Annotated in this window: 61 protein-coding genes (2 of these 61 running past the window's edge); 31 read left to right on the top strand and 30 right to left on the bottom strand. The window is 67.5% G+C overall.

The annotated features are described in order from the left end of the window. Positions 1-421: the 3' end of an ornithine cyclodeaminase family protein gene (locus tag EV647_RS20305; RefSeq protein ID WP_134005144.1), read on the top strand. It extends 518 nt beyond the left edge of the window; 421 of the gene's 939 nt are visible here — the last part of the coding sequence; its start codon lies beyond the left edge, outside the window; the stop codon is at positions 419-421. Here EV647_RS20305 and EV647_RS20300 read toward each other — a convergent pair. Further along, positions 404-1,402, bottom strand: a complete 999-nt coding sequence (locus EV647_RS20300) for a hypothetical protein (protein ID WP_134005142.1) — start codon at positions 1,400-1,402, stop codon at positions 404-406. The genes EV647_RS20305 and EV647_RS20300 overlap by 18 nt on opposite strands. A gap of 593 nt (positions 1,403-1,995) precedes the next feature. Between EV647_RS20300 and EV647_RS20295 the strand changes: the two genes are divergently transcribed. Next, positions 1,996-2,472, top strand: coding sequence for a ribonuclease H (locus tag EV647_RS20295; protein ID WP_370343548.1), 477 nt, complete (start codon positions 1,996-1,998; stop codon positions 2,470-2,472). A 615-nt stretch (positions 2,473-3,087) separates the two neighbouring features. Next, complete coding sequence (locus tag EV647_RS20290; RefSeq protein WP_166680390.1) at positions 3,088-7,314, top strand: BTAD domain-containing putative transcriptional regulator; 4,227 nt, start codon at positions 3,088-3,090, stop codon at positions 7,312-7,314. Positions 7,315-7,333: 19 nt separating this feature from the next. Here EV647_RS20290 and EV647_RS20285 read toward each other — a convergent pair whose 3' ends face one another. Further along, on the bottom strand, positions 7,334-7,975 hold the full coding sequence (locus tag EV647_RS20285) for a response regulator (protein WP_370343546.1): 642 nt from the start codon (positions 7,973-7,975) through the stop codon (positions 7,334-7,336). A 17-nt stretch (positions 7,976-7,992) separates the two neighbouring features. Beyond that, a complete protein-coding gene (locus EV647_RS20280; RefSeq protein ID WP_166680389.1) occupies positions 7,993-9,159 on the bottom strand; it encodes a sensor histidine kinase in 1,167 nt (388 codons plus the stop codon). Positions 9,160-9,310: 151 nt separating this feature from the next. Here EV647_RS20280 and EV647_RS20275 point away from each other — a divergent pair, with 151 nt between their 5' ends. Then, the gene (locus EV647_RS20275; RefSeq protein ID WP_134005133.1) at positions 9,311-10,210 is read left to right on the top strand and encodes an ABC transporter ATP-binding protein; all 900 of its coding nucleotides are present in this window, start codon (positions 9,311-9,313) and stop codon (positions 10,208-10,210) included. Further along, the gene (locus EV647_RS20270) at positions 10,207-11,001 is read left to right on the top strand and encodes an ABC transporter permease (protein WP_134005131.1); all 795 of its coding nucleotides are present in this window, start codon (positions 10,207-10,209) and stop codon (positions 10,999-11,001) included. The genes EV647_RS20275 and EV647_RS20270 overlap by 4 nt, the downstream gene beginning before the upstream one ends. Positions 11,002-11,003: 2 nt before the next feature. Here EV647_RS20270 and EV647_RS20265 read toward each other — a convergent pair whose 3' ends face one another. The 3 genes from EV647_RS20265 to EV647_RS20255 all read right to left on the bottom strand — a co-directional run bounded on the left by EV647_RS20265 (position 11,004) and on the right by EV647_RS20255 (position 13,567). Continuing rightward, positions 11,004-11,606, bottom strand: a complete 603-nt coding sequence (locus tag EV647_RS20265; protein WP_134005129.1) for a TetR/AcrR family transcriptional regulator — start codon at positions 11,604-11,606, stop codon at positions 11,004-11,006. Between the two features lie 92 nt (positions 11,607-11,698). After that, on the bottom strand, positions 11,699-12,544 hold the full coding sequence (locus EV647_RS20260) for an alpha/beta fold hydrolase (protein WP_134005127.1): 846 nt from the start codon (positions 12,542-12,544) through the stop codon (positions 11,699-11,701). 27 nt (positions 12,545-12,571) lie between these two features. Continuing rightward, positions 12,572-13,567 carry an NADP-dependent oxidoreductase gene (locus tag EV647_RS20255; protein ID WP_134005125.1) on the bottom strand — a complete coding sequence of 332 codons (996 nt, stop codon included), beginning with the start codon at positions 13,565-13,567 and terminating at the stop codon, positions 12,572-12,574. A gap of 154 nt (positions 13,568-13,721) precedes the next feature. On the opposite strand from EV647_RS20255, the gene EV647_RS20250 reads away from it, so the two are divergent. Further along, positions 13,722-14,531, top strand: coding sequence for an aldo/keto reductase (locus EV647_RS20250; protein WP_134005123.1), 810 nt, complete (start codon positions 13,722-13,724; stop codon positions 14,529-14,531). A gap of 84 nt (positions 14,532-14,615) precedes the next feature. Then, positions 14,616-15,362 (top strand): polysaccharide deacetylase family protein, encoded by a 747-nt coding sequence (locus tag EV647_RS20245; RefSeq protein ID WP_134005121.1) that lies wholly within the window; start codon positions 14,616-14,618, stop codon positions 15,360-15,362. A 25-nt stretch (positions 15,363-15,387) separates the two neighbouring features. Here the strand turns inward: EV647_RS20245 and EV647_RS42105 are convergent, their stop codons facing one another. Both EV647_RS42105 and EV647_RS20240 read right to left on the bottom strand, forming a co-directional pair. Continuing rightward, positions 15,388-15,537 (bottom strand): hypothetical protein, encoded by a 150-nt coding sequence (locus tag EV647_RS42105; protein WP_166680388.1) that lies wholly within the window; start codon positions 15,535-15,537, stop codon positions 15,388-15,390. A 49-nt stretch (positions 15,538-15,586) separates the two neighbouring features. Then, the gene (locus EV647_RS20240) at positions 15,587-15,772 is read right to left on the bottom strand and encodes a hypothetical protein (RefSeq protein WP_134005120.1); all 186 of its coding nucleotides are present in this window, start codon (positions 15,770-15,772) and stop codon (positions 15,587-15,589) included. An 88-nt stretch (positions 15,773-15,860) separates the two neighbouring features. Between EV647_RS20240 and EV647_RS20235 the strand changes: the two genes are divergently transcribed. Both EV647_RS20235 and EV647_RS20230 read left to right on the top strand, forming a co-directional pair. Continuing rightward, a complete protein-coding gene (locus EV647_RS20235; RefSeq protein ID WP_134005118.1) occupies positions 15,861-16,190 on the top strand; it encodes a helix-turn-helix transcriptional regulator in 330 nt (109 codons plus the stop codon). A 50-nt stretch (positions 16,191-16,240) separates the two neighbouring features. Next, a complete protein-coding gene (locus tag EV647_RS20230; RefSeq protein WP_134005116.1) occupies positions 16,241-16,528 on the top strand; it encodes a hypothetical protein in 288 nt (95 codons plus the stop codon). Positions 16,529-16,532: 4 nt separating this feature from the next. Here the strand turns inward: EV647_RS20230 and ppk2 are convergent, their stop codons facing one another. After that, positions 16,533-17,336, bottom strand: a complete 804-nt coding sequence (ppk2, locus tag EV647_RS20225) for a polyphosphate kinase 2 (protein WP_134005114.1) — start codon at positions 17,334-17,336, stop codon at positions 16,533-16,535. 155 nt (positions 17,337-17,491) lie between these two features. Between ppk2 and EV647_RS20220 the strand changes: the two genes are divergently transcribed. From EV647_RS20220 to EV647_RS20205, 4 genes are read left to right on the top strand one after another with little or no spacing between them, the layout of a single operon-like run. Beyond that, a complete protein-coding gene (locus tag EV647_RS20220; protein ID WP_134005112.1) occupies positions 17,492-18,046 on the top strand; it encodes a hypothetical protein in 555 nt (184 codons plus the stop codon). Between the two features lie 42 nt (positions 18,047-18,088). Then, positions 18,089-19,075: an oxidoreductase gene (locus tag EV647_RS20215; protein WP_134005110.1), complete on the top strand. Its 987-nt coding sequence runs from the start codon at positions 18,089-18,091 to the stop codon at positions 19,073-19,075. Then, positions 19,065-20,147, top strand: coding sequence for a Gfo/Idh/MocA family protein (locus EV647_RS20210; protein ID WP_166680387.1), 1,083 nt, complete (start codon positions 19,065-19,067; stop codon positions 20,145-20,147). The genes EV647_RS20215 and EV647_RS20210 overlap by 11 nt, the downstream gene beginning before the upstream one ends. Before the next feature lie 29 nt (positions 20,148-20,176). Continuing rightward, positions 20,177-20,539 carry a hypothetical protein gene (locus EV647_RS20205; RefSeq protein WP_134005106.1) on the top strand — a complete coding sequence of 121 codons (363 nt, stop codon included), beginning with the start codon at positions 20,177-20,179 and terminating at the stop codon, positions 20,537-20,539. Positions 20,540-20,612: 73 nt separating this feature from the next. Here the strand turns inward: EV647_RS20205 and EV647_RS20200 are convergent, their stop codons facing one another. The 3 genes from EV647_RS20200 to EV647_RS20190 form a co-directional block, all read right to left on the bottom strand. Beyond that, on the bottom strand, positions 20,613-20,861 hold the full coding sequence (locus EV647_RS20200) for a hypothetical protein (protein WP_134005104.1): 249 nt from the start codon (positions 20,859-20,861) through the stop codon (positions 20,613-20,615). A gap of 68 nt (positions 20,862-20,929) precedes the next feature. Beyond that, positions 20,930-21,343, bottom strand: coding sequence for a VOC family protein (locus EV647_RS20195; protein ID WP_134005099.1), 414 nt, complete (start codon positions 21,341-21,343; stop codon positions 20,930-20,932). A gap of 55 nt (positions 21,344-21,398) precedes the next feature. After that, a complete protein-coding gene (locus tag EV647_RS20190; protein WP_134005097.1) occupies positions 21,399-22,277 on the bottom strand; it encodes an SDR family oxidoreductase in 879 nt (292 codons plus the stop codon). 117 nt (positions 22,278-22,394) lie between these two features. Between EV647_RS20190 and EV647_RS20185 the strand changes: the two genes are divergently transcribed. The 5 genes from EV647_RS20185 to EV647_RS20165 all read left to right on the top strand — a co-directional run bounded on the left by EV647_RS20185 (position 22,395) and on the right by EV647_RS20165 (position 25,247). After that, entirely contained in the window at positions 22,395-22,895 is a 501-nt protein-coding gene (locus EV647_RS20185) for a DUF1360 domain-containing protein (protein ID WP_134005095.1), read from the top strand. 58 nt (positions 22,896-22,953) lie between these two features. Continuing rightward, the gene (locus EV647_RS20180; protein WP_134005093.1) at positions 22,954-23,301 is read left to right on the top strand and encodes a TraR/DksA family transcriptional regulator; all 348 of its coding nucleotides are present in this window, start codon (positions 22,954-22,956) and stop codon (positions 23,299-23,301) included. Positions 23,302-23,306: 5 nt separating this feature from the next. Then, positions 23,307-23,891: a hypothetical protein gene (locus EV647_RS20175; RefSeq protein ID WP_134005091.1), complete on the top strand. Its 585-nt coding sequence runs from the start codon at positions 23,307-23,309 to the stop codon at positions 23,889-23,891. A gap of 119 nt (positions 23,892-24,010) precedes the next feature. Beyond that, positions 24,011-24,427, top strand: coding sequence for a CBS domain-containing protein (locus EV647_RS20170; RefSeq protein ID WP_133786872.1), 417 nt, complete (start codon positions 24,011-24,013; stop codon positions 24,425-24,427). 100 nt (positions 24,428-24,527) lie between these two features. Next, positions 24,528-25,247, top strand: a complete 720-nt coding sequence (locus tag EV647_RS20165) for a GAF and ANTAR domain-containing protein (protein WP_166679741.1) — start codon at positions 24,528-24,530, stop codon at positions 25,245-25,247. Positions 25,248-25,259: 12 nt separating this feature from the next. Here the strand turns inward: EV647_RS20165 and EV647_RS20160 are convergent, their stop codons facing one another. Continuing rightward, on the bottom strand, positions 25,260-25,484 hold the full coding sequence (locus tag EV647_RS20160; protein ID WP_134005087.1) for a hypothetical protein: 225 nt from the start codon (positions 25,482-25,484) through the stop codon (positions 25,260-25,262). A 153-nt stretch (positions 25,485-25,637) separates the two neighbouring features. Next, entirely contained in the window at positions 25,638-26,384 is a 747-nt protein-coding gene (locus EV647_RS20155) for a GAF and ANTAR domain-containing protein (RefSeq protein WP_370343532.1), read from the bottom strand. Between the two features lie 81 nt (positions 26,385-26,465). On the opposite strand from EV647_RS20155, the gene EV647_RS20150 reads away from it, so the two are divergent. The 3 genes from EV647_RS20150 to EV647_RS20140 are packed head-to-tail and all read left to right on the top strand — an operon-like array spanning position 26,466 to position 29,971. Further along, positions 26,466-28,913: a molybdopterin oxidoreductase family protein gene (locus EV647_RS20150; RefSeq protein WP_134005085.1), complete on the top strand. Its 2,448-nt coding sequence runs from the start codon at positions 26,466-26,468 to the stop codon at positions 28,911-28,913. Continuing rightward, on the top strand, positions 28,910-29,401 hold the full coding sequence (locus tag EV647_RS20145) for a hypothetical protein (protein ID WP_134005083.1): 492 nt from the start codon (positions 28,910-28,912) through the stop codon (positions 29,399-29,401). The genes EV647_RS20150 and EV647_RS20145 overlap by 4 nt, the downstream gene beginning before the upstream one ends. A gap of 48 nt (positions 29,402-29,449) precedes the next feature. Beyond that, positions 29,450-29,971 carry a type 1 glutamine amidotransferase domain-containing protein gene (locus EV647_RS20140; protein ID WP_305000141.1) on the top strand — a complete coding sequence of 174 codons (522 nt, stop codon included), beginning with the start codon at positions 29,450-29,452 and terminating at the stop codon, positions 29,969-29,971. On the opposite strand, the gene EV647_RS20135 is transcribed toward EV647_RS20140, so the two are convergent. From EV647_RS20135 to EV647_RS42100, 5 genes are all read right to left on the bottom strand, one after another. Beyond that, positions 29,964-30,791, bottom strand: coding sequence for a carbohydrate ABC transporter permease (locus tag EV647_RS20135; RefSeq protein ID WP_134005079.1), 828 nt, complete (start codon positions 30,789-30,791; stop codon positions 29,964-29,966). The two genes, EV647_RS20140 and EV647_RS20135, sit on opposite strands and share 8 nt — an antisense overlap. A gap of 24 nt (positions 30,792-30,815) precedes the next feature. Further along, on the bottom strand, positions 30,816-31,805 hold the full coding sequence (locus EV647_RS20130) for a carbohydrate ABC transporter permease (RefSeq protein ID WP_238177303.1): 990 nt from the start codon (positions 31,803-31,805) through the stop codon (positions 30,816-30,818). An 11-nt stretch (positions 31,806-31,816) separates the two neighbouring features. Then, positions 31,817-33,160 carry an extracellular solute-binding protein gene (locus EV647_RS20125; protein ID WP_134005076.1) on the bottom strand — a complete coding sequence of 448 codons (1,344 nt, stop codon included), beginning with the start codon at positions 33,158-33,160 and terminating at the stop codon, positions 31,817-31,819. Between the two features lie 129 nt (positions 33,161-33,289). Further along, complete coding sequence (locus EV647_RS20120; RefSeq protein WP_134005074.1) at positions 33,290-33,823, bottom strand: hypothetical protein; 534 nt, start codon at positions 33,821-33,823, stop codon at positions 33,290-33,292. A gap of 58 nt (positions 33,824-33,881) precedes the next feature. Further along, positions 33,882-34,040, bottom strand: coding sequence for a hypothetical protein (locus tag EV647_RS42100; RefSeq protein ID WP_166679742.1), 159 nt, complete (start codon positions 34,038-34,040; stop codon positions 33,882-33,884). Between the two features lie 174 nt (positions 34,041-34,214). On the opposite strand from EV647_RS42100, the gene EV647_RS42095 reads away from it, so the two are divergent. Further along, a complete protein-coding gene (locus EV647_RS42095) occupies positions 34,215-34,358 on the top strand; it encodes a GPGG-motif small membrane protein (protein ID WP_166658681.1) in 144 nt (47 codons plus the stop codon). 48 nt (positions 34,359-34,406) lie between these two features. Here EV647_RS42095 and EV647_RS20115 read toward each other — a convergent pair whose 3' ends face one another. From EV647_RS20115 to EV647_RS20095, 5 genes are all read right to left on the bottom strand, one after another. Then, complete coding sequence (locus EV647_RS20115; protein ID WP_202876241.1) at positions 34,407-34,838, bottom strand: DUF4440 domain-containing protein; 432 nt, start codon at positions 34,836-34,838, stop codon at positions 34,407-34,409. 44 nt (positions 34,839-34,882) lie between these two features. Then, positions 34,883-35,671 carry a sensor domain-containing protein gene (locus tag EV647_RS20110; RefSeq protein WP_134005070.1) on the bottom strand — a complete coding sequence of 263 codons (789 nt, stop codon included), beginning with the start codon at positions 35,669-35,671 and terminating at the stop codon, positions 34,883-34,885. 197 nt (positions 35,672-35,868) lie between these two features. Beyond that, positions 35,869-36,210, bottom strand: a complete 342-nt coding sequence (locus tag EV647_RS20105; protein WP_134005068.1) for a hypothetical protein — start codon at positions 36,208-36,210, stop codon at positions 35,869-35,871. 196 nt (positions 36,211-36,406) lie between these two features. Continuing rightward, positions 36,407-37,696, bottom strand: a complete 1,290-nt coding sequence (locus EV647_RS20100; protein WP_134005066.1) for an SLC13 family permease — start codon at positions 37,694-37,696, stop codon at positions 36,407-36,409. Positions 37,697-37,715: 19 nt separating this feature from the next. Continuing rightward, the gene (locus EV647_RS20095; RefSeq protein ID WP_134005064.1) at positions 37,716-38,162 is read right to left on the bottom strand and encodes a CBS domain-containing protein; all 447 of its coding nucleotides are present in this window, start codon (positions 38,160-38,162) and stop codon (positions 37,716-37,718) included. 292 nt (positions 38,163-38,454) lie between these two features. Here EV647_RS20095 and EV647_RS20090 point away from each other — a divergent pair, with 292 nt between their 5' ends. Then, positions 38,455-38,778: an antibiotic biosynthesis monooxygenase gene (locus EV647_RS20090; protein ID WP_134005062.1), complete on the top strand. Its 324-nt coding sequence runs from the start codon at positions 38,455-38,457 to the stop codon at positions 38,776-38,778. A gap of 68 nt (positions 38,779-38,846) precedes the next feature. On the opposite strand, the gene EV647_RS20085 is transcribed toward EV647_RS20090, so the two are convergent. After that, entirely contained in the window at positions 38,847-39,629 is a 783-nt protein-coding gene (locus EV647_RS20085; RefSeq protein ID WP_166679743.1) for a universal stress protein, read from the bottom strand. Positions 39,630-39,696: 67 nt separating this feature from the next. Next, a complete protein-coding gene (locus EV647_RS20080; RefSeq protein WP_134005058.1) occupies positions 39,697-40,263 on the bottom strand; it encodes a flavodoxin domain-containing protein in 567 nt (188 codons plus the stop codon). A 198-nt stretch (positions 40,264-40,461) separates the two neighbouring features. Between EV647_RS20080 and EV647_RS20075 the strand changes: the two genes are divergently transcribed. Then, positions 40,462-41,082, top strand: coding sequence for a hypothetical protein (locus EV647_RS20075; protein ID WP_134005056.1), 621 nt, complete (start codon positions 40,462-40,464; stop codon positions 41,080-41,082). Between the two features lie 27 nt (positions 41,083-41,109). On the opposite strand, the gene EV647_RS20070 is transcribed toward EV647_RS20075, so the two are convergent. Further along, the gene (locus tag EV647_RS20070) at positions 41,110-42,852 is read right to left on the bottom strand and encodes a GAF domain-containing protein (protein WP_202876240.1); all 1,743 of its coding nucleotides are present in this window, start codon (positions 42,850-42,852) and stop codon (positions 41,110-41,112) included. A 168-nt stretch (positions 42,853-43,020) separates the two neighbouring features. On the opposite strand from EV647_RS20070, the gene EV647_RS20065 reads away from it, so the two are divergent. The 5 genes from EV647_RS20065 (at position 43,021) to narI (ending at position 51,078) form a co-directional block, all read left to right on the top strand. Continuing rightward, positions 43,021-44,283 carry an MFS transporter gene (locus tag EV647_RS20065; RefSeq protein ID WP_166680386.1) on the top strand — a complete coding sequence of 421 codons (1,263 nt, stop codon included), beginning with the start codon at positions 43,021-43,023 and terminating at the stop codon, positions 44,281-44,283. Between the two features lie 75 nt (positions 44,284-44,358). Next, a complete protein-coding gene (locus EV647_RS20060) occupies positions 44,359-48,042 on the top strand; it encodes a nitrate reductase subunit alpha (protein WP_238177344.1) in 3,684 nt (1,227 codons plus the stop codon). Then, a complete protein-coding gene (gene narH / locus EV647_RS20055; RefSeq protein ID WP_134005052.1) occupies positions 48,042-49,691 on the top strand; it encodes a nitrate reductase subunit beta in 1,650 nt (549 codons plus the stop codon). Before EV647_RS20060 ends, narH begins: the two co-directional genes overlap by 1 nt. Further along, the gene (gene narJ / locus EV647_RS20050) at positions 49,691-50,359 is read left to right on the top strand and encodes a nitrate reductase molybdenum cofactor assembly chaperone (RefSeq protein WP_134005050.1); all 669 of its coding nucleotides are present in this window, start codon (positions 49,691-49,693) and stop codon (positions 50,357-50,359) included. Before narH ends, narJ begins: the two co-directional genes overlap by 1 nt. A 2-nt stretch (positions 50,360-50,361) precedes the next feature. Then, the gene (gene narI / locus EV647_RS20045) at positions 50,362-51,078 is read left to right on the top strand and encodes a respiratory nitrate reductase subunit gamma (RefSeq protein ID WP_134005048.1); all 717 of its coding nucleotides are present in this window, start codon (positions 50,362-50,364) and stop codon (positions 51,076-51,078) included. A gap of 73 nt (positions 51,079-51,151) precedes the next feature. Here the strand turns inward: narI and EV647_RS20040 are convergent, their stop codons facing one another. The 3 genes from EV647_RS20040 to EV647_RS42590 form a co-directional block, all read right to left on the bottom strand. Further along, positions 51,152-51,850 carry a hypothetical protein gene (locus tag EV647_RS20040; protein ID WP_134005046.1) on the bottom strand — a complete coding sequence of 233 codons (699 nt, stop codon included), beginning with the start codon at positions 51,848-51,850 and terminating at the stop codon, positions 51,152-51,154. Then, complete coding sequence (locus tag EV647_RS42595) at positions 51,847-52,323, bottom strand: 2-oxo acid dehydrogenase subunit E2 (protein WP_202876239.1); 477 nt, start codon at positions 52,321-52,323, stop codon at positions 51,847-51,849. Before EV647_RS42595 ends, EV647_RS20040 begins: the two co-directional genes overlap by 4 nt. 76 nt (positions 52,324-52,399) lie before the next feature. Beyond that, entirely contained in the window at positions 52,400-52,618 is a 219-nt protein-coding gene (locus EV647_RS42590; RefSeq protein ID WP_202876238.1) for a hypothetical protein, read from the bottom strand. A 222-nt stretch (positions 52,619-52,840) separates the two neighbouring features. Between EV647_RS42590 and EV647_RS20030 the strand changes: the two genes are divergently transcribed. Next, the gene (locus EV647_RS20030; protein ID WP_134005044.1) at positions 52,841-53,785 is read left to right on the top strand and encodes a nitroreductase; all 945 of its coding nucleotides are present in this window, start codon (positions 52,841-52,843) and stop codon (positions 53,783-53,785) included. A gap of 322 nt (positions 53,786-54,107) precedes the next feature. Beyond that, a protein-coding gene (locus tag EV647_RS20025; protein WP_134005042.1) for a DUF4389 domain-containing protein crosses the window boundary here: on the top strand, positions 54,108-54,812 show its start. 750 nt of this gene lie beyond the right edge of the window; the window shows 705 of its 1,455 coding nt (coding positions 1-705); the start codon lies at positions 54,108-54,110; the stop codon falls past the right edge of the window.

Below are 54,812 nucleotides of genomic sequence, written 5' to 3'. Positions count from 1 at the left end.
CCTCCCGGCTCGGCCCGGGGTCCCCGACGATGTCGCGGACGTCGACCTGGTCGCCTGCTGTACGACGGCGACCGAGCCGCTGTTCGACTCCGAGCTGCTCCGGCCGGAAGCGACCGTGGTCGCCGTCGGGTCGCACGAACCAGCCGTCCGGGAGGTCGACACGAACCTCCTCCGCCGCGCCACCGTCGTGGTCGAGTCACGCGCCTCAGCGCTGAGCCAGGCCGGCGACATCATCCTCGCCATCGCGGACGGCGTACCCGAGACCGACGCGATCACAGCCGACCTCCACGAACTCGCCACCGGCCGCCTCGACATCACAGCCGGCGCACCCCGCCTCTTCAAAAGCGTCGGCGAAGCCTGGTGCGACGTAGTAACCGCCACCGCCGCCCTCCAAGCCATCTCGTCAGACGACATGCGATAGACCGCCTGCTTCGCTGTCGAGGCGGCGCAGAGTTTCCGAGAAGCGGCCGCGGGCCTGGAGTTGCGCGGTGCCGGTGCGGTAGTCGGTGACCTGTTGCCATTCGTTGCCGGTCACGTAGTACACGTGCGGACTCACAGGTCCCGGCGAGTCGGCGAAGAAGCAATTGGCGAGTCTGAGGAGCATTCCGAAGGCGCTGACCACCGTCTGATCTCGCACCACGTGAATGAGCAGCATGTCCCGGGCCGGCATGGCCACGAGGCAGCCGTACGGAGGGTTCTCGATGCGCAGGGATTCGCGCAGCACGGTGTCGAGAACCAGCGCCCGGGACGCGGTGAACATGCCGCCGGTGAGCATGGCAACCTCGGCGCCGTCGCCACCCGGGTCTTGCACCAGCTCGACGTTGTCCTCGAGACGGCGCAGGTTCGCCAGACCCATCCGGGTGATCTCCTCCCACGGCACACCCAGAGAGTCGAGGTCGAAATGCATTGCGACCGCGCGCCCCGTGCAGGTCGCCGGCGCGATGAGTACACCTGGCACGAACTCCGGCACCCGGTCGGTCCAACCTCGATCGATCGTGGCTGCGCAGACCAGCCGAAGGTGGAGCTCGTTCTCCAGGTCTTCCGGGACCATCGGCCGTTCGCCCGGAGGAAGCATCTGGTCGAAATGCGCAGCCACCGCCGATCGCCATTGCTGTCGTGGCAACCCGCTGACGGTGCGCGCGAGATTCGCGAGCCCGGCAGACGGAGTGTCGCCCACCGGACTGTCGTCGTCTCCGGCCGCTACCAGTGCGCCGGCGCCGTCGTACCGCATCGAAAACCCGCGTTCCGCGACCGCGGCCTCGGCCAGACGGACCAACCGCTCGGCCTGCGGCATGGTCAGCGGAGTCAGCACCGGGTGCCGCTGATCCATGTCCAGGCCGTTGTGTCGCCTGCTGCCTCCACGGTCGCTCCGGCCGCCGTCTCTGTCCTTGCGAGCACTCATCGAGCACCTCCTTTGCCCCAAGAACATATGGACTTTCGGGCATTCGAACGGCCGGTCTTCGCAATCTGTGGATAACCGGCTCTTGTGATGCATGCGTGGCTGGCTTGGGCTTATCCGGCGGCTGCTCGAGCGACGTGATGCAGGCACTGGTGTCCGTCGAGTCGTGGATTTCGGCGGCCTGCTGGTCGGCCTCGGCCGGGTCGGGGGTGGAGTGGGGAGTTCTGCTGGTCGATCCGGGTACGCTGCTCTCCCCGCTCGGGGCCAGCCGCCCCGATCGAAGTGGGGAGGCTCGTGTACTGGATCCGGCGGGTAATCCTCCCCGGTCCGTAGCTCAGGCTGTGATGGGCTCCGTCGACAGCAGGCAACTGATTCCTGCGTTGGCCGGGTTGCTCCCTGGTGTGGAGGGATGCCCCCTCGGATTTTCGGTGGGCAACCCTGCAGTTGAGGGGGCAACCTCCGGTTTGAGGCGTGGTCGGGGTTGGCCGGCTGGTCACCGACGGGATTGACAGCCGGCCCACTCCCTTAACCGAACGGCGTTGCCCCTGGGAGCGGCTGTACGTCGGAGTGCGTCAGGGGGATAGGGTTTCGCTCTGATGTCTCCTAGGCGTACTCGTCGTCCTCGTCCGGCTGATATGACCGTCCCCGTCGGGGCGCGCACCGTGTTCACCGATGGTGCCTGCTCGCGCAATCCTGGGCCGGGAGGTTGGGCCTGGGCATTGTCGAAGACCGTGCATGCCTCCGGCCACGAGGCGGTTTCCACGAACCAGCGCATGGAGATCCGGGCCGCGCTCGAGGCCGTGCGGGCGAACGAGGGTCCGCTCCTGGTCGTTTCGGACTCGACGTACGTCGTCAACTGCTTCCGCGACGGCTGGCACACCGGCTGGCTCGAGCGCGGCTGGCTCACCTCGGCAAGGAAGCCGGTCGCCAATCAGGACCTGTGGGAGCCCTTGGTCGAATTGGTGACCCAGCGCGGGGATGTCGCCTTCCAGTGGGTCAAGGGCCACTCCGGCCACGAAATGAACGACTTCGTAGACGCCCTCGCCGTCGCAGCCTGCTTCCCACAGCACTGACCCGGCCGGACGCCCAGTCGTTGGTGCGAGCTTCACCCTGTGGGTTGGGTGATGTTGTCGCGTCGTCGTTGTACGACCAAGGTGGTGCCGAGCGCGGCTCCGCCGAGTGCGATGCCACCCATAGCCCCGAGCGCGATTGAGGTGGCGTCAAGGCCGGGGGTCGACCGGGCGCCTGTCGCAGGGGCCTGGTCGGCGTACTCCGGATAGCCAGTGCGTTCATCGGGCCAATCGTCGGGCACGAGGTTCGTGGGCGACGGGTCTCCGTATCCGGGATAACCGGACCCTTCGTCCGGCCAACCGTCCTGGGACTGAGCGGGCTGGCGCGTGCTGTCGGGTTCCCGAGGACTTGCTGAAGCTTCGAGCGTGCCGAGCGTGCCGGCCGCAAACGCAACTGCGAGTACCGCGAATGCTGAGGTTCTGTGATTCCTGATTCCCTCGGACATGTTCCGTTCTCCTGTCCTCGCATCTGGCGGGGCCGCCAGTGCTGGTGGTCCTGGTACGCCGGATGCTCGGTGCTCCCGTTCTCGCTCGGGCCGGTATCACGGCGGCTCGGCCCGGTATCACGGCGGTATCGCGGCTGTTGACGCGCTGCCAGGCGAGGTCGACAGTCGAGAGGTGGGTATCGACGTGCTCGGCCCGCTCTCGATCGAGGGGGATCAGAAGACACTCGGACGACGTGACCGCGTCGTGGTTGCCGCTCTGGCGGTGCACCCTGGTGAGGTCGTCAGCGCCGAGCGACTGGCCGACGCCTTGTGGGGGGAGGTATTGCCGGCGTCGTGGCCGAAGGTGGTCCAGGGGTGCGTGATGCGCCTGCGCAAGGTCCTCGGCCCTCACGCGATCGAGACGGTGCCGCTCGGCTACCGGCTCGCCGTACCGCTCGACGAGATCGATGCGCAGCGTTTCGATCGCGCCGTTGCTCGCGCCAGGGACCTGCTGGCGGCCGGCGAACCGGAACGGTCCGCGCTGGTGCTCGCCGATGCGTTGACCTTGTGGCGGGGTCCGCCGCTGACGGAGCTGGACAGCTGGGACACGGCCCGGATCGAGGCGTCGCGACTTATCGAGCTGCGGCACGCCGCCGAGGAGCTGTACGTCGAGGCGGCTCTGCGATCGGGCCGGCACGACAACGTGCTGGCCAAGGCGCAGGCGCTGGTCGCGGAGGAACCACTGCGCGAACGTCGCTGGATCCTGCTGGCGACCGCGCAGTACCAGTCCGGCCGCCAGAGTGAGGCGTTGCGAACGATCCGCCGACTGCGCACCGTGCTGAATCGCGACCTCGGCCTGGACCCCAACCCCGCCATCGACGCCCTGGAGCAGGCGATCCTCCAGCAGGACCCGTCGCTGGTGGCGGAGAGTGTCCTGCCGGAGCCGAGCCCGGTCTGCCCCTATCCGGGACTGAAGCCGTACGACGTGGACGACGCGGACGGCTTCTTCGGACGCGACGCCGACATCGCCGCCTGTCTCCACAAGCTGTCCGAAGAGTCCGTCGTGGCCGTCGTCGGACCGTCCGGCTGCGGTAAGTCCTCCTTGGTGCGGGCCGGGGTCGCGGCAGCGTTGCAACGCGACGGCTTGCGGGTCGTGGTGATGACCCCGGGACTGCATCCACTGGCTGCGATGGCTGCCGCGTTGCCTGGTGCGGGTTCTTCGCCAGTGCTGCTCGTTGATCAGTGCGAAGAGGTCTTCTCGCTGTGCCAGGACGCCGATGAGCGCGCCCGCTTCCTGACCGCACTCAGCGCGCACCGGGCAGCGGCGCCGGTGATCATGTCGATGCGTGCCGATCGGCTCGCCGACGTCTCCTCGCACCCGGGTTTCGCCCGGATCGTCGAGCGAGGGCTCCACCTGTTGCCCGGCATGACGCCGCCTGACCTACGGGCAGCGATCGAAGAGCCCGCTCGGCTGGCATCGCTGGTGATCGAACCGGGACTGGTTGATCTGCTGACCAACGAGGTGGCCGACCAGCCGGGCGCGCTCCCGCTGATGTCGCACGCCCTGCGCGAGACCTGGCAGCGCCGCGAAGGACGCACACTCAGCGTCGCCGGCTACAACGCCTCCGGTGGGATCCGTGGCGCCGTCGCTCAGTCCGCCGAAGAAGTCCACGAGCGGATCCCGGCGGACCAACGCCAGGTCCTGCGCGACCTGTTCCTGCGCCTGGTCGCGCCCGGTCCGGACGGCGACCCGGTCCGCAGCCGCTTGCCGCGCAGGGTCGTCGTGGTCCGTCCCGAGGACAACGTGATGATCGACAGGCTGGTGGCCGCACGTCTGGTCACCAGCGACGCCGGGGTGGTCGAGCTCGCCCACGAATCGCTCGTCCGCGCCTGGCCGCGACTGCGCGGGTGGCTCGAGGAAGATGTGGAAGGCCGGCGCATCCTGCACCACCTCGCCGGTGCCGCCGACGCCTGGAACAACCTGGGCCGACCCGGGAGCGAGCTATACCGCGGCGTCCGCCTCGCCAAGGCATTGGACTGGCAAGACCGTACGACGCCGACTCTGACTCTGGCCGAGGAAGAGTTCCTTGCCGCAAGCAAGCGATTGTCGGAGACGGAACTGCACAAGGCCGAGAGCCAAGCTCGCCTGCAACTCAGGATCAACCGACGACTCCGCGCCGCCCTCGTCGCGGGCGCGTTTCTGCTGGTCGGCGCGCTGACCGCGGGGCTGGTCGCCGTCCGTCAGGCAGACCGCGCAGAACAGGCCGCAACGAGTGAACTGGCCCGCCAGGTCGGCGCTCGCGCGCTGCTGACCGAGGACATCAGCCAGTCGCTCCTGCTCGCGACCCAGGGCGTCCGCCTCAACGACTCGCCGGAGACACGAGCCAACCTGGTGGCCGCGATGAACGCGCGCCCGCTCCTGGTTCGGTCTGCGCCCGCCCCGCTGGGCCTGATCGACTTCCTTGAGGTCTCTCCCGATGGACACCGGATCGTTTCCGGCGACAACAACGTGACGATCCACCTGTACGACGCGCGATCAGGGGATGTTCTGCACTCGTACAGCTTTGGTCCAGTGGTGGCGGACGAGCACGCAGATATCTTCACCAAAGCGAGGTTCAGTCCGGACGGCCGCTTGGTCGCGGCGCTTGCTGGGAGTGCTGAGGAAACACTTGATCCTCGATGGCCACTCGTTCTGTTGAGCGCCCAAACTTTGGAGCCCGTGACGCCACAGCCCATTCTTCCGCAGATGGACGAGCTGCGCTTCGACAGCCTGACCTTCAGTGCGGACGGTCGCTACCTTGCTGCCGGCGTTTATGGAGCGTCCTACTACTCCGACGCATTCGGTCTGGTCTGGGATCTCCGCGCACTTGGTCGGCCACCGCACAAGGTGCCGCTTACCACTGCCTCCCAAAGCGTCGTTCTCAGCCCGGACGGCCACACAATCTACGGCCAATGGCCGCTTACCGCCTACGACGTAGCCACCGGCAAGCGGCTGTGGCAACGGCCAGATCTCCTTGGTGGGCCGTACTTCGACACCGCTATCGGTCCCCCCACCGCGGCCCTCACCAAGCGTGGCGACCTGCTGGCATTTCAGCATCCTGGCCCCGATCGGAGCGACAGGACGACGACGACCTTGGTGAACGCGCGTACGGGGAAGACCCTCAGGGTGCTGCGTAGCCAGACCGATCCACCTCGCGACATGGCATTCTCCGGCGACGGCAAGCTGCTGGCTACGGCTCAGTCCGGCGGAGAGGTTGTCATCTGGGAGGTCGCCAGTGGCGTCCCACGCCTTCGTCTCAAGACGACCGAAGCGTCGTGGGCCGTCGCCTTCAGCCCGGACGCGCGGAGGCTGTATACCGGCGGGGACGACGGCATCCTGCGTATCTACGATCTCGGCGGGCAGCGGCCGTACCTTCGCTCGACGCAGGCCGTTCCGCCGCGCCAGTACCTCCACGTCCTTGCCTCCGACAACGGACAGAAAACCGCCTACCTGTGGCGAGATGGCAAGTCGTCCTGGGTGCGGATCGCCGATGCGACCACGGGCACGATGACGACACCCACCCGTCTCGACATCGAACTGCAGCCAGTCTCACGGACACCGGCGGCGTGGCACCCGAACGGACAGGAGTTGATCGTCCACGACCTCGAGACGATCAAGATCATCGACGCCCGGACCGGCAAGATCCGCAAGGAACAGGACATCCCCGTGTCCGCGGTCGGTTACATCGACCATGGCAAGCGCATCGTTACCAGCAAGACGGAGGGCACCGCCTACTTCGACCCGGAGCTGTCACCCTTGGGGGCGACGTACACCTTCACCACAGACTGCTGCGTGGCGTCGTCGAAGGACGGTGAGACGGCGGCGCTTTTCAAGGACGACAACGGAGTCTCCAGGGAGAACTGGCGAATCGTCCGAGCGGCGACCGGCGCGGACATTCGGGGCGGAGGTCTTCCCGTTCGCCTCAACTCCACCACGTACTCGCCCGACGGGCGACTGATCGCAGTCACCGGAGCCGACGGCGCGGTACTCACCATCGACACCCGGTCGGGCGAGGTCAAACGCGCAGCGGCGACCGGACACACCGACGAAGGCATCAGCATCCGCTTCTCACCAGATGGCACACGCATCGTGTCCGGAGCCGCGGATGGCACCGTCAGCCTGTGGGACGCCCACACCCTCGACCTCCTCGGTACTGTCGCCGCCTCCACCGAAGGCAAGCCAGTCGCAGTTCACGCGACTTTCACGGGTGGTGGCAGCGATATAGTCACGATCGCGGCGTACGACGGCAAGACATACCAATGGGACACGCGCATCAACCAGACCATCGCCCACGCCTGCGCCATGGCCGGCCGCAACCTGACCGCCGCCGAATGGGCACAGGCGTTCGGCAACCGTCCCTACGAGAAGACGTGTCCGTGAGCGGCGCGTCCGCACTCGGTCAGGTGAGGCCTGCGTCGTGGATGCGGTTGGCGATCTGGACGCGGTTGGTGGCTTGGAGTTTGACCATGATGCGCGAGACGTGCGCTTTGACGGTGGCCATGCTCAGGTAGAGCTCTTCGGCGATCTGTGCGTTGACCTTGCCTTGGCCGACCGCGATGGCTACTTCGCGTTCGCGGGAGGTGAGTGTGCCGGCCAGTGATCGAGCATCGAGGACGTGTTGGGCTTCTGGCTCATCCGCGCCGAGGCGGGCGATCAGTTGGGCGGTCACGGTGGGGGAGAGCATGTGTTCGCCGGCGGCGACCTTGTGTACCGCCTCGACGATGGCCGCCGGCGGGGTGTGTTTGAGGAGGAAGCCGCTGGCCCCGCCGCGAAGGGCGCGCAGTACGTAGTCGTCGGCGTCGAAGGTCGTCAGCACGATCACTTTGGGCGGTGCGGGCCGGCCCATCAGCTGAGCGAGAGCCTCGAGCCCGTCGAGTCGCGGCATACGGATGTCCATCAGGACGACGTCGGGCGTGACCCGCGCGATGAGGTCGAGCCCGGTCTGACCGTCGTCCGCCTCGCCGGCCAGTTCGATCGTCGTGTCGTCGCGCAGGATCATGGCGAGTGCCGCGCGCACGAGCGCGTCGTCGTCGATGATCACCACACGGACGGCGGTGCTCATGCCGGCCACGGCAACCAGGCGCGGACCACGAAGTGCCCGTCCACTTTCAGGTGCTCGAGGCAGCCGCCGATCAGCTCGGCGCGTTCGGTCAGTCCGAGCAGGCCGAGACCGGATCCGGGCGTCAAGCTCACGGCGGAGCCGAGCCGCAGCGGGTTGCGTACCTCGAGCACCAGTTGCCCGCCCCGGTGGCCGCTGAGGGTGACGTCGACTGCGGTGTCCGGTGCGTGTTTGCGGGCGTTCGTCAGACTCTCCTGGATCATCCGGTAGGCCCCGCGCCCGATCGCCTCGGGCGGTTCCGCCAGGTTGTCGACCCGGTTGTGCAACCGGACCTTCGTGCCTGATCCGATCGCCTCCTGGACCAGTGCCGGAAGGTCGGCCAGCGTCGGTTGCGGACGCTCCGGTGGTGCGTCGGTCTCGAGGGTTCGCAGTACGCCGAGGATCGCGTGCAGGTCCTGCAGCGCGAGGTGGGCGCTCTTGCGGGTGGTTGCGGCTGCCTCGGCCACCTCGGCATCGCTCAGATTTCGGCAGTACTCCAGTGCACCCGCATGCAAGGCCACCAGCGACAGGCGATGCGCCAGGGCGTCGTGCATTTCGCGGGCGATCCTTGCCCGCTCGGTGACCTGCGCCTGCTCGACTCGCAGGCCCTGCTCGCGTTCGGCACGATCCGCTCGCTCTCGCAGCGTGGACAGCAGGTCGCGGCGAGCACCGACGTACATGCCGGGGGCGATCACGGCACTCACGAAGACGACCGTGAACAACAGCGAGAAGAGCAGCGAGTCCTCCGCGCCGGGATGGGTTTCGAAGAAGACGACCGACGCGGCGAAGCCCACGACCGCGACCGGTACGATCTCGCGCCAGCGCCGGCGCGTCGCCAGGGACACCGTGGTGACGACGACAGCCCCCGACGCGGCCGTGGAGAAGGATCCGAAGATGTTGACGATCATGGCAACGAGGAACGGGTTGGTACGTCGCCGGCGCATCAGGACCACGCTGACTACTCCGAGCAGCAGGTCGATGGCCCAGAGCGCACCGATCTGTCCGGCGTACGTGTTGTAGTAGCTCGTGATCCAGAAGCCGGCGCCGGTGACGATGGCGAAGAGGTAGCGCCACGTCGACTGCCAGTGGCTCAGCGGAGGTGGTGGCGCGGCTTGGATGGCGTCCACCTTGCTCACGGTACGGGAGGTCTGCCGTTCCGGGCAGAGACCACGGTTCGGCCGGACCCCTACCGTGGTCTGTTCAGCTCTGTCCCGTGGTTCGAGGTCATGGCATTGCGGCTGATGTGCCGGGCCCGTGCGGGGGCCCAGGCTCGACCACATGATCACAGTCGAAGAACTCAGTAAGCGGTACGGAGCGCACCAATCCGTGGACCGCGTGTCCTTCCGGGCGCAGCCCGGATCCGTCACCGGCTTCCTCGGTCCCAACGGGGCAGGCAAGTCGACCACGATGCGCATGATGACGGGGCTCACCCCGCCGTCGGCGGGTCGCAGCACCATCCTCGGCGTCCCGTACGCCGAACTTCCCAACCCGGGGCGGCACGTCGGGGTCCTCCTGGACGCGTCCGCGCAGCACACCGGGCGGACCGGGCGCGAGATCCTTCGCCTCGGCGCCATCGTCATGGGCCTTCGCCCCCAACGGGTCGACGAGATGCTCGAGATCGTCGGGCTGTCCGCCGACGAGGGCAACCGCCGGGTCGGCAACTACTCGCTCGGCATGCGGCAACGTCTCGGCATCGCGCACGCGCTGCTCGGCGACCCGCAGGTGCTGATCCTGGACGAGCCGGCCAACGGGCTCGACCCCGCCGGCATCCATTGGATGCGCGGGCTGCTGAGAGGCTTCGCGGACCAGGGCGGAACCGTCCTGCTGTCCTCACATCTCCTGCACGAGATCGAGGTCATCGCCGACCACCTGGTCGTCATCGGTCGCGGCGTCATCGTTGCTGATGGCAACAAGGCCGACCTGCTGAACGCCGCGGGCACGCTCGTCCGCGGCCTGGACCCGGATGCGCTGGCGCGCTGCCTCGACGCCGCCGGGTTCGTGTACCAGCTCGAGCCCGACGGCGCGTACGTCGTGGATGCCCCCCGCGAGCAGATCGCCGCGGCCGCCGCACGGCATGGCGTGGCCGTCACCGAGCTGCGAGGCGCGGACGGTTCCGGACTCGAGGAAATGTTCTTGCAGCTCACCGCCGACGACGCACGAGAGAAGGTCATCGCATGACCACCGCGACCCACCACATCGAACTGTCACCGGATCCGAGAGTGGCATCCGTACCGTTCAGCCGCCTGCTGCGGGCCGAACTGCGCAAACTGGTCGACACCCGGGCCGGCTTCTGGCTGCTCACCGCGATCGGTCTCATCACGGTCGCCGTGATCGTCGTGTTCCTGTTCGTCGCCGATCCGGACCAGCTGACCTTCATGAACCTCGTCGGTGCGACGGCGACCCCGCAGAGCATCTTGCTCCCGGTGCTCGGCATCCTCGCGGTCACCGCCGAGTGGAGCCAGCGCACCGGCCTGGTCACCTTCACCCTCGAGCCCAGCCGGATCCGGATCGCCGTCGCGAAACTGGTCGCTGTGGTCCTGGTCGGCCTGCTCGCGGTGGTCGTAGCACTCGGTGTGGCAGCCTTGAGCAACCTCGCCGGGATGGCGTTCATGGACGGCGCCGGTAGCTGGAACATTGGCGCCGCCAACGTCCGCGACTTCTTCGCCGTACAACTGATCGGCATCGTTCAGGGCTTCGCCTTCGGCATGTTGCTGATGAACACCGCCGCCGCCATCGTGCTCTACTACGTGATCCCGATCGCCTGGACGGTGCTCTTCTCGATGGTCGGCAGCCTCGAGAAGGTCGCGCCCTGGCTCGACGTCAACACCGCCATGGCGCCGGCCTTCGACCAGCGGACGTTCCAGGCCGGCGACTGGGCCCACATCGCAGTCTCCGGCGCCATCTGGGTACTCCTGCCACTCGCCCTCGGCCTCGTGCGGCTCCTCCGCCGCGAGGTCAAGTCAGCCTGACATCACCTCGGCAGCAGAACCTGGACCTGGGTTTTGATCTCCTGGACGACGTCGTCGACCGGCTTGGCGATGTTGATCGTTGCCGCCATGCTGACGAACATGATCGCGGACACGATGTGGGCGAGCGTTGCGGCGTCGGCGGCGCTGCTGCGCCCGTCTCGCTGGAGCACGTCGGCGATCGCCTGCTCGGTCTGGACGGTCAGGCCGAGGGCGGTGCGGTGGTGGGGCTCCTCGGGGTCGCCGAAGACGATCTCGCGGAGGTAGGTCCGCCCGTTGTCGATCTGCTTGCGGTTGCATTCCACGACCGGGCGGACGATCGCCATCACCGCGTCGAGTACGTCGGGGATGCTCCCGGCAGCCGACGTACCTTCGGCGAGCGCGTCGGCGTACGACGAGTTCTGCACGAGCAGGAGGAGTTCGCCCTTGGTCTTGGCGTAGAGGAAGAGCGTGCCGGCGCCGATGTCGGCCTTGTCGGCGATCTCCTGGGTGGTGACCTCGTCGACTCCGCGCTCGGCGAAGAGCTCCCGGGCGGCGGCGGTGATGCGGTCGAGCTTCTCCTGCTTGTTCCGCTCGCGCCGTCCGACTCGTTGGGAGGCGAGTGGCATGGCTGCCTTCCTTATCTGCTGCGTGGGCTCCGGCTGCGTGGACTCGAATGTGCCGGCGCTCATTCTTCCACGGGAGCAAGAGCAGCTCCTGGTCAGCGGGCGAGGAACTCGACGGCGACGGGGGCGAATTGCTCGTGGTACTGGAAGATGCCGCCGTGGCCGGAGTCGGGGTAGATGACCAGTTCCGAGTCCTTGATACGCCGGTGCAGGTCCTCCGACAGCACCGAGGGCACCATGCGGTCGTTGTCGCCGTTGGCGATCAGGGTGGGCTGGGTGATCGTGGACAGGTCGGCCGGGGCGGAGCGTCCCCACTTCTTGATCGCCTTCAGCTGCGTCTGGAACGCCTTGACCTTCATCTCCGCGTCGCGGTCGGCAGTGCGCTCCTTGAGCCGGTTGACGAACGCGCGGGCGGCGGGCTTGCCGGTGGCGTTGCGGTTGAAGAACAGGAACTCCTTGGGGTCCGAGCGGGTCAGAGTCGCTCGGAGGATGTCGTAGTACGTGATGCCGGCGACCTTGTCGATGTCCTTGCCGCCCGCGGGGCCGGTGCCGGTGAGGACGAGCTTGCGGACGAGGTCGGGGTGTTTCACCACGAGGGCCTGGGCGATCATGCCGCCGAGGGAGAAGGAGAAGATGTCGATCTTGTCGAGGCCGAGCGCCTTGACGAAGGTGTAGGCGTCGTCGGCCATGGCCTCGATGCTGTCGGGAACGCGGCCGGTGGAGGCGCCGACGCCACGGTTGTCGAAGGCGATGACGTGGTGCTCCGCGGCGATCGGGTCGATGATCCGGGGATCCCAGTTGTCGAGGGTGGCGGCGAGGTGGACGAAGAAGACGACAGGGATGCCGCCCTTCGGCCCGAGCTCGCGGTAGGCGTAGGTGACGCCGCCGGCGTCGACCGTGCGGGTCGGCGCGTCCTTGTAGGCGGTGATGACGGTACTCATGATGGTTCTCCTGGTTCGTAGGGTTTGTCAGGGCAGGCTGATGACGGCTTTGCCGCGGATGCCGCCCTTGTGCAGGGAGTGCACGGCCTGCACGGTCTGGTCGAAGTCGAAGACCTGTCCGACGACGGGGCGCAGTACGCCGCTGTCGACGAGGGCCGTGATCTGGCGAAGCTGGTCGCCGCTGGCGCGCATGAAGAGGAACTCGTACGTCACGCCGAGGCGCCGTGCCTGGCGCCGGATGCGGCTGCTGAGCGCTGCCATCGCCAGCCGCAGTACCGGGTTCGCGCCGACCTCGCGGCCGAACGCCGCATCAGGCGGTCCTGCGATCCCGATCGCCTTGCCGCCGGGGCGTAGCACGCGGAGCGACTTCTCGAGGTTCTTGCCGCCGAGGCTGTCCAGCACCAGGTCGTACCCTTCGACGAGCTGTTCGAAGTCCTGGCTGCGGTAGTCGATGACGAGGTCCGCCCCGAGCTCGCGCACGAAGTCGGCGTTGCCGGCGCTCACCGTGGTGGCGACCGTTGCGCCGAGGTACTTGGCGAGCTGGATCGCGATGGTCCCGACTCCGCCGGAGCCGGCGTGGATCAGGACCCGTTGACCCGGCTGCAGGTTGCCCCGCTCGACGAGTGCCTGCCATGCGGTCAGAGCCACCAGTGGTAGCGAGGCGGCTTCCTCGAGGCTGACCGATGCGGGCTTGAGCGCCAGGTCGGCCTCGGCGACCGCGATCCGATCGGCGAACGTTCCGATGCGGTCCTTGCCGGGCCGGGCGTAGACCTCGTCGCCCGGCCTGAATCCCCGCACCTTCGCACCGACGCCGAGCACCGTTCCGGCGACGTCGTTACCGAGGATCAGCGGCAGCTTGTACGGGAGGATCTGCCTGAACTCGCCCGCCCGGATCTTCTCGTCGAGCATGTTGAGCCCGGCGGCCCGGACCTGCACGAGTACGTCGTGCTCTCCGACCACGGGCTCGGGGACGTCCGCTTGCTGAACCGGCCCCTTGTACTGCTTCACGACGAACGCGCGCACGGCGACTTCCTTCTAGTTCCGACGACTTGCTCAGATCGAATAACCTGAGTTTCCTCAATAATGAGTGCACTCAGTTAAATTGTCAAGCGAGCCTCGAAAGACAAGACAGACCCCCCGGCGAGTGGACGTGTAGCGTCGTCGGCGGGAGGCGTTGATGAAGGAACTTGTCGGGCGGGTGGCCCTCGGCGTTGCCGGGTTCTCGTTCGCGCCCAGGGATCGCTCCGCCGATCTCGCGACGATCCGGGCCGGAATCGCTGCGGGTACGGCGATCCTCGACACCGCGCGTGCATACGCGCGCGTCGACGCGCCGTTGTACGGCGAGGAGCTGGCCGCCGAGGCAGCTCGGGGTACGGGCGTGATCGTCGGGACCAAAGGTGGTCATTCGCGAACCGGCGAGTCCACCTGGGACGCCGACATCAGCGCGCGCCGGATCCGGTCCGACGTCGAGACGAGCCTTCGGGTGTTCGGGCGCGAGCGACTCGATCTCTACTACCTCCATCGCGTCGATCTCGCCGAACAGCCTGTGGAAGAGGGCGTTTCGGCTCTCGCGGAGCTGCGCGACGAAGGCAAGGTGGCCCGGGTCGGTCTGTCGAACGTCAGCGTCGCCGACCTCGAGCGGGCGGCCGCGGTCGCGCGTGTCGACGCCGTACAGAATCACCACAGCGCCATCGGACGCGAGTCGCTCGACGTGCTTGCGTGGTGCGAGGCCAACGAGGTCCCGTTCTTCGCCTACTCGCCCCTTCGGCCCGCGTCCGCGGCTCCGTCGCCACATCTCGCCGCGCTCGCCGACGAACGTGGCGTCTCGCTGCAACGCCTGTACCTACGTGCCCTGCTGGCGTCGTCGCCCGTGCTGTCCGTCGTTTCCGGCGCGACCCGACCGGAAACTGTCCTCGACTCCCTCGCCGCAGAATCCGAGCCGTGGGACGAGCCCCTGGCAACGGCCTACGCCGACGACCTCACCTGACCTCCGCGAACCGAACTTTCCGGTGGGCGGCAGCGTCGATGGTGGTGACCAGGACGATGTCGGTGCGGAGATTCGGGGGACGGGATGGGGAGCAGGTTCGGGTTGCCGATCGGGCTCGCGCTTGGTGCGGCAGTGGCGATGGCTTGCCTGCACACCGCATTCGCGAGTGAGGGCCGGCCGGCCAACGCATCCGAGACGGCACCGCGTGCCGCTGCGACCACTCCTGTGAAACCGGCAGCGTCACCTTCGGCGACGCCCTCCCACGCGCCGTCCGCCGGGCCGGTGAAGCAGGCGGGCGGGAAGGTCGTCTACCTGACGTTCGATGACGGCCCGGACCCGCACTGGACGCCCGAGGTGCTCGCCGTACTTCAGGCGCACAACGCGCACGGCACGTTCTTCATGCTCGCCGAACACGCGAACGAGCACCCCGACCTGGTCGACCAGGTCCGCTCAGCCGGCAACACTATCGGGAATCACTCGGTGTCCCACCCGCAGTTGCCCAAGCTCTCGCCTGCCCAGTTGCACCACCAGATCGCCGACGGCGTCCGCTCGAAGTGCTTCCGCCCGCCGTACGGCGCGACGAACGCCGCGGTCCGTGCCGAGATCCGGCGCAACGGCATGCAGCAGGTCTTGTGGGACGTCGATCCGCAGGACTGGGCGCGACCGGGTACGTCGACGATCGTGCGGCGCGCGCTGGCCGGCGCGCACCCCGGCGCGATCATCCTCATGCACGACGGTGGCGGGAACCGAGCCCAGACGGTCGCCGCCCTGGACCAGGTCCTGACGACCCTGTCGGCCCGCGGCTACACCTTCGCCACCCTGTCCTGCTGACGTCCGTATCCTGCCGCGGTGTGACTCAGGTTGGTCGAGGTTGCTCGTCCTCGGGGAGCGGGCGAATATGCACCCGCGATCCGGAGGCCGCGGCCTGGCGGACGAGTTCGGTGACGCCGGCGGCGTCCGTCACGGTCCGGGTGGGTGCGGCGCGGTCGGGCAAGGTGTAGGTCACTTCGTAGAGAGCGGCGGTCTCCAATGTCCCCCCAGACGGTGTCGGTCGTTCAGGCGTGCTGTCCGGTGCCCTCCGGCGGAACGGTGATGCCGTTCTCGAGAGCTTGGCGCAGGAGGCTGTCGAGTTCTCCGGAGTAGATGCGCTCGGCGTCGAGGTCTCCGGTGTCCTGGGCAGCGTGGAGTTGTTCCCGGGCGGAGGTGATCCGCTGGTGCAGTTCCGCGGTGAACGTGTCCATGGTGGACCTACCTTATGCACGAGTTGCAGAATTCTTCAATTCGTGATCGCATGAATTTGCAAGGTAGGGAGCGAGTGGAGGGCGGAGGATGACGACACCGTTGCACCAGTTGAAGGCGGAGTTCTTCAAGACACTGGGGCATCCGGCGCGTATCCGGCTGCTGGAGCTGTTGAGCGAACGCGAGATGGCGGTCAGCGAGCTCCTGCCGGAGATCGGCCTCGAGGCGTCGAACCTGTCCCAGCAGTTGGCCGTGCTGCGCCGCGCGGGCCTGGTGACGGCCCGTCGCGAGGGTTCGCAGGTGTACTACGCGTTGACCAGTCCGCAGGTGGCCGAATTGCTCGCGGTGGCCAGGCGCATCCTGACGTCGGTTCTGTCGGACCAGGTCGAGCTGCTGGACGGCCTGCGTGCGGACCGGTGACCTCGAACATGTCTGACCTTCATCAACCTCTCCGACGCAGGGAACGACCTATGAAGCGGCGCCAGCCCCGCCCGATGAAGATCGAGACCGTCCAGAAATGGGTCGCCTCGGTCATCCTGTTCCACGTCGGCAGCGTCCCGACGGTGTCGCTCGCCGTCTACAGCATCGGCTTCGCCGACACCGAGCGCGGCCGCGGGATCGGCCTGTGGCTCATGTCAGGCGTGATCGGCCTGCTGACAGTCGCCGGCATGCGCCTCATCCACCAGCGCACCCCCTTCTCGCCCTGGTTGGCCCTCGGCATCCTCCCCACCGCCGTCACCGGTTTCTACATCTTCTGACCTCTCAGTTGCGGAGTTGGGCGGCGTGGTCGGGGACTTGGGTTTGCATGTCGCGGGGTGGGCGTTCGTAGCCTTTGGAGGGTGGGCGGGGTGGGAGCTCGAGGGGCGGTCGCTGGACCTCGTGGTAGGGGACGGTCGACAGCAGGTGGGCGATCATGTTGATCCGGGCGGAGCGTTTGTCCTCGCTCTCGACGACGTACCAGGGCGCCTCGGGGATGTCGGTGTGGACGAACATCTCGTCCTTCGCGCGGGAGTAGTCCTCCCAACGGGTGATCGACTCCAGGTCCATCGGTGAGAGTTTCCAGCGGCGCATCGGGTCCTCGACACGGCTGCGGAAGCGGTGCTCCTGTTCGCTGTCGCTGACCGAGAACCAGTATTTGCGCAGCAGTACGCCGTCCTCGACGAGCAGCCGTTCGAAGATCGGGCACTGGTGCAGGAACCGTGCGTACTCCTGGTTGGTGCAGAATCCCATCACGCGTTCGACGCCGGCGCGGTTGTACCAGCTGCGGTCGAACAGGACGATCTCGCCGGCCGCCGGCAGGTGTTCGACGTACCGCTGGAAGTACCACTGCGTCCGCTGGCGCTCGGTCGGTGCGGGCAGGGCGGCGATCCGGGCGACGCGGGGATTGAGGTACTCCGTGACGCGTTTGATCGTGCTGCCCTTGCCGGCTGCGTCACGGCCCTCGAAGATCACCACGACCCGGGCCTTCTCGACCCGTACCCATTCCTGCAGCTTGACCAGCTCGGCCTGCAGCCGCAACAGCTCGCGCTCGTACCGCTTCTTCGGCAATCGCTTCGTAGCGCCCATCCCAGAACGATGCCGCATCCGCCGCCAAGAACACAGCGGTCACGCCGCAGACGGGTCTTTCGCCTCTCTCACTGAGGTGACAACGACTCTGCCCGGCAGGACGACGGGAGCAGACGATCGAGGTGTCAGAAGGTCAAGGGAAGGGAAGATACATCATGACCACCACGCTGCACCGGCGCGATCTCCAGACTCCTGCGACGGAACCCGTTCGCCATCCGATCATCACCACTGCGGCCGGCCGTGCGCTCGCCGTACTGCGGGTTGTTGTCGGGCTGTCGTTCTTGTGGGCGTTCGTCGACAAGGTCTTCGGTTTCGGTTACGCGACTCCGTCGGGTAAGGGCTGGATCGACGGCGGCGACCCGACGGCCGGGTTCCTCGGCAAGGGAACCAGTGGCCCGTTGGCGGACTTCTATCAGTCGCTGGTTGGTGACTGGTGGGTCAGCCCGTTGTTCATGATCGGTCTGGCCGGTATCGGTGTGGCGTTGACGCTGGGCATCGGGATGCGGATCGCGGCCGTCAGTGGCGCGTTGCTGTATCTGCTGATGTGGTCGGCGAATCTGCCGCCGGAGAACAACCCGGTGCTGGACGACCACATCGTCGGCGCTGTCACGGTCGTTGTCCTGGCGCTGGTTGCGGCGGGCAACGTGTGGGGCTTCGGCAAGTGGTGGAGCAGCCTCGACTTCGTCCGCAAGTACCCCTGGCTGCGGTGACCTCGATGGGAACCAAGCCGGTCAGGGCTAGCATGCTGGGTCATGGGAGCTTGGTCCGACGCTGACATCAACGACCAGGGCGGGCGCACCGTAGTGATCACTGGCGCGAACTCGGGCCTGGGCCTGCGCGCCGCGACGGTGCTCGCGGCCAAGGGTGCCCGGGTGATTCTCGCCTGCCGCTCCCGGGAGCGCGGTGAGCGCGCCGCGGCGGCGGTCGGCGGCGAACTCGTCCTGCTGGACCTCGCCGACCTGGATTCGGTGCGAAAGGCCGCGGCGGACATCCGGGACCGTACGGGCGACCGCGTCGACCTGCTGATCGACAACGCGGGCATCCCGGCCGGCCGGTTCCGGCGTACGGTCGATGGACACGAGTCGATCTTCGCCACCAACTATCTGGGACACGCCGCGCTGACGTGGCTGCTGATGCCGGCACTGCGTGCCGGCGAGTCGGCCCGCGTCGTCACCGTGTCGAGCATCGCCCACCGCGGCAAGGGGTTCGACATCGAGGACCCCGGGTTCGAGCACCGGCGGTTCCGGATGGGTCAGGCCTACGCACAGTCCAAGCTCGCCGGGCTGATGTTCGCGCTGGAACTGCAAGAACGCCTGTCGGCACAGGGATCTCAAGTACTCAGCGTCGCCGCGCACCCCGGGTTCACCGGCACCGAACTCGCTGCGGCGGGCGCCCGCAACCAAGGGCTCGGCGCTTTCGCGCGACCGCTCAACGCGCTGACGAAAGCACTGTCCCAGTCCGTGCCCGAGGGCACCCTGCCGGTGCTGTACGCAGCGACCGCACCCGACGTGCAGGGCGGCGACTACTACGGGCCGCAGAGGTTCGGCGAGTTCTTCGGTGGGGTGGGCCCGGCCCGGATCGATCCACGGGCACAGGATCAGAGGCTGCGTGCGCGCCTGTGGGAGCGCACCGCGGAACTGACCGGCGTCCCCCCGGATCCCGCCTACGACCATCCCGCTGGCGCAACGGATGACCCGCCTCAAGCGCTGGGCGGGAGGCGCCGGTCCGATGAGTGTTGACGTGATCGTCGTCGGCCTCGGTTTCGGCGCCGCGTTCGTCCCGATCTACCAGGCGCACCCCGACGTCGGCCGGGTCGCGGTCGTCGATGCCGATCCCACCCGTACCGCGTCTGTCGCGGACCGGCTCGGGATCACGGTGCGCTTCGCGTCGCTCGAGGACGCGCTGTCCGCTCCCGGGTGGGACGCCGTACACCTGCTGACGCCGGTGCGGTTCCATGCCGCGCAGGTCCAGGAGGTGCTGAGGTCCGGGCGGCACTGTGCGTCGGCGGTGCCGATGGCAACCACCCTGGAGGACCTCGATGCGCTGATCGCGGCGCAGGACGATGCCCGGCGCAACTACATGATGATGGAGACCGCGGTCTACTCCCGCGAGTACTTCCACGCCAAGGAGTTGCTGGAGACCGGGAAGCTCGGCCGGCTCACGTATTTCAAGGGCGACCACCTGCAGAACCTCGACGGGTTTCCGGAGTACTGGCTGGGTTACCCGCCGATGCACTACGTCACGCACGCCCTCTCGCCCGCATTGGCGCTGGCGAACACGCGGGTCGAGTCGGTGCGCTGCCTGGGCTCCAGCCGGCTGACGCCTGATCACATCGGCGTTGCGGGGGAGGGGTTCGGGACCGAGGCCGGGCTGTTCAAGCTGGCGGGTGACGACTTGGTCGCCAACGTCACGATGTCGTTCTTCCAGCTCGGCCGCAGCTATCTCGAGGGTTTCTCGGTGTACGGCGACGAGGGCGCGCTGGAGTGGCCGCAGCTCGAGGGCGGGCCGATGAAGCAGTTCAAACTCGAGCCGCTCGCGGACGGTCGCCGTGGACGTCCAGTGACGGAGGTCGACGTACGACCCGGCGGAGCGCCGGAGTTGCTGCCCGAGGCACTCAGGCCGTTCACCGACGGCGGTCACGGCGGATCGCACCCGCACCTTGTCCACGAGTTCGTGTCGAGCATTGTCGAGGCCCGGACTCCGCGGGTCGACGCCCGGACCGCCGCGACCTGGACGGCACCCGGGATCTGCGCCCATCAATCGGCCCTGCGGGGCGGCGCGGAGGTCCAGGTACCGGACTACGGGGAATGATGGGGTGGGGGTCAGGGCACCGGGAAAGGATGATCAGCGCAGCATGGCGATTGTTGGCCGGAACCGCGGTGCTGGGCCTCGCGTTCGTTGCCTCGGCCCCTGCGGTTGCGCACGCACAGGACACGACCGTGCAAGTGGCGGTCGCTCCGACACCGTCTCCGACCCTGGGCTCGACCAATTCCAGCCGACCCCAGCCGCCGGGCGCCTCGGACTCCAGCCCGAGTGACTACGACGGTGCGATCTGGGTGGTGGTGGCCGTGGTGGTCGTCGTCGCCCTGGTCGGAGGCGGAACCCTCTACCTGATGCGGACCCGTCGCATCGACCTGACCCAACGAACCACACCGGACGAGGAACGCGACGCCGAAGCCGAACGACGCGACCACCAGCAATAACAAGCCAGCGATAACAAGCCGGCAATAGCAAGCCGGCAATAGCAAGCCGGCAATAACAGGCCAGGCCGGCAGGTCACCCGTCGGCAGGGTGCGCGCGATGCTCCGCCCGCCGCTCGGCCCCGGTCTCCTCGGCGTCGGTGTCGTCACCGGCGACGCGGCCGACGAACTCGGCGTTGGTGCCGGTGCCCGTCGTGGTCGGCGTACCGTGGTCGGGGTTTCCGCCCGTGGCCCGCGTCATCGCGGTGGTGTCGTCGGCCGGCGCGTCGGCCTCGTTGATCGTGTGGGACAGGCGCCAGCGCTTGAACCGCTGCCAGATCGACATCGAACGCTCCGATCACTCGCGGAAAATGATCCGGTACCCGCGGAACACCCCAGAAAACCGGCAGGCCCTCAGGACTGGCCGTTGGGCGGTGGAACCGCGATCACGCAGAACTCGTTGCCCTCGGTGTCACGAAGTACGACGAAGTCGTGGCGCTCGGGGTACGGCCAGTCCTCCGCCCGCGTGGCGCCGAGCTTGAGGAGGCGCTCGATGTGGCCATCGCGGTCCGAGGTATACAGGTCGAGATGTACGGGCGTCGGCACGGAGGGGATGTCCTGTGCCCGCTGCAGGAGCACCGCGGGCCCCGTCCCGGCTGGATCCTCGAGCCTGGCGAACTGGTCGTCGGCGCCGATCCGTGCGGGCCGCTCGTACCCGAGCGCCGCGGACCAGAAGTCGGCGGCGCGATCCATGTCGGTGGCGTTCACGCAGACGGTCGCCAGTCGGAGGTCCCCGACCTCTTCAGGGCGTTCAGTTGTAGTCGGCATACCGCTCCGGTGCCCTCGGCGGTATGCCTGCAATCGGCGGTTTGCCTGACGAACGTCAGGGGAGCGGGCGGCCGCCGGTGGCGCCGATGCGTTCGCCGGTGACGTACGTCGAGTCGTCCGAGGCGAGGAACACGTACAGCGGTGCCAGTTCGGCAGGTTGGCCGGCTCGTCCGAGTGGTGTGTCGGCGCCGAACTCACCGACCTTGTCGGCGGGCAGGGTCGCCGGAATGAGGGGCGTCCAGACCGGCCCCGGCGCGACGGCGTTCACCCGGATGCCCCTCGGGGCCAACTCCTGCGCAAGTCCCTTGGTGAAGTTGAGGATCGCGGCCTTGCTGGTCGCGTAGTCCAGCAGATTCGGCGACGGCTCGTACGCCTGGATCGACGTGGTGTTGATGATCGACGACCCCTCCGACAGATGGGGAAGCGCTGCCTTGCACAGCCAGAACATCGCGTAGACATTGGTCTTCAGCACCTGGTCGAACTGCTCGGTGGAGATGTCCGCGATCCCTTCACGCGACATCTGGTACGCCGCGTTGTTGACGAGGATGTCGAGTCCGCCGAGTTCCTCCACGCAGTGCTCCACGAGTCGCTTGCAGTGCTGCTCGTCCTGAATGTCGCCGGCGAGTGCGGCCGCCGTCGACCCCGACTCGCGGACCAGCCGGCAGGTCTCGCCGGCGTCCGGTTCCTCGGCTTCGAGGTGCGAGATCATCACGTCCGCGCCCTCCCGCGCGAACGCGAGTGCGACGGCGCGCCCGATGCCGGAGTCGCCGCCGGTGATCAGCGCCCGCTTGCCGGCGAGTTTCCCGCTGCCGCGATAGGTCTTCTCGCCGTAGTCGGGCTCAGGCGTCATCGCGCCGCCATGCCCGGGATGCTCTTGCTTCTGCGGCTCTTGCTGCTCAGGTCCGGCGTACCTGGTCCTCGGATCGCTGCTCATCGCGTGCCTTTCGTCGTTGCGTAGCCCTCGCAGTACCCGCCGCCAGACATCGATACGCGCGTTTCTGCGCCGGACCCACGGGTACCGGCCGGGCGTCCACGACTTGAGGTGACCACGATGTCAGGAACTGTCCGTTCGGAGGCTGAGGAGTACCGGCAAGGAGCCGACCGGCCGCTGGGTGGTTATGCGGTGCTGATGACGCTGTTCGGCGCTCTGGTGGGTATCGCGGGGGCGGTCGCCGCGGTCCGAGGGACGAACGGCCGGCGGATCTCGCCGTACGACCTGCTGCTGATGACGGCAGGCACCCACAAACTCGCGCGGCTGGTCAGCAAGGATGCGGTCACCAGCCCGCTGCGGATGCCGTTCACCCGGTATCGCGAACCCGGCGGACCGGCCGAGGTCATGGAGGAGGTCCGCTCCGAAGGGTCGCTTCAGCATGCCGTCGGGGAGCTGGTGACCTGCCCGTTCTGCCTGGCGATCTGGGTCGCGACAGCGTTCAGCATCGGTTTCCTCTTCGCACCACGCGTCACCCGCGTGGCGGCTTCGGCGCTCACCGCGACCGCCGGTTCCGACTTCCTGCAACTCCTCTACGCGCGGCTGCAGCGGTCTGCGAATTGACCTGATCCGGCCTGGGTACCTGCCGGTGTGCGTCCTGCACGATGAGGAGATAGGGCCGATGGTCGTTTCGGATCAGGTACCGATTGGCAAGCGCTCTCTCGACCTGGAGTGGTTCCGTCGGGAACTCGAGCAGGAGCGGCAGTTCAGGCTGGAGCAACTCATCAGCTTGTCGTACCAGGCCGAGGCGCCGTGTTCAACGGCTCTCGGCGAGGTCCGAGCCGCGTTGACGGCCGGCGCGCGGCGGGCGTTGGCGGAGATCGACGCCGCACTCTTCCGCCTCTCCCGGAACACCTTCGGAGTCTGCGAACTCTGCGGGCAGGCAATCCCGAGCTACCGGCTGATAGCGATCCCGACGATCAGGCTGTGCCTGCCGTGCGAGCGCTCCCAGCCAAGCCATCAGGACTAGCGGCCATGGGGGCGTATCGATGGATCTGGCGCGCGATCGCAGGCCTCTGGATCGTACTGGGTGCTGCCGCCGGCGCCGTCGTTCTTCCGCTCGCGGTCTGGATCGCCCTCGGGCTTCCGGCGGTGGTTCTCTGGCTGGCGTCCTCGGTGCGGAAGCTGGTCACCGACGACGGCAAACCTTCACCGACACGAAGTGCGGCGTTGGTGCTCGTTGTGTACCTGGGTGTCATCGCAACCCTGGCGGCTGCGGTCTTCATCGATCTCGGGGCGTTGGTGGTTCTGGCGTTCCTGGCCGCCGGCTTCCCGGCGGCAATAGGGTGGTACGCGCGGAGGCTCGGCTGGGACCGCCCGAGGTCAGGACCCTCGCCGACATCCGCCAGTACGGCTGAGCTGTGCAGGCAATGGATCGAGAGCTACGGCGAGTTGAGCCGTGCGACCTCGAGTGCGGCGCGCCTTCGCGTGGTGATGGCGCGCCAACGCTGCCTCGACGAACTCGAACGGCGTGATCCGCAAGGTTTGCAGGCCTGGCTGTCCTCGGCGGCGAGCGCGGGTGGCGATCCGCGGCGCTTCTTGTCCGACGCCGGCGGCTGAAGCAGCGCGTTGCGCGGCCCCGGGGTTGCGGCAGGCGACGAATTCCGAAGCGCATGCCTGCTCGTGGCGGTGGGAACCGCGTGAGTATCAGGGAAGAATTTGCTCAAGAGGGTGATGACATGACGACTGCACGGGATTTGATGACGCCGGGTGCGGAGTGTGTCGGCGAGAACGAAACCCTGGTCCTGGCGGCGCGGAAGATGCGGGATCTGGATGTCGGGGCGCTGCCGATCTGCGGTGAGGACAACCGGCTGAAGGGCATGCTGACCGATCGTGACATCGTCGTGAAGTGCATCGCCGACGGAGGCGATCCGACGAAGGCCACGGCTGGTTCGTTCGGGCAGGGAAAGCCGGTGACGATCGGTGCGGACGACAGCATCGAGGAGGCGCTGCAGACGATGGAAGCGCATCAGGTACGCCGCCTGCCGGTCATCGACGGTCATGACCTCGTCGGGATGCTGGCCCAGGCGGACGTCGTACAGGCGATGCCCGGGCGCGCCGGCGGGACCGTCAGCGACATCTCCGAGCCGAGCTAGCTGACGCCGAGCAGGCGGGTCGCCTGCAACGAGGTGGCCAAGCTGCGCTTCGGTGACCGGTGTGTGTCGAGGGGGCCGGCGATATTCGGGGATGAGGCAGATGGATCTGGTGGATCGGACGGCCTTGCTGGCGCGGTTGGCGAGGAAGATCGCCGAGGACGGTCCGGAGCTGTCGCTCGTGACCCGTCTCTGCCGCGCGTTTCTGGCTCTCGTGGGTGGTGACGGAGCGGCGATCACCCTTTCCTATACCGAGCCGAGCCGCGTGACGCTGTGCGCCACGGACGACGTGGCGGCGCGTTTGGAAGATCTGCAGGATGTGCTGGGCGAGGGCCCGGGCCCTGCTGCGTACAAGGCCGAGACCGCCATGGCGACCGACCTGCGTGTCGATCATGATCGATGGCCGTTGTTCACCGAGGCGGCCCGCGAGGTGGCGGGTGCCCGGACCGTGTACGCCGTACCGATGCGTCCTGGTCAGCGCACGATCGGCGTAGTCACGGTTCACCAGAACGACGGCGACCTGCCGGACGGTGACCGCGCGCAGTTCCTGGCTGATGCGATCGGGGCCGCGCTCATGAAGGAGCCACCGCCACCGGTCGAGTCGGAACTCGAGCCCGGGCCGTGGTCGACGCGCGCGCAGATCCATCAGGCCACAGGCATGGTGCTGATGCAGTTGCGGATCAGTCCCAGCGACGCGATGGCGTTGATGCGGGCGCATGCCTTCTCCCACAACACGACCCTGGCCGACGTCGCCGAGCAGATCATCAGCCGGCGCCTGCGATTCTCCGATGACGACGACGCCGACCACGACGCCGAGAGCTGACGGCAGCTGAACTCAGGACTTCTTGGCGGCGGCTTTCCCGCCCTTGCGGCCGGCTTCCTTCTTCTGGGCCGTCGTACCGCCTTGCTTGCTGTTGCCGCCCTTGCCGCTCTGTTTTCCGCCGTGCTCGCTGGACTTGGGCGCGTTGGCGATCTTGGCAGCGCGCTCCTTCGACATTCCTTTGTCCTTGAGCGCCTCGTACTGCTTCTCGTTCTTGACGTTCGCCGACTTTCCGGGCATCACTGCCTCCTCCGGTGTGTGAATCGCGTTACCCGCCGTCAAGTAGTTGCTGGTGGCCCCTGACAGGAGTCCGCCGTGGACGGGGCCACCAGCTCCGCGGCCCGATGTCCGCGTAGCCCAGCAGTACCCGCGGCCGAACGATTCATGCGCCGGTCAGACGGTGGGGAGGCGGCGGCTGTCGATCAATTGCTGAGCGACCTCGCGGAGCTTGGTGTTGGTGTCCTGGGAGTAGCGCCTGAGGACCTGGAAGGCACGGTCACTGTCCAGGTCGTAGCGCTCCATCAGGATCCCCATCGCCTGGCCGACCAGCTTCCGGGCGTCGACCGCGACCATCAGGTTCTGCTCGCGGCGCGCGGTCGCGACCGCGACCGCGGCGTGCCGGGCGAGGATGTGGGCGACGGCCTCCTCATCCGGCCCGAAGGCTGCCGATTGATGGCTGTAGAGGCCCAGAACGCCGACGGCCCCGAACCCCGTCCACAGCGGGACATCGAGAACACTGTGAACCCCGAGGCCGAGAACCTTCTTGGTCCACTCCGGCCAGCGGGTCTCCTGGACGAGATCAGGGATCGAGACGGTGGCACGGTCGCGCATGCACTCCACCAACGGTCCGTCCCCGCCGGCCAGCTGGAACCGGTAGATCTCGGCGACGACAGGATCGGTGACGGCGGGCACCTCCGGCCGGTTGCCGGCCGTGTGCAGTGCCACGCCGGCGTAATCGCAGTTCAGCGCCTGCAACGCGAACTCGACCAGTGCCTCGACAGTCTCTTCCACACCCTCCGCTTCGTGCATCTCCAGAGCGAGCCGGGAGAAGCCTTCAGCGGCCGGTACAAGGTCTGTCCGCGCCGAAGGTTCGCCCGCATCGTCCTCGGTACCCGTGATTCGCCGGCCTGTGTCCGTCACGTCCCTATCATGCACCGCAGCACGCGCCGAACCCAGAAGGGGAAGCCGTTTCGAGGGGTACGCCGAGGGCACCAGAGCGAAATGGGAGAGATCGATCGGATTGCGGAGCCGTGGGGGACACGGGCGGCGTACGGACCGGGGGAGTTCTGGCCGGTGCGGGTGGACCTGCGGCTGGACGACGGAGTGCGTCCGGCCGATGTCGACGAGTGGGTACAGTCCGCGACCATCCTGCACTCGAACGGTGACGGGCTGGACATCGCGGTCAAGGACGGCCGGATCGTGGGGGTGCGGGGCCGGGCCGACGACCGGGTGAATCACGGCCGGCTGGGGCCGAAGGACCTGTTCGGCTACCAGGCCAACAACTCGGCGGATCGGCTGACGACGCCGCTGGTCCGCCGGGACGGGGAACTCGTGGAGACGGACTGGGACACTGCGATGGCGGCGGTGGCAGGGCGAACGCGGGACCTGCTCGCCGAGCGTGGCCCGAGTTCGGTCGGCTTCTACACCACCGGCCAGCTGTTCCTGGAGGAGTACTACACGCTCGCGCTGATCGCCCGCGGCGGTATCGGCACCAATCACCTGGACGGCAACACCAGACTCTGTACGGCGACCGCGGCGGCAGCGCTGAAGGAAACGTTTGCGTGCGACGGTCAGCCTGGCTCGTACACCGATGTCGATCACGCCGACGTGATCGCGCTCTACGGCCACAACATGGCCGAGACCCAGACGGTGCTGTGGACCCGGATCCTCGACCGGCTCGCCGGCCCGAACCCGCCGAAGATCCTGTGCGTGGATCCGCGCCGTACGCCGGTGGCCGCCGCCGCGACGATCCACCTGGCGCCGAAACCCGGGACGAACGTCGCCCTGATGAACGCGATCCTGCACGAGATCATCGCGAACGAGTGGATCGATCGCGACTACGTCGACCGGCACACGATCGGGTACGACGAACTCGCGAAACAGGTGGCGGACTGCGATCCGGAGTGGGCTGCGGCGATCTGCGACGTACCGCCTGGTGACATCCGCGACGCGGCCCGGCTGCTCGGCACCGCGGAACGGCTGCTGTCGACGGTGCTGCAAGGCTTCTACCAGTCTCACCAGGCGACGGCAGCCGCGGTCCAGGTCAACAATGTCAACCTGCTCCGCGGGATGCTCGGCCGGCCGGGGTGCGGGATCCTGCAGATGAACGGCCAGCCGACCGCGGAGAACACCCGGGAGTGCGGCGCCGACGGCGACCTGCCGGGTTTCCGGAACTGGGCGAACGACGACCAGGTCGCCGACCTCGCGAAGGTCTGGAACGTCGACCCGACGCAGATCCCGCACTACTCCGAGCCGACGCACCTGATGCAGATGCTGCGGTACGTCGAGGACGGGTCGATCCGCTTCCTCTACGTCAGCGGGACCAATCCGGCGGTGTCGCTGCCCGAGCTGGCCAGGGTCAGGAAGCTGCTCAGCCAGGAGCGGCTGTTCCTCGTCGTCCAGGACATCTTCCTGTCGGAGACCGCGGAGCTGGCCGACGTGGTGCTGCCGGCGGCCACCTGGGGCGAGAAGACCGGCACGTTCACGAACGCCGACCGTACCGTGCATCTGTCGGAGAAGGCCGTGGAGCCGCCCGGTACGGCGCGGGCTGATCTGGACATCTTCCTCGACTACGCCCGGCGTCTCGAGCTGACGGACAAGGACGGCGAACCGCTGGTGAAGTGGACCGACGCGGAAGGCGCGTTCGAGGCATGGAAGGAGTGCAGCGCGGGGCGGCCGTGCGACTACAGCGGGTTGAGCTACGAGAAGCTGCGGGGTGGGAGCGGGATCCAGTGGCCGTGCAACGCGGAGCATCCGGACGGCACCGAGCGTATCTATACGAATGGCGAGTTCTGGAGTGAACCGTCGTACTGCGAGAGCTATGGCAAGGATCTGGTGACGGGCGCGCCGTTGGACCCGGTCGAGTACAAGGCGATGAATCCGTCCGGGAAGGCGGTCCTGAAGGCGGCGGAATACCTGGAGCTGCATGAGCCGTCGACATCGGAGTATCCGTACTTGCTGACGACCGGGCGCACGCTGTACCACTTCCACACGCGGACGAAGACCGGGCGCGTGCGGCAGCTGCAGAACGCTGCGCCGGAGGTCTGGGTGGAGATGTCGGCGTACGACGCGGAGCTGCAGGGATGGGACGAAGGCGATCTCCTGCGGATCAGCACGTCGCGGGGGAGCGTGAGGGCGCGGCTGCGGATCAGCGGGATCCGGCCGGCGACCTTGTTCCTGCCGTTCCACTACGGGTACTGGGACGCGCCCGACGAGCGGTCGGCCCGGGCGGCGAACGAGCTGACCGCCACCGACTGGGATCCGTGCTCGAAGCAGCCGCTGTTCAAGTGCGCGGCCGCCAGGGTCGAACGGATCGGCGTGGGGAACGCGCCCTCGCCGGCGCCGACCACGACGGCGTCCAAGCCGGTCGTCGCCGGCGTATCACCGACGCGAGGTGGGACCGACGCCGTGGTTCTCGAGCACTTCCCGGCGAAGGAGGACGAGCGATGACGAACAAGGTGGGCCTGGCGATCCGGGAATTGCACCGCGCGGAGAACGACCTGGCCGCGGAACTGCTGCAGGTGTCCAGCCGGCACAAGTCCGATCATGAGATCTTCTACCTCGGCAGGGATCTGGCCAGGTGGTCGCAGAACCACGTGCGGGAGCTCGCGAAGCACGGCAAGAACTACGAAGTCGACCTGGACGCCGAGGCGCACGACGAACCAAGCCTGCTGGCGACCGTCCGGCAGAAGGGTGCAGAGCTGATCGGCGGGCTCCACGATCCGTCGCTCCTGCTCCTGAAGGACCTCAGAGAGATCCACCGCAAGGCGGCGGGTGTGTCACTCGACTGGGAGGTCCTGGCCCAGACTGCCCAGGCCCTGAAGGACACCGAGCTGCTCACCCTCACCAAGACCTGCCATCCCCAAACCCTGCGTCAACTCCGCTGGGCCAACGCCTCCCTGAAGGCGAACGCCGCCCAGATCATGGTGACGCCTTAGCTCGTGTGGGTACAGGGTGTTGACAATCGGATGACTGAGGAGGACACAGTGGGCAGGATCGCTTTTCTGGTAGCCGCCGAAGGGATCGAGCGGGTCGAGCTGACCGAGCCGTGGGCCGCTGTCGAGAGCGCCGGGCACGAGCCCGTTCTGGTGAGTCCGGACAGCGGCGAGGTGCAGACGTTCGACCATCTGACGGCCGCGGACAAGCTGCCGGTCGACGAGGTTGTCGCCGACGTGGCAGTCGACGACTTCGCCGCGCTCGTGCTGCCCGGTGGAGTCGCCAATCCGGACGCCTTGCGGCGCGACGAGAAGGCTGTTGCCTTCGTCAAGGATTTTGTTGCCTCCGGCAAACCGGTGGCAGCGATCTGCCACGCTCCGTGGACGTTGGTCGAGGCCGGCGTCGTGCGTGGGCGCACGCTCACGTCCTGGCCCAGTCTGCAGACCGATCTCCGCAACGCCGGAGCCACCTGGGTCGATCAGGAGGTCGCGACCGACGACAACCTGATCACGAGCCGGAATCCGGACGATCTCCCGGCGTTCTCCACCGCCCTGCTCAAGGCTCTCACTTGAGACCTGCGAGGCGGACGCCGTTGACGATGTAGCGCTGGAAGATGAGCACGAGCAGGATCGTCGGCAGCGCTGCCAGGGTCGATCCGGCCATCAGCATGCCCCATTCGTTGCCGCGCGCCGAGCGGAACGTCGCGAGGTACTGCATGATCTGGGTCAGGTCGGGGTTCGACACGACGAGCACCGGCCAGACGTAGGAGTTCCAGTATCCGAGGAACGAGGCGATGCCGACGACGACGAACGGCCCGAGCGACTGCGGCACGAAGATCTGCAGGAAGATCTGCCAGCGGGTCGCGCCGTCGATGAGCGCGGCCTCCTCCACCGCGGCCGGCATGTTGAGGTAGAACTGCCGCAGGAAGAACATCTGGGCGCTCGCCGCGACGCCGGGGATGATCAGCACCGCCAGGGTGTCGAGCATGCCGAGCTTGCTCACGACGACGAACGACGTCAGCAGGATCGCCATCGCCGGGACGAACATCGGCGTGATGCAGACCAGCCACCACAGCCGCTTCCCGGCGAAGTCGAGGCGCGCGAACGCGTACGCCGCCATCGAGTTCACCACCAGGCTCGCGACAGTGAAGATGACGGCGCCGACGAAGGTGATGACCATGGCGCGCACGAACGCCGGATCCGCGAGGATCAGGCGGTAGTTGTCGATCCGCCAGACGTCGGGGAAGAACTGGAACGGACTGCGCAGCACCTCGTCCTGGCCCTTGAACCCGGAGATCGCCATCCACGCCAGCGGAAAGAGCGCGGTCACGGCGATGCCGGCGACGAGCAGGTACGACAGGAGCCGGCGCGGGGCGTACCACGAGCGGTTCATCGGGGTCCTTTCGGTGACGCCACCTCAGGCGTCCGACGACTTCTCGGAGCCGACGACCCGGAAGATGACGAGCGAGATGGTGCCGATGACGAGGAACAGCAGCAGCGCCGCGGTCAGGGAGTAACTCGTCGCGTACGGCGTGGCGTCACGGAAGCTGTTGAAGATGTAGAGGTTGGGCGTGTTCGTCGCGTTGACGGGGCCGCCGTTCGTCATCACGAGCGGCAGCTGGAACTCCTGGATCGTCAGCGTCAGGCCGGAGACGAGCAGGAACAGGATGACGTTGCGCAGCGACGGGATCGTGATGTAGCGGGTGCGCTGCCAGAAGTTCGCACCGTCGAGCCTGGCCGACTCGAAGTAGCTTTCGGGGATGTCGAGGATGCCGGCGAGCATGATCAGCGTCGAGACGCCGAAGCCGAGCCAGATCGCGGGGACCGCCACGGCCGGCAGCGCCGTCGACGCCGTGTTGAGCCACGCGAGCGGGCCCTGTCCGAACAGCCCGATGAACCAGTTCGCGAAACCCTCGTCCTGGTAGATGAAGACGAAGATGATCGCCGCCACGACGCTCGAGACGACGGCCGGCACGTAGACGGTCGTCTTCATGAAGGCCGCCATCCGCTTCGACAGCGTCGCGAGGAAGCTCGCCAGGAGCAGGGCCAGCACCAGGATGGTTGGCACGACCATCAAGGCGAGCTTGAGGCCGACCAGGAGCGACTCGTAGAACTCAGGGTCGGTGAGGACGTACTTGTAGAAGTCGAACCCGACGAACTCGGCGTCCTTGTAGAAGCTCATCTCGAAGAAGCTCAGGTAGAACGCGTAGACGAGCGGCCAGATGACGAAGATGCCGAGCAGCACGACCATCGGCGTGATCATCAGGTACGCCGTGAGATGCGCACGCAGATGCCGCGGGACCTGTTCGGTGATCTTCGGAGGACGCCGGCGCCGTCGGCGCGACGTACGGCCCGGGTCGGTCGCCGCACCGGCCTGGGCCGTCGGCTGCGCCGGCGTGTCGATCATGGACATACCTGTCAGCCCTTCGGTGCCGTGCCCTTGAGGCGCTGCTGCTTGATGACGCGGTCGATCGCGTCGCTCGCCTTCTGCGTCGCCGTCGGGATGTCGGACTTCCCCTTCATGACGGACTCGATCGCGGTCGCGAAGGCGAGGGAGATGTCGAACGGGTACGCCGGCTCGGCCTTGCCGGTCGCGACGACCTTGTCGCTGATGATCTTCATGAACGGGTCGGCCGTGGCCGCCGGGTCACCGGCGAGCGCCTGGTCGACCGACGTACGGACGGTGTACTTCGAGAAGCCGCTCTGCCGGAAGAAATCGGCCATGATCGCCGGGTCGCCCGCGAGCAGGTACTCGATGAACTTCGCCGCCGCCTCCTTGTGCTTCGACTTGGCGTCGACCGTGAGGGTCCAGCCGCCGAGCGTCGCGGTCGGCTTGCTCGGATCGCCGTCGACGGACGGGAACGGAGCGACCGCGGTGTTCTTGATCATCGCCGGGAAGGTTTGCTTGAGCTGGCCGACCGCCCACGAGCCGTTCGCCATCATCGCGACCTGGCCCTGACCGTACGGCGTCGCGTCCGGATAGCCGACCTTCGGCTGCTGCGGAATCCAGCCCTTCTGGAACAGGGTCTGGTAGAACTCGAACAGCTTCGTGTAGCACGGGTCCTTCGCGTTGGCGGCGGACCAGTCGTCGTTGATCGGCAGGTGGCCGCACGCGTTGTACTGCAGGCCCCAGCTCGACCAGCCGAGGTCGGTGGCGACGGAGGCGATGCTCATGCCCTTGACCTTGCCCTTGGTCAGCTTCTCGGCCCACGTGAGCAGTTCGTCCCAGGTCTTGGGTGGCGCATTCGGGTCGAGACCGGCGGCCTTGACGAGGTCGGTGCGGTAGTAGAGCACCGTCGACGGCTCGACGAGCATCGGGTACGCGTAGTGCTTGCCGTCGACCTGGACGAACCCCCCGACGTTCGACTTGATGTCGCTCCACGCCTTGTCGGGCAGCAGTTTGTCGAGCTCGGCGAACTGGCCGTTCGCAACGCCGGCGGGAATGCCGCCGTAGTTCGTCGTCGCGACATCCGGTTGGGTGCCGGCGGCCTGCGCGGCCTTGAGTTTCTGCTGCCACGTGTCACCGGGGACGACCTGGTACTTGACCTTCACATCGGTCTGCGACGCGTTGAACTTGTCGACGTACGTCTTGAACCATTTCTGCTGGTACGGCTCGAACTGCGACTGCCAGAAGGTGATCTCGGCCGGTCCTCCGCTACCCCCGGAGCCCCCTGAGTTGCCGTTGTTCGAGCTGCAGCCCGCGAGGGCGATCAACGCGGCCACGGCTGTTGCTGCGACGATCCTGAGTCTCCGTTGACGCATGCCGATGCTCCCTTGACGCTTGGGTCCTACAACGCTGCTCACGCGAGGGAGTGTGGCAGAAATCGATTTCCCAGACAATGCCCTGGAGACTGGTTATCGAGAAGTTGCAGAGCGTTCGGTTGCGTTCGGTTACGTTGTGCGCTCGCTGATGCTGTCTCGATGTTGTTCCAGCAGGTGGAGCACGGGTACGCCGAGGTGGCGGCGAGCCTGCGCCGACCAGTCGACGTGGAGCAACTCGGCGATCACGTGCGGCCGGGTGAGTACGACGACCTCCTGGCCGTTCACCCGCTCGATGTAGTCGGCCAGCTCGTCGATCGGGTGCCGGCGGGTGATCAGGCCCTCCGCCTCGCGATCGAACGAACGCAGGCGCCCGACGCTGCGGTTCAGTGCCTCAGTGGCCTCGGCGTCGACGGCACGCTGTGCCTCCTCGGCTGCTACGTGGACCTCGTCGTCGGCGCGGACGGCGTACCGCTGTGTGGTAATGCCGAACAGATCCGATCCGGCAAGGTCGGCCAGCGACGTCTCCACCTGGGTTTTGGCGTCCTCGCAGGGAATCACCACGTGGAACTTCACTCGATCGGGAGCGTCGGCGAACAGCTGCACGATCTGTTCCGCGTCGGCTACGCTCAGTTCTTCCTCGACCAGAATCATCACGTCGTACATGTGACTCACCTCCACTCCTGGTCCGGTACCCGATTGGCGTCCGGAGGTCACGGCCGAGTCAGACGGGTGCGGGCTCGGTGGGTGGCGGCGGCGGTTCGGTCGGCTCGGGTGGCTCGGGCGGTTCGGGACGGGTCGGGGTCGGCGGCACCGGCTCGTGCGGGTCCGGTGGATCCGGCGGCGGCGGGATGGTTTCCGGGTCGATGACCATGGCAAACATCGGCTCCTCCTGTGATCGGGAACTGATCAGGTGGCGCTGCGCATGGTGGTCCGGTATCCGGCTGCCCGCTGCCGAAACGGCCAGGGTTTGCCCGGGCACGGCGCGGGCACCGGAGGGTGGCTACTCGGGGATTCAGCCTGCCGGGTCGTGCCCGGCTGTGGAAAGGGGAAGACCATGGGACTCGTTCTGTGGATCATCGCCGCGATCCTCGTGGTGTCCGGGATCGTGTCGCTGTTCCGTGGCCAGATGATCTGGGGTATCGCGCTGATCGTGCTCGGCCTCCTGGTCGGACCCGGTGGTGTCAGCATCTTCACCTGATCCGCGGCGTCGCCCCCACCGCTACCTCCGAGTGGGGGCGACGTACGCCTAGCTGGTGGGGTCGTCGTCTTCCCAGGCGATCGAGCTGATGCGCCAGCCGGCCGGTGTGCGGACGAACTGGATGGTCTTGTGCCCGCCGCCCTCGAACCGCCGGCCGTTCTGGACGCCCGACTTGCGGTACTCGCTGAAGCGGTGGGCGATCGAGCCGTAGATCTGGGTCTGCTCACCGACCTCCCACTCGGCGAACTCGGCCAGCGTGCCATCGGTGAGTATCTGCTGCCGGGGTGCGATGAAGGAGCCGAGATCGTAGACGACGGTCCGGTCGCCGGTCTGACTGATGATCGTCCCTTCCGGGATGAACACCTCGTGGATGCGGTCCGTGCGGGGCGGCCCGTCGGTGTTGGTGAACGCACTGAAGAACAGGCGCATCAGCTCATCGAGCTCGGCTTTGACGACATCGGACTCGCGGCGGTTCGGCATGCTGCGCATCCTAGGTGACCCGTACGAAACCGACCGGCAGTTTGTCAGGTGCCGGAGCGGGAGGCGCCGAGGGTGGCCTGTGCTTTCTCCACCGCGGTCGTGGTGGCGCCGTCGATGTCGTCGGGCAGTCCGTTGATCACGGTGACGGCCACGATCACGTCGTCGACGGCGACGGTGACCATGGTGACTTCGAAGCCTTCCAGCGGACCGCCGGTCGCGGTGAAGCGGACGGCGACCGGGTCGGTGCCGACGGCCGGCGCGGAGACCTCACGGACACTGATCGGCGAGCTTCCTTCGCCCGGAACCTTCAAGGTCATGGTGCGGCACGTGGTGACGGCCTGCTTGAAGGACTTCTGGAGTGCCCGGGCGGCTGCCGGTGTTCCCATGGCGTCGATGGTCTCGTCGACGAAGGGGCCTTGCGCGCCACCGGAGTACGACTGACCGGCGGATGCCTTCGATCCGGGCGGGTTGTCCGCGTTGGTGAAGGCAACCAGCTTGGCGCAGCGGCTGTCCTTCGACGACACGCTGACGTCGGAGTCGTCGCCCGCGTCGTCCTTCTCGAGCGAGAATCCCGGCGGCAGATCGGCCAGCGCGAGCAGTGCCTTCATGAGCTGAGCCGCCGTGCGTGCCGGTGCTGCGGGCGGGTTCGACGACGGTACGGCGCTCGGCGTGACGGCAGGCGGCGTACTGCTCGGTGCCGTACTGGTGGGTGCCGGCGTCGAAGAAGGCGCGCTCGAGGGCGTGGAAGAGCCGCTGTCCTTTCCGCCGGAGCAGGCGGTGAACGCGAGCATGAGAACCGCGGAACAGGCAACAGCACGAAGGGATTTCGTCATGGGAGTCTCCTGGTGGCAAAGGGCATGGGTCGGGCGCTGCCGACCAGACTTCCCGGCACACCAGAACAACCAACTGCGGTCCCGCCGGGACCGCACTCACAGAATGAATCGTTTGAAGCCGCCGAACGTTACGCCAGTGACAAAACTGTGACCGAAGGCTCAACGTCTCCAGCGCCGGGCGACTGAGCTCTGAGGGGTCAGGGTTGCTGGTGCGGAGCCGGAGGTGTTGGGAACAGCGAGATGAGTTTGCCCGGCTGCCGGGGCCGCGGGGCGCCGGCGGGGTCTTCGAAGATCTCGAGCCGGTCGTGGATTCGCATGATGAGTAGTTGTGCGATCGCGCTCAGGTCGCTTCCCGGGTCGTCGGCGATCTGTTCGAGCAGTTCGGCGACGATCAGTGCCTCCGGGCCGGACAGCACCGGCACGAGGCTTGCATCGGTTCCCGCTCCGAGGAGGTCTCCGAGCGTGTCAGGTCGTCGTCCCGGCCAGGGGATGGTCCCGGACGGATCGGCGGTGGTGAGGCTCTCGTCAGGTTGTGGCATGCGATGCGCCTCCAGGCGGGATGTGGGGTCCAGACGTCGCCGACCAGACTTCCCGGCACACCAGACTGCTTACTCCTGACATCGAGCAAGCGCCCGGCCGCGTTACAGCGATCGCGGTCTTTAACGATCCAAGGACCCCCTTTGACGCTTGCCTCGCGCAACGATCACGGAGAGTTGCCGTCTGAGCGGCGGCCGGTCAGGACAGAACGAAGTACCGCAGCCACAGGTACGGCGCCGCGACGGCGATGGTGATCGCGGTCATCACCACGCCCTTGCGGGTGAACTCCCAGAAGGTGATCGGGTTGCCGGCGCGCAGCGCGATGCCGATGGCGACGACGTTGGCGCTGGCGCCGACCGCGGTCGCGTTGCCGCCGAAGTCGGCTCCCGCGGCGAGCGCCCACCACAGGGCGTTGGCGTGGGCCGGGTCGTGCATGCTCTTGGTCAGTTCGAGGACCACGGGGCTCATGGTGGCGACGTACGGGATGTTGTCGACGATGCCGGACAGGACCGCCGACACGAACAGGATCAGCATCACCGCCAGCAGGGGCTTGCCGTTGGTCGCCTTGCCGACCTGGTCGGCGAGGTTGCCGATCACGCCCGTCTTGACCAGGGCGCCGACCATGACGAACAGGCCGGCGAAGAACAGCAGGGTTTGCCACTCCACGCTGGCCATGTAGTCCTTGGTCGGCACGCCGGAGATCAGCACGAGCAGGCCGGCGCCGAGGAGTGCTACCACGGACGGGTCGACGTGGAAGAGCGAGTGGCCGATGAACCCGGTGAAGACGACCACGAGGACCGAGCCGCATTTGATGAGCAGGCGGGGGTCCTGGATCGCCTCGCGCTCGTTCAGCCGCAGGACGTTCTCGACCCTGGCGGGATCGACGTCGAACGATCCCTTGAACAGGCGGGGGAGGACCAGCGTGAACACGATCAGCTCGACGACGACGAGCGGGGTCATGTGGAGGAGGAAGTCGTTGAAGGTGAGGCCGGAGCGGCTGGCGATGATGATGTTCGGCGGGTCGCCGATCAGCGTGGCGGCGCCGCCGATGTTGGAGGCCATCACCTCGGCGATCAGGAACGGGACGGGATTGATCCCGAGCCGGTCGCAGACCAGCAGTGTGACCGGTGCGATCAGCAGCACTGTGGTGACGTTGTCGAGGAAGGCCGAGGCGACGGCGGTGATGAGCGTGAGCAGGATCATCACCCTCAGCGGCGATCCCTTGGCCCGCTTGGCGGCCCAGATGGCGACGTACTCGAAGACTCCGGTACGGCGCAGGATGCCGACGATGATCATCATGCCCAGCAGCAGGAAGATGACGTCCCAGTCGATGCCGGTGTCGTGGGAGTAGAACGCGTGCTCGGAATCGGTCACCCCGAGCGCGAGCAGCACGGCCGCGCCGCCGAGTGCGGCGAGCAGCTTGTGCGTCCACTCCGTCGCGATCAGCACGTAGGCGACCACGAAGACGACGACCGCGATCACTGTCACGTGATCACTGGTCCGTCGGTCAGTGCGCCGCGACGACCAGTTCCAGCAACCGGGACGCGGTGATCGCGCCCAGGATCTCGCCGTCCTTCACGACCGCGACCAGCGGGCACCGCAGCCGGGCCATGATGGCGGCCACTTCGATGACCGTGTCGTCGTGGTTGACCACCGGCAGCTCGACCGGTTCCCTCGGCAACAGCTTGCGGACGGTCACTCCTGCCAGCCGGTCGGCTACCTGGTCGGCCAGCGGCTCGTCCATCACCCGAGCCAGGGACGGATCGTCCTGCACGTACGTCGGGACCAGGAAGCGCACCACCTGCGACGCGGGCAGCACCGAGTGCGGCCGGCCCTTCTCGTCGACCACGATCAACCCAGGCAAGCGCCGCGAGGCGAGCAGTTCGGCAGCGTCGCGCGCGTCCGTGTCCAGGCTGACCACCGGAAACGCCTCGGCCATCTGCTCTCCGTGCACACCTGCACCATACGCCGGGACTCTCAGGCTCACACAACGTCAGCAGGTCCTGACCGTGGGATCCTTCCAGCATGGTGCGGCCTCCGGGGTCGTCGATCGCCCCGCACCTCGGTCGAGGGCGGGTACTGCCGACCAGACTTCCCGGCGCTCCGCCGCCAAGCCTCTCCCATCACAGGCATTCGGCGCAAACGAACTCGCGGACCGCGGACGCAGCGACCAATGCCGTCGGCAACCAATTGCCACCTTCTCGGACAGAGCGGTGGATGATCGAAGTGCGGACTATGCTCGGCCCATGATCTGTCGTCAGTGGCGAGGGTGGACCACGCACGAGAACGCTGCCGCATACGAGCGCGTCGTCCGGGAACAGGTCATCCCCGGAATCGAGGCGCTGCGCATCCCGGGCTTCCTCGCGATCGATCTGGTTCGCCGCGAGCGGGAGCAGGACGTCGAGTTCATGACCCTGATGTGGTTCGAGTCCTTGGACTCCGTACGGGCGTTCATGGGCGAGGACTACGAGACGGCCCACGTACCGGCAGCCGCCCAGGCCGTACTCGCGGACTTCGACAAGCGATCAGCCCACTTCGAGGTACTCGACCGCCGCGAACAGCCACACTGAACCTCACCCGCACGCCGGCACCTCCACGTGGCGGGTCACGTTGGACGCGTGGGATGGAGGGCTGTGTGTCAGCCGCCGGTGGCGGCGGCGGGGATGATTGTGACGGGGCAGTCGGCGTGGTGGAGGACGGTCTGGCTGACGGAGCCGATGAGCATGCCGGCGAAGCCGCCGCGTCCGCGGGCGCCGAGGACAATCAGGCCGGCGTCCGATGAGAGACGCAGAATGTGCTCGGCCGGGTGGCCGGTGATCTGGATGAGTTCGGCGTCGTGGCCGTCGCGTTTGTGGACGGCCTCCCGGAGCTGGTCTTCGGTGATCCGGTGGAGCTCGGTCCCGGTCGGCTGGGCGGCGACGACCCGTACGGCGAGGCTGTGGCGGCGGGCGTACTCGATGCCGTAGTCGAGGGCTGTGTCGCCGGCAGGCGATCCGTCGTACCCGATGACGACGCGGACTCCGTCGAGCTCGGCGAGGTCCGGGCGTACGACGACGATCGGGCACCGGGCGTTCGCTGCGAGGTCCAGGCCGGTCGCACCGACGAGCGCACCGGCCATCAGGCCGAGCCCGCGGCTGCCGATCACCACGACCTCCGCGTCGCCGGAGGCCTTGACGAGAACCGTTGACGGCGCGCCCTTGTCGATGTGGGTGTCGATCTCGATGCCCGGGGCCAGCCCGCGGGCCAGCTGGACCGCGCGATACACGACTTCGCCGGCGTTCGACGCGGCCTCATGTGCCGCGACGGCGTGCAGCATGCGGAGAGTGCTGCGCAACGACGTTGCTTCCACGGCCGCCCACTTGATGGCGATCTCGGCGGCTGGTGATCCGTCGATGCCTACGACCACAGGCTTGTGCCTCATACCTCCTCCTGAGCTCCTTTCGTTCCAGCATGGCCCGTTCGGGTGGCGCGCGCACCGGCTGGGCTCATCAGCCGAGGAAGTGGCCGGCTGGGCGCTTGCGGGAGTGGTTGGCCGGTGGACGGTGCCAGGTGCTGCGTTGGGTGGCTTCGATGGCGGCGCTGACGTCGGCTGACCACGCACGGATCTTGTCCCAGTCGCGCGCATCGCCGGCCAGTTTGCCGGCCGCGAGCCGGCGAGCCAGGAAGCCCTTCGCCGTGGCTGGTTCAAGGCGGCCGGCGAAGGTGACGGCCGGTGTCGCGCCGATCGAGCGGGCGAGGTGGCGGACCGCCGGCGGCATCGTCTGGTCCTGGTCCTTGTCGGGTCCGACAGGCCCGCTGTGGAAGAGCCAGACCTGGCGCTGACGGAGACCTGCGACGTTGTGGCGCAGGAAGCGTACGGCGTCCCGCCGCCACCGACGGACGTAGATCGCGCTGCCCAGGACGACGGCGTCGTACGGCGCGACGTCGTTCACACTCGTCACCTCGGCAACGTCGGCGGAGTGCCCGTGCGCACGTAGCTCGTCACCGATCGCGGCGGCAATGCCCGCGGTCGCGCCCATCTTGCTGGCGTAGGCGACCAATACCTTCTTCGACATCGGAACCTCCTTCGGGGTCCCATCCAGGACACCAGGCAAAAGGCCGCGTGAGCAGAGCCGAACGGCCCGGTTGCCTAGGACCCAACGGCACCCCCTCGGGCGTTTGCCGGCGCTCTTACGTCGGATCGCCTGTCTGCTCCTCACCGACGGGACTTCCGGCCCTGTGGCCTGACCGCGGTGCGGGCTATTGCTGGAGGTATGACCGACGTCGCGTGGCCCCTGCGCAGGTCGGCGCCGCGCAATCCGTGGTTCCGGCAACATCCGTCCGTAGCCCTCGTGGTGGCGGTGGGGCTGTACGGCGCCGTTCTGTTGCTGACTCTGTTCGCCGGTACACCAGGCGACGACTACTTCTTGCTTTATGTGTTCCCGGTCGCCCTGATCGCGATGACGTTCGGCCTGCGCGCGGGCGCCCTTGCCGGGATGTCCGCCGTTGCCTTCGTGGTGGTCTGGGTCGTGGTGCGTGACATCTCGTTCTCCACCGCTGGGTGGGCGGCGCGTGTTGCGCCGCTGCTGGTGCTGGGGCTCCTGCTGGGTATGGCGGCCGACCGATTGCGTTGGGCGGAGGCCGAGCGTCTCCGGCTTGAAGCAGCCGCGCTGCTGCACCGCGAGGCGATCGAGATCAACGATTCGCTGGTGCAGGGCATGGCCGCCGCCCGGTGGTCCTTGCAGGCCGGTGAGGTGGGGGTTGGCGTCAGGATCCTCGACGGGACTATCGACAGTGCCCAGGAGTTGGTGTCCGACCTGATCCGGAGGGCCGGCATGGGACGCCGCTCCGAACCGCTCGACGGCTCGGCGGCGAGGCGTCCACCAGTGCCCTGACACTCGCCACGACGGGTGCGTCTCTGATCAGTCGGTCGGTGCCTGGAGTTCGATGACTGTGCCGTGGGGATCGTTGGTGGTGATGCGGACGGTGCCGCCGAGGGCCTGCGCGCGTTCGGTGAGGTTGCGGAGGCCGCTGCGGCGGGTGCTGGGGCCGATGCCGATGCCGTTGTCGGTGATGCGTGCCAGGACGAGACTGTCGCCGACCGAGATCTCGACGGTCGCTTGTGAGGCTTTGGCGTGCCGGACGATGTTGGACAGCGATTCTCGGATCGCGGCGAGGATCTGGGGCCTGGCCGCGGCTGGTACGGCGGTGTCGATCGGGCCGCTCAGGGTCAGGTGTGGCCGGAACCCGAGTGGTTCGGTGTATTCGTTGACCAGGGCCTGGATGTCGCCGCGTAGTGTGCTGGCGCCGGGGGCCTGCTGGAGGCCGAAGATCGCGGCGCGGAGGTCGTGGATGGTGGTGTCGATGTCGTCGACCGCCTGGGCGAGTCGTTGCTGGTGTTCGGGGCGTGCCAGGCGGTGCATTCCCTGGAGTTGCAGTCCGGTGGCGAACAGGCGTTGGATGACGAGGTCGTGCAGGTCCCGGGCGATCCGGTCGCGGTCCTCGAGGACCGCGAGCATGTCGCGGTCGCGTTGCGACTGAGCACGTTCGAGGGCCAGGGTGGCCTGGCCGGCGAACATCCGGATCAGGTCGGTGCCGTCGGACATGGCGGTGTCGCGGCCTTGTTCGGAGGCGACCACGAGCAGGCCGCCGGTGCCGGTAGTGCCTGCCGGTAGCGGTGCCATCGTGGTACGGCCGAGCCGTGCGCCTTCGGGGAACTCGGTCAGGGTGTCGTTGTCCTTCAGCAACTCGGCGAGGTCGTCGATCGTGACCTGCTCGCCGCCGGTCAGGGCGCGGCCCAGCACCGGAAGGTCGTGGGGCAGCCGTTGTCCGAGGAAGCGCTGGAACTGCGGCGGCCCGTCGACCGCCCGGACCACCAGTTGGTCGCCGTCGGCGAACAGTACGGCCGCGACGGCGGTGCCGGACACCTCCCGGGCCCTCTGCGCGATCAGCTGGAGTGCCTGGTCGGGGTCGAATTCGCCGAGCATCAGCTGCGTGATCTCGGCGGTGACCTCGTGCCAGCGGCGGCGCTGTTCGGTGTCGGCGTACAGCCGGGCGTTGTCGATGACGACGCCGGCTGCGGCGGCCAGGGCGGTGACGGTGCGTTCGTCGTCTTCGGTGAAGTCGGCGCCGCCGGTCTTCTCGGTCAGGTACAGGTTGCCGTAGGCGTGTTCGCGGGTCCGGATCGGGACGCCGAGGAAGCTCTTCATCGGCGGGTGGTTGGCCGGGAAGCCGTAGGAGCGGGGGTGCTCGGCGAGGTCGTGCATCCGGATCGGCTCGGGGTGCTCGATCAGCAGGCCGAGGATGCCGTGGCCCTCGGGGTACGGGCCGATGGCGGCGATCTCCTCGTCGGTGACACCGCGGGTGATGAACCGGACCAGTCGCCGACCGTCCGGCCCGACGACGCCGAGCGCGCCGTACCGGGCACCGGCGAGTTCGCAGGCCGCGGTGACGATGCGGTCCAGGGTGCTGTTCAGATCCAGATCCGCACCAATGCCGACAACCGCGTCGAGGAGCGCCCGCAGGCGTTCCTGGTACTCCATGATCTCGTCGACACGCCCGAGCAGCTCCTGCAACAGCGCATCAAGACGCACCCGGGACAGGCCTGCGTACTCCAAAGCGCCCTCGTCCCAGCCCCCACGCCCTGACCGCGAGCCGTCAGTCACACCGCAACACTACGTGAAGTAACCGTCTGAATGAACCGCCGGTGGGTACCAAGCGCGTGTCGTGGCGGCAGTGCCAATGTCGGTACGGAGCAGGACTTTCGGCCCATTGGCAGGGGATGCGACGTGCACGATGGTGGAGATCGTGACGATCTCGAATGGGGACGAGGGATGACAGGTCGTGCGGAGCGGCGTACCAGGGACGTAGTGGGTTCGCCGTGGTTCATGCTGGCGCTGGCGACGGTTGGTTTCGCCGTCAACTTCTGGGCGTGGGCGCTGATCAGCCCGCTCGGGCCGTTGTTCCGGCAGAACGGGGCGCTGGGGGCGCTGACCGAGTCGGACGTCGCGCTGCTGGTCGCGGTCCCGGTGGTCGTGGGGTCGCTCGGTCGCATCGTAGTCGGTGCGCTGACCGACAAGTTCGGCGGCCGGGTGATGTTCCCGATCGTGTCCGCGGTGACGATCGTGCCGATCCTGTTCATAGCGTTCGTCGCGCTCGACTCCTATGCCCTGCTGCTGGTCGGCGGGTTCTTCCTCGGTGTCGCGGGGACGACATTCGCGGTCGGGGTGCCGTTCGTGAACGCGTGGTTCCCACCGGAGCGGAGGGGTCTCGCGGTGGGAATCTTCGGCGCCGGCATGGGCGGTACGGCGATCAGCGCGCTGACGACCGTGAAGCTGTACGACGGCCTGGGGGCCAAGGCGCCGTTCTTGATCACCGCAGCTGTCCTCGCCGTGTACGCCGTCGTCGCCTGGATGTTCCTTCGGGACGCCCCTGGACGTACTGCCCCGACGACCTCTCTGGTCCGGCGCCTCGTCGCCAACGCCAGACTCCCGATCACCTGGCAGGCCTGCGTCCTGTACGCGGTGGCCTTCGGCGGGTACGTCGCCTTCTCGGTCTATCTCCCGGCCTACCTCAAGACGGACTACGGACTGACGCCGGCCGACGCAGCGAACCGAATGGCAGGTTTCGTCGCGGTCGCGGTGATCATGCGTCCGCTGGGCGGGTGGCTCTCAGACCGATTGGGCCCGGTTCCGGTGCTGGCGGTGGGCTATGCCGTCGTGGTCGCCGGGGCCGCGGTCGCTGCGACCCACCCCCTGCTCGAGCCTGTCGGGACGATCGCGTTCCTGGGAATGGCCGCGGCACTCGGCTCGGGCAGCGGCGCCACCTTCGCGCTGATCGCCGAGGTGACGGAACCGTCCCGGGTGGGCGGGGTGACCGGTTTGGTCGGTGCCGCCGGCGGACTCGGTGGGTTCGTGCCGCCGCTGGTGATGGGTTATGTCTACGGCCGGACGGAGTCCTACGCGATCGGCCTGTGGCTGCTGTCGGTGACGGCGGCTCTGACTCTCGCCCTGACCCTGACCCTCGTGCGTGCGATCGAGCGCGCGCACCGGCCTGCGTCGCCCGGCGAACAAGACGCTTCCAAGAACATCGCCTGAGTCCCGACCGCGTCGAGGAGAGGATTGCCTGTGAGCACTGAAGCCCAGCCCGAAGGCACGGGAGCCGGTCGCGAGGTGGGGCTGGACGGAGGTCTCAGCGACGCGCTCGTGCGTACGAGACGGTTCTTCACGAAAGGCACGGTGTCGGCCGACCTGCGGACGCTGACGAAGACCGGTGGGCGGCAGGCTGACGACTTCTACCGGGATCGCTGGAGTCACGACAAGGTCGTCCGCTCGACCCATGGTGTGAACTGCACGGGTTCGTGTTCGTGGAAGGTGTACGTCAAGGACGGCATCATCACCTGGGAGACCCAGCAGACCGACTACCCGTCCGTCGGGCCCGACCGGCCCGAGTACGAGCCGCGGGGTTGCCCACGCGGCGCGGCCTTCTCCTGGTACACGTACTCGCCGACCCGCGTCCGCTATCCCTACATCCGCGGCGTACTGCTGGAGATGTACCGCGAGGCGAAGCGTCAGTACGGCGGGCATCCGGTCAAGGCGTGGGCGCACATCGTCGACAACCCGTTGCGGGCGAAGGCCTACAAGTCCGCGCGGGGCAAGGGCGGACTGGTTCGCGCGACCTGGGACGAGGCGACCGAGCTGGTCGCCGCCGCGTACGTGCACACGATCAAGAAGTGGGGCCCGGACAGGGTTGCCGGCTTCTCGCCGATTCCTGCGATGTCGATGGTGTCGCACGCGTCCGGTGCCCGGTTCACCTCACTGGTCGGCGGGTCGATGCTGTCGTTCTACGACTGGTACGCCGATCTGCCGGTCGCGTCGCCGCAGGTCTTCGGCGATCAGACCGACGTACCGGAGTCCGGTGACTGGTGGGATGCCGGCTACCTGATCATGTGGGGCTCGAACGTGCCCGTGACCCGTACGCCGGACGCGCACTGGATGACCGAGGCGCGGTACCGCGGGCAGAAAGTGATCGTGGTCTCGCCGGACTACGCGGACAACGTGAAGTTCGCCGACGAATGGTTGCCGGCGGCACCGGGTACGGACGGCGCACTGGCGATGGCGATGGGGCACGTGATTCTGAAGGAGTTCTTCGTCGACCGCGAGACGCCGTACTTCACCGCTTACACCAAGAAGTACACCGACCTCCCTTACCTGGTGGTGCTGCAACCGGGCGGAGACGGTACGGCGTACCGGCCGGGCAAGTTCCTCACCGCTGCGGACCTGCCCGCACATGCGGGGGAGGAGAACGCGCACTTCAAGACCGTGCTGGTCGACTCGCGTACGGACGAGGTCGTCGTGCCGAACGGGTCGCTCGGTCACCGCTTCGGTGAGGCAGGCGTCGGGAGGTGGAACCTCGATCTCGGTGAGGTCGATCCACGGTTGACCTTGCTCGACGCAGACAGCGACTCGGTGCAGGTGGAACTGCCGCGCTTCGACGACGCCTCACTGTCGCTGGTCCGCGGCGTGCCGGTTCGCCGCGTCGGTGACCAGGTGGTGGCCACGGTGTTCGACCTGATGCTGGCGCAGTACGGCGTGGGGCGGCCTGGGCTTCCCGGTGCGTGGCCTGCTTCGTACGACGATGCGTCCGCGCCGTACACGCCCGCGTGGCAAGAGACGGTCACGGGCGTGCCTGCTGTGGCGGCTGCCCGGATCGCACGGGAGTTCGCGGCCAACGCCGAGGAGTCGCGGGGCCGTTCGATGATCCTGATGGGCGCCGGAACGAATCACTGGTTCCACTCGGACACGATCTATCGCGGCTTTCTCGCGCTGACCACGTTGACCGGGTGCCAGGGCGTGAACGGCGGCGGGTGGGCACACTACGTGGGGCAGGAGAAGTGCCGGCCGGTCACCGGTTGGGCCCAGTTGGCGTTCGGGCTGGACTGGGCGCGGCCGCCGCGGCAGATGATCCACACTGCCTACTGGTACCTGCACACGAATCAGTACCGCTACGACACGTTCTCCGCCGACACCGTTGCCGCGAGCACCGGTCGTGGGTTGTTGGCCGGGCTGAGTACCGCCGACGTGATCGCCAAGAGTGCGCGAATGGGGTGGATGCCGTCGTACCCGACGTTCAACCGCAACCCACTGGAGCTCGCCGATGAGGCCGCGGCGGCCGGCCGGCCGGTGGCTGAGCATGTGGTCGAGCAGTTGAAGTCCGGCAATCTCCGCTTCGCCGCGGAGGATCCGGACTCGCCCGAGAATTTCCCTCGCGTGCTGGCGATCTGGCGCGCGAACCTGCTCGGGTCTTCAGGGAAGGGCAACGAGTACTTCCTCAAGCACCTGCTGGGCACCGACAACTCGCTGCGCGCGACCGAGGCGGGCGAGAGCCAGCGTCCGCGGGAGGTGGACTGGCACGAACAGGCGCCCGAGGGGAAGCTGGACCTGCTGCTGACCCTGGACTTCCGCCAGACCAGTACGACGATCTTCTCCGACGTCGTGCTGCCGGCCGCGACCTGGTACGAGAAGCACGATCTGAACACCACGGACATGCACCCGTTCGTGCACTCGTTCAACCCGGCCATCGCGCCGCCGTGGCAGACCCGTACGGACTGGGACGCGTGGCAAGCGATCGCGACGAAGTTCAGCGAGCTTGCCGAAGGCAACCTGGACACCCGCCGCGACATCGTCGCCGTGCCGCTCCTGCATGACACCCCGGACGCGATGGCCAACCCGCACGGCGTCGTACGGGACTGGAAGCACGGTGAGTGCGAGCCGGTCCCCGGGGTCACGATGCCGAAGATCGTCGAAGTCGAACGGGACTACACCGCGGTCGGCGCGCAGATGCAGGCCCTCGGGCCGCTGCTCGACAAGCTCGGGACCACGACCAAGGGCGTGACGTACGACGTCGCCGCCTCGATCGACTATCTCCGCTCCAAGAACGGCCCGGTCCGTGGCGGACCCGCCAACGGCCGTCCTTCGCTCAAACGCGACGTTCACGCCTGTGAGGCGATCCTGGCGCTGTCCGGTACGACGAACGGGCACCTCGCGACTCAAGGATTCAAGACCCTCGAGAAGCGGACCGGGACCCAACTGCACGATCTGGCCGCCGAGCACGAGGGCAAGCAGATCACGTTTGCCGACACGCAGGCGGCGCCGGTCCCGGTCATCACGTCGCCGGAATGGTCGGGTTCGGAAGCCGGCGGCCGCCGGTACTCGCCGTTCACGATCAACGTCGAGCGGCTGAAGCCCTGGCACACCCTGACGGGTCGGCAGCATTTCTATCTCGATCACGACTGGATGACCGAGCTCGGCGAGAACCTACCGGTCTACCGGCCGCCGCTGAACATGGCGGCGCTGTTCGCCGAGCCGCCCGTGGGCGATGTCGGAGGTGCCGCCGTCGAGGGGGTGACGGTTCGCTACCTGACCCCGCACAGCAAGTGGTCGATCCACTCGGAGTACCAGGACAACCTGTTCATGCTGTCGCTGTCGCGTGGTGGGCAGACGATCTGGATGAGCGACAAAGACGCCGCCAAGGTCGGTGTCCAGGACAACGACTGGATCGAGGCGGTCAACCGCAACGGGGTCGTGGTCGCGCGGGCGATCGTCTCGCACCGGATGCCCGAGGGAACGGTCTACATGCATCACGCGCAGGACCGGTTGATCGACGTACCGATCGCGGAGACGTCCGGCAAACGTGGCGGTATCCACAATTCGCTCACCAGGATCCTGGTCAAGCCCAGTCACGTCATCGGGGGCTACGCGCAACTGTCGTTCGCCTTCAACTATCTGGGGCCGACCGGCAATCAGCGGGACGAGGTCACAGTGATCCGCAAGCGCAGCCAGGAGGTGACGTACTGATGAAGGTCATGGCGCAGATGGCGATGGTGATGAACCTCGACAAATGCATCGGCTGCCACACCTGCTCGGTCACCTGCAAGCAAGCTTGGACGAATCGCGCGGGCACCGAGTACGTCTGGTTCAACAACGTCGAGACCCGGCCGGGTCAGGGGTACCCGCGACGGTACGAGGACCAGGAGGAATGGCAGGGCGGCTGGGAACTCAACAAGCGCGGCCGCCTCAAACTCAAGGCCGGCGGTCGGCTGAAGAAGCTCGCCACCATCTTCTCCAACCCGAAGATGCCGTCGATCCAGGACTATTACGAGCCCTGGACGTACGACTACGCGACCCTGACCGATGCTCCGGCCCAGGAACACACGCCGGTCGCGCGGCCGAAGTCGCTGATCTCCGGCAAGGACATGAAGATCTCGTGGTCTTCCAACTGGGACGACAACCTCGGCGGGTCGGCCGCGACGGCAGAGCACGACCCAGTGCTGAAGAAGGTGGGCGACAAGGTCAAGTTCGAGTTCGAGCAGACCTTCATGTTCTACCTGCCGCGGATCTGCGAGCACTGCCTGAACCCGTCGTGTGCGGCATCGTGCCCGAGTGGTGCGATCTACAAGCGCACCGAGGACGGCATCGTGCTGGTCGACCAGGACCGCTGCCGCGGCTGGCGGATGTGCGTGTCCGGTTGCCCGTACAAGAAGGTCTACTTCAACCATCGCACCGGCAAGGCGGAGAAGTGCACGTTCTGCTTCCCGCGCGTGGAGGTCGGTCTGCCGACGGTCTGCGCCGAGACGTGTGTCGGCCGGCTGCGGTACATCGGTCTGGTGCTGTACGACGCCGATCGGGTCCTCGAGGCCGCATCGGTCCCTGACGACCACGACCTCTACGAGGCGCAGCGGTCCATCCTGCTCGACCCGCACGATCCCGAGGTGATCCGTGCCGCCGAGCGGGACGGCGTACCGCGCGACTGGATCGACGCGGCGCAGCGATCACCGGTCAACGCGTTGATCACCACGTACAAGGTCGCGCTCCCGCTGCATCCGGAGTATCGCACGATGCCGATGGTCTGGTACATCCCGCCGCTGTCGCCGGTCGTCGACGTGGTCCGCGAGACCGGTGAGGACGCCGAGAAGCGGGAGAACCTGTTCGCGGCGATCGACGCGTTGCGGATCCCGATCGAGTACCTCGCCGAGCTGTTCACGGCGGGCGATGTCGCCCCGGTCGACGCGGTACTGCGCAGGCTCGCCGCGATGCGCTCGTACATGCGCGACATCAACCTGGGCCGCGATCCGGACGGCGCGATCCCCGCCGCGGTCGGGATGGGGGAGGAGGAGATGTACGACCTGTACCGGCTGCTCGCGCTGGCCAAGTACGACGAGCGGTACGTCATCCCGCCCGCACACGCGGAGCAGGCCCACGACCTCGAAGAGATCGCGTGTTCACTGGACTACGAGGGCGGCCCGGGGATGGGCGGCTCGGGTCCGTTCGGCGAGGGATCCGGCGGAACGACGCCGATCGCGGTCGAGAACTTCCAGATGCTGCAGGACCGTCAGACCTCGGACACCCTCGCGTCACCCGACGACAAGGCTGCCCGCGTCAACCTCCTGAACTGGGACGGCAAGGGGAGCCCGCAGGGCCTGTTCCCACCGAAGGGGGACCAGTGATGAAGCTCCGTGCCGACCAGCTCACGGTCGCTTGGCAGTCCGCCTCGCTGCTGCTCGCCTATCCCGACAGCCAACTGCTCGACCGGCTCGAGCTGATCAGGCGTGCGACGCACGAACTCCCGTCCCGCGTGGGCGAGTTGCTGCGGGCAACCATCAGCAATCTGTCCGGCACGCCGCTGTCCGAGCTGGAGTCCGACTACGTCGAGACCTTCGACAACCGTCGCCGCCACAACCTGTTCCTGACCTATTTCCTGTACGGCGACACGCGCAAACGAGGCGGCGCGCTGCTGCGGTTCAAGCAAACCTATCTCGCGTCCGGCCTCGACCTCGACCCCGGCGAACTTCCCGACCACCTCTGTGTCGTCCTGGAGTACGCCGCGACCGTCGATCACGAACAGGGCCGGCACCTGTTGCTCGAGTACCGGGCCGGCCTCGAGGTCCTTCGCCTGTCCTTGACCGGCATCGGTTCGCGCTGGGCCGGAGCCGTCGAGGCGGTCACCGCCACGCTTCCACCTCTGCGCGGAAGCGAGCGCGATGCCGTGCAGAAGCTCATCGCCGACGGTCCTCCGGACGAGGAGGTCGGCCTCACCCCGTACGGCGCCGCTTTCGACACCGGACCCGCGTCACCGGTCCCGCTGCCGATGCCGACGTACCGCGGAGGTCGCTGACCATGGACACGTTCCTGTGGGTCATCGTCCCCTACATCTGCCTGACCGTCTTCGTCGTCGGCCACTTCTGGCGCTACCGCTACGACAAGTTCGGCTGGACGACTCGCTCGTCGCAGCTGTACGAGGACCGGCTGCTTCGTTGGGGCAGCCCACTGTTCCATTTCGGTTTGCTCGCGGTGTTCCTCGGGCATGTGATGGGTCTCGGCGTACCGAAGTCCTGGACCGAAGCTGTTGGCGTCTCGGAAGGGCTGTACCACTTCCTCGCCGTCTCGATCGGCGCGGTGGCCGGCTTCGGCACCGTCGTCGGCATGGCCATCCTCATCTACCGCCGCCGTACGGTCGGCCCGGTGTTCTCCGCCACCACCAAGATGGACAAGACCATGTACGCCGTCCTCGCGACGGTCATCCTGCTCGGGCTGGCCAACACTGTCTTCGCCAACATCTTCAGCCACTACGATTACCGCGAAGGCGTTTCCATCTGGTTCCGCGGGATCTTCCGTTTCCAGCTGCATCCTGAGCTGATGGCCGAAGCGCCGCTCACGTTCCAGCTGCACGGCCTCGCCGCGATGCTGTTGTTCGCCCTGTGGCCCTTCACCCGCCTGGTCCACGTCTTCAGCGCCCCACTGGGCTACCTCACCCGTCCCTACATCGTCTACCGCAGCCGCGACACCCAACTAGGCACCCACCGCCCCCGCCCCGGCTGGGACCGAACGCGATGAGCCAGCGGTGGGGCATCCGACCAGTGGCGACCTGGCGTCCACGCTATGACGAGCACACCGGTTACGAGGTAGATCACCTGTAGGAAGTGGAATCCACGGATCGAGGCCACTTCTCCGATGATCGAGCCCGAGCAGGGTCTTGTCGGTCCATCCCGCCTCTGTCGGCAGGCGAGTTGTCGTGAGTACGCATGACTAGGATCGACCCGCAACGTGAGTCCCGGAACTCATGAGGAAGCGCCAGCAGGTGAGGGCTTGCGCGATGCCGAGCAGGCCCAGAACGGCGGCGACGACCGGCGAGGCTTCTTCGCCGTGAGCGATGGCAACGATCGTCAGGCTCACGATGCCCAAGCTGATGCCGGCCATTGCGCAGCGCCCACACCGCGAGTCCGAGGACTGCGACGTACAGCAGGAACAGCGGTCCGAAGTGGACGGCGAACGCATAGATCACATACGCGTAGGCCGCATAGACGACCGTCCCGGCCCACGCGAGCAACGCCCGCACCGAACCGCGTGCGGCGGCCACTGCGAGGACCAGCATGACTGGGAGCACGACCAGGTTGGCGATGTCCTGGCCGATCGCCTGGGTCTGCCAGCCGGCCGTCTCGTTCGCATAGATCTCGGGGATCAGAATGCCGGCCATGCTGCCCGAGATGCCGAGGAGTGCGATCGGCACCGACAGCCACAGCCACCAGGGTGTCCAGACGGGTTGGGCAGGAGGTGGTTGGGAGCGAAATTGACCAACGGTTCCTATGACCTCGGACTCGCGCTTCATGCCGGCTGCTTCCATACGATGGATTGGTGGATTCCGTCTCCGGCCAGGAGTAGCTCGCGGAGGCGGCCGACGAAGCGGGCGGCGGGGGCGCCGTCGACGATGTCGTGGTCGACGCTGACGGTCAGCTGGAGGAACTCGCGTTCGACGAGTACGCCTTGGAAAACGATCGGCCGTCGGGCGATGCCGCCGACCACGATGCTCAGGGTGTGGAGCTGGAATCCGATGCCCCAGCCCGAGCCGGCGCCGAACATGCCGACGGCGGTCACACCCACCGTGCCGGCCAGAGCCTGTTGGCGACGCGGCAGCCGGTGCAGTGCGCCGAGCAGCGCGACCCGGACGAATCCGGGCAGCAACAGGTACGCGTGCACCCAGGGCGCCTTGCGGACCGACGGGCTCAGGTGTGGATCCGTCTTGACCGCGTGGATCTCGTCGTGCAGCTCCTCGACGGTACGCCGGGACGCGTCACGCAGCACGTGGGTGAAAGCGAACGGCTCCCCGTCGACGTCGACCTCGACCGGCAGGGCGACGTCGACCTGGTCGAAGATGACCTCACGGCCTCGCAGGTCCCGGTACGCCTGTATACCTGGGATCCGCGGCGACCGCGGTGGCGATGCAGTGGATCACGAACGCCGTGAAGAGGCGCGAGGCGCCGTCCGCGCGCAAGACCGTCCGCGCCGAGGTGACGTCGACCTCGAAGAGGCCGTGGATGGCGTGTCTGCGTCGTGCCGCCCGGCCGGTGTCGATCACCAGCTGCCGGACCCATGGCACCGCTCTGACCTGTGCGCCCACAATGAACCTCCTGAGCTGATCTCAGCTCAAGCATGGAGCGCCGGCGCCACTGTTCGCACCGGCCGATCGGTCCGTTCGAGCAGGACCTTGGGCCCCTCGGCCGCCGCGATCCCAGGGGTCACGACGCGAACGGGTCTTTCGCCTCTACAGCTGCTGGAGCGACCGGTCTGCACTGGGGGAATGAAGAGAGCGGGACTTTCCTTGGCTGACCGGGAGGCGCTGCTGCGGGCGGCGGTGCTGGCTCCGTCGATCCACAACACGCAGCCGTGGCGGTTCCGGTTCGTGGAGCGGACGGTGCAGGTGTTCCGGGTGCGGGATCGGGAGTTGCCGGCCGAGGATCCGTCGCGCCGGATGCTGTTCCTGTCGCTCGGAGCGTCGATCTTGAACCTGCGGGTGGCAGCCGCGGCGCGGGGGATGGGCTCGGAGGTACGGCACCTCGTCGACCAGCGGTTACCGGATCTGGTGGCGGTTATCGAACTGAGCTTGTCGCCGGGCGAGCCGTTGGCCGCGCTGGCGCCGTACCTGACGAAACGTCGGACGAACCGGGAGCCGTTCACCGATGAGCGACTGCCGGCACAGGCCCGCGTCGAGCTCGACCTGTGTGCACGGGTCGAGGGCGCCGTGCTGCAGTGGATCGACAGGCCGTCCCGGCGCTGGTGGTTGCAGATGGCAACGAACGATGCGGTGGCGGCGGACGACGTGGATGCGGCGCGGACGGCCGAGCGACGGCTTTGGGTCGGTGGGCACCGGGACAGCGACGGGGTGCCGTCCAGTGCCCTGGGTTCGCGGGTCGCCGGCCGGAGTCCCGTCGTACGCGATCTGGCGGCCACGGAGGCCGATGCGGTGCGTCCGGTGGCCGAATTCGAGCGTGAGCCGCAGCTAGCGGTGCTAGCGACTCGGTACGACGGGCCGATCGAGTGGCTGCGGGCGGGACAGGCACTCGAGCATGTGCTGCTGGAGGCCACTGCCCGTGGATGGTCGACATCCTTGCTGAATCAGGCGATCGAGCACGAAGAGCTCCGGGTGCAGATCAATGATCCGCTCGGTCCGTGGCAGCGGCCACAGGCCGTGATCCGGTTCGGCTACGGCCCGACCGTCCCGCCGACGCCGCGGCGCGCCGTCGAGGACGTGCTGATCCGCGAGTGATCGGGGCCGGGTGGTCCAGCGAGGTCGGGACCTTGGACCCTGACGTGCGACCACTCGTTGCGCGAACCTGGAACTACAGGGGAAGTACCGGATCGCCGGAAGCGGATCAGGAAGCGGTGGCCCTAGGCCACGAGACCCACCGTCGCCAAGACGGACACCCCTCCGGCGAACCGGCCCCCTGTGTCCAGACCACAGCACGTCCCATGTGGTGCCGGTCGGTCGGTCAGGGCAGCAAGGCGTGCCTTGGGCGGGACCTTCGACTCTGCTGGTCTGGCCGCGATCGTCCGACGCTTGCTGCGACGGACGAGTGACTGGAGACGCGATGAGTACCACGACGTACCCGGTCCGGGTGGACGGGGCGCTCGACGATCGGCTGAATCGCTGGTTGTGGTTGGTGAAGTGGGTGCTGGTGATTCCGCACCTGTTCGTGCTCGCGGTGTTGTGGATCGCGTTCGCGTTGCTGAGTTTCGTGGCGTTCTTCGCGATCCTGTTCACGGGTCGCTATCCGCGCGGGATCTTCGACTTTAACGTCGGAGTGATGCGCTGGACCTGGCGGGTGCAGTTCTACTCGTACGGCGCTCTGGGCACGGACAAGTACCCGCCGTTCACGTTGCGGGACGTCCCGGACTACCCGGCGCATCTCGAGGTGAAGTACCCGGAGCACCTGTCCCGCGGCCTGGTGCTGGTCAAGTGGTGGTTGCTGGCGATCCCGCACTACATCGTGGTCGGGTTCTTCGTCGGTACCGGGACGTGGTTCGCGACCCAGGCCGACGATCGCGCGTGGGGCTGGAGTGGTGGTCTGGTCGGACTGTTGGTCCTCGTCGCGGCGATCGTCCTGCTGTTCACCGGGCGGTACCCACGGTCGGTCTTCGATCTGGTGCTCGGCATGAATCGGTGGGCGTTGCGCGTCGCGGCGTACGCCGGGCTGATGGTCGACCAGTACCCGCCGTTCCGTTTGGACATGGGCGGCGACGACCCCGGTACGACGAGACTCCACGAGCCGCTGCCTCGCAGCACACCGCCTACA

The sequence above is a fragment of the Kribbella sp. VKM Ac-2566 genome (assembly GCF_004366005.1).
GTDB classification, from domain to species: Bacteria; Actinomycetota; Actinomycetes; order Propionibacteriales; family Kribbellaceae; genus Kribbella; species Kribbella pratensis.
Note: the sequence above shows the minus strand (reverse complement) of the source record. Positions and strands in the feature narration are given on the sequence as shown.

What these genes read in the sequence shown, in the direction of transcription:
- EV647_RS20300 (WP_134005142.1), bottom strand. Translation starts at nt 1,402, where the DNA reads ATGAGTGCTCGCAAGGACAGAGACGGCGGCCGGAGCGACCGTGGAGGC.
- EV647_RS20295 (WP_370343548.1), top strand. Translation starts at nt 1,996, where the DNA reads ATGTCTCCTAGGCGTACTCGTCGTCCTCGTCCGGCTGATATGACCGTC.
- EV647_RS20275 (WP_134005133.1), top strand. Translation starts at nt 9,311, where the DNA reads ATGATCACAGTCGAAGAACTCAGTAAGCGGTACGGAGCGCACCAATCC.
- EV647_RS20270 (WP_134005131.1), top strand. Translation starts at nt 10,207, where the DNA reads ATGACCACCGCGACCCACCACATCGAACTGTCACCGGATCCGAGAGTG.
- EV647_RS20265 (WP_134005129.1), bottom strand. Translation starts at nt 11,606, where the DNA reads ATGCCACTCGCCTCCCAACGAGTCGGACGGCGCGAGCGGAACAAGCAG.
- EV647_RS20260 (WP_134005127.1), bottom strand. Translation starts at nt 12,544, where the DNA reads ATGAGTACCGTCATCACCGCCTACAAGGACGCGCCGACCCGCACGGTC.
- EV647_RS20250 (WP_134005123.1), top strand. Translation starts at nt 13,722, where the DNA reads ATGAAGGAACTTGTCGGGCGGGTGGCCCTCGGCGTTGCCGGGTTCTCG.
- EV647_RS20245 (WP_134005121.1), top strand. Translation starts at nt 14,616, where the DNA reads ATGGGGAGCAGGTTCGGGTTGCCGATCGGGCTCGCGCTTGGTGCGGCA.
- EV647_RS20240 (WP_134005120.1), bottom strand. Translation starts at nt 15,772, where the DNA reads ATGGACACGTTCACCGCGGAACTGCACCAGCGGATCACCTCCGCCCGG.
- EV647_RS20235 (WP_134005118.1), top strand. Translation starts at nt 15,861, where the DNA reads ATGACGACACCGTTGCACCAGTTGAAGGCGGAGTTCTTCAAGACACTG.
- EV647_RS20230 (WP_134005116.1), top strand. Translation starts at nt 16,241, where the DNA reads ATGAAGCGGCGCCAGCCCCGCCCGATGAAGATCGAGACCGTCCAGAAA.
- ppk2 (WP_134005114.1), bottom strand. Translation starts at nt 17,336, where the DNA reads ATGGGCGCTACGAAGCGATTGCCGAAGAAGCGGTACGAGCGCGAGCTG.
- EV647_RS20220 (WP_134005112.1), top strand. Translation starts at nt 17,492, where the DNA reads ATGACCACCACGCTGCACCGGCGCGATCTCCAGACTCCTGCGACGGAA.
- EV647_RS20215 (WP_134005110.1), top strand. Translation starts at nt 18,089, where the DNA reads ATGGGAGCTTGGTCCGACGCTGACATCAACGACCAGGGCGGGCGCACC.
- EV647_RS20210 (WP_166680387.1), top strand. Translation starts at nt 19,065, where the DNA reads ATGAGTGTTGACGTGATCGTCGTCGGCCTCGGTTTCGGCGCCGCGTTC.
- EV647_RS20205 (WP_134005106.1), top strand. Translation starts at nt 20,177, where the DNA reads ATGATCAGCGCAGCATGGCGATTGTTGGCCGGAACCGCGGTGCTGGGC.
- EV647_RS20200 (WP_134005104.1), bottom strand. Translation starts at nt 20,861, where the DNA reads ATGTCGATCTGGCAGCGGTTCAAGCGCTGGCGCCTGTCCCACACGATC.
- EV647_RS20195 (WP_134005099.1), bottom strand. Translation starts at nt 21,343, where the DNA reads ATGCCGACTACAACTGAACGCCCTGAAGAGGTCGGGGACCTCCGACTG.
- EV647_RS20190 (WP_134005097.1), bottom strand. Translation starts at nt 22,277, where the DNA reads ATGAGCAGCGATCCGAGGACCAGGTACGCCGGACCTGAGCAGCAAGAG.
- EV647_RS20185 (WP_134005095.1), top strand. Translation starts at nt 22,395, where the DNA reads ATGTCAGGAACTGTCCGTTCGGAGGCTGAGGAGTACCGGCAAGGAGCC.
- EV647_RS20180 (WP_134005093.1), top strand. Translation starts at nt 22,954, where the DNA reads ATGGTCGTTTCGGATCAGGTACCGATTGGCAAGCGCTCTCTCGACCTG.
- EV647_RS20175 (WP_134005091.1), top strand. Translation starts at nt 23,307, where the DNA reads ATGGGGGCGTATCGATGGATCTGGCGCGCGATCGCAGGCCTCTGGATC.
- EV647_RS20170 (WP_133786872.1), top strand. Translation starts at nt 24,011, where the DNA reads ATGACGACTGCACGGGATTTGATGACGCCGGGTGCGGAGTGTGTCGGC.
- EV647_RS20165 (WP_166679741.1), top strand. Translation starts at nt 24,528, where the DNA reads ATGGATCTGGTGGATCGGACGGCCTTGCTGGCGCGGTTGGCGAGGAAG.
- EV647_RS20160 (WP_134005087.1), bottom strand. Translation starts at nt 25,484, where the DNA reads ATGCCCGGAAAGTCGGCGAACGTCAAGAACGAGAAGCAGTACGAGGCG.
- EV647_RS20150 (WP_134005085.1), top strand. Translation starts at nt 26,466, where the DNA reads ATGGGAGAGATCGATCGGATTGCGGAGCCGTGGGGGACACGGGCGGCG.
- EV647_RS20145 (WP_134005083.1), top strand. Translation starts at nt 28,910, where the DNA reads ATGACGAACAAGGTGGGCCTGGCGATCCGGGAATTGCACCGCGCGGAG.
- EV647_RS20135 (WP_134005079.1), bottom strand. Translation starts at nt 30,791, where the DNA reads ATGAACCGCTCGTGGTACGCCCCGCGCCGGCTCCTGTCGTACCTGCTC.
- EV647_RS20130 (WP_238177303.1), bottom strand. Translation starts at nt 31,805, where the DNA reads ATGATCGACACGCCGGCGCAGCCGACGGCCCAGGCCGGTGCGGCGACC.
- EV647_RS20125 (WP_134005076.1), bottom strand. Translation starts at nt 33,160, where the DNA reads ATGCGTCAACGGAGACTCAGGATCGTCGCAGCAACAGCCGTGGCCGCG.
- EV647_RS20120 (WP_134005074.1), bottom strand. Translation starts at nt 33,823, where the DNA reads ATGTACGACGTGATGATTCTGGTCGAGGAAGAACTGAGCGTAGCCGAC.
- EV647_RS42100 (WP_166679742.1), bottom strand. Translation starts at nt 34,040, where the DNA reads ATGTTTGCCATGGTCATCGACCCGGAAACCATCCCGCCGCCGCCGGAT.
- EV647_RS42095 (WP_166658681.1), top strand. Translation starts at nt 34,215, where the DNA reads ATGGGACTCGTTCTGTGGATCATCGCCGCGATCCTCGTGGTGTCCGGG.
- EV647_RS20115 (WP_202876241.1), bottom strand. Translation starts at nt 34,838, where the DNA reads ATGCCGAACCGCCGCGAGTCCGATGTCGTCAAAGCCGAGCTCGATGAG.
- EV647_RS20110 (WP_134005070.1), bottom strand. Translation starts at nt 35,671, where the DNA reads ATGACGAAATCCCTTCGTGCTGTTGCCTGTTCCGCGGTTCTCATGCTC.
- EV647_RS20105 (WP_134005068.1), bottom strand. Translation starts at nt 36,210, where the DNA reads ATGCCACAACCTGACGAGAGCCTCACCACCGCCGATCCGTCCGGGACC.
- EV647_RS20090 (WP_134005062.1), top strand. Translation starts at nt 38,455, where the DNA reads ATGATCTGTCGTCAGTGGCGAGGGTGGACCACGCACGAGAACGCTGCC.
- EV647_RS20085 (WP_166679743.1), bottom strand. Translation starts at nt 39,629, where the DNA reads ATGAGGCACAAGCCTGTGGTCGTAGGCATCGACGGATCACCAGCCGCC.
- EV647_RS20080 (WP_134005058.1), bottom strand. Translation starts at nt 40,263, where the DNA reads ATGTCGAAGAAGGTATTGGTCGCCTACGCCAGCAAGATGGGCGCGACC.
- EV647_RS20075 (WP_134005056.1), top strand. Translation starts at nt 40,462, where the DNA reads ATGACCGACGTCGCGTGGCCCCTGCGCAGGTCGGCGCCGCGCAATCCG.
- EV647_RS20065 (WP_166680386.1), top strand. Translation starts at nt 43,021, where the DNA reads ATGACAGGTCGTGCGGAGCGGCGTACCAGGGACGTAGTGGGTTCGCCG.
- narH (WP_134005052.1), top strand. Translation starts at nt 48,042, where the DNA reads ATGAAGGTCATGGCGCAGATGGCGATGGTGATGAACCTCGACAAATGC.
- narJ (WP_134005050.1), top strand. Translation starts at nt 49,691, where the DNA reads ATGAAGCTCCGTGCCGACCAGCTCACGGTCGCTTGGCAGTCCGCCTCG.
- narI (WP_134005048.1), top strand. Translation starts at nt 50,362, where the DNA reads ATGGACACGTTCCTGTGGGTCATCGTCCCCTACATCTGCCTGACCGTC.
- EV647_RS20040 (WP_134005046.1), bottom strand. Translation starts at nt 51,850, where the DNA reads ATGAAGCGCGAGTCCGAGGTCATAGGAACCGTTGGTCAATTTCGCTCC.